Annotated in this window: 58 protein-coding genes, 1 pseudogene and 1 riboswitch (2 of these 60 cut by a window edge); of the genes and pseudogenes, 31 read left to right on the forward strand and 28 right to left on the reverse strand. The window is 29.1% G+C overall.

The genetic code is table 11. The features are described 5' to 3' along the window. The 3 genes from thiC to rpe all read right to left on the reverse strand — a co-directional run. Positions 1 to 63, reverse strand: the beginning of a protein-coding gene (thiC, locus tag L8T82_RS01450) for a phosphomethylpyrimidine synthase ThiC (protein ID WP_263725719.1). It extends 1,236 nt beyond the left edge of the window; 63 of the gene's 1,299 nt are visible here — the first part of the coding sequence; its start codon is at positions 61 to 63; its stop codon lies off the left edge, out of view. A gap of 43 nt (positions 64 to 106) precedes the next feature. Further along, positions 107 to 211, reverse strand: a riboswitch (TPP riboswitch). A 32-nt stretch (positions 212 to 243) separates the two neighbouring features. Beyond that, positions 244 to 1,008, reverse strand: coding sequence for a 3'-5' exonuclease (locus L8T82_RS01455; RefSeq protein ID WP_220566853.1), 765 nt, complete (start codon positions 1,006 to 1,008; stop codon positions 244 to 246). Next, positions 1,005 to 1,652 carry a ribulose-phosphate 3-epimerase gene (gene rpe, locus L8T82_RS01460; protein ID WP_263725720.1) on the reverse strand — a complete coding sequence of 216 codons (648 nt, stop codon included), beginning with the start codon at positions 1,650 to 1,652 and terminating at the stop codon, positions 1,005 to 1,007. The genes L8T82_RS01455 and rpe overlap by 4 nt, the downstream gene beginning before the upstream one ends. A gap of 142 nt (positions 1,653 to 1,794) precedes the next feature. Between rpe and rpmB the strand changes: the two genes are divergently transcribed. From rpmB to L8T82_RS08015, 5 genes and pseudogenes are all read left to right on the forward strand, one after another. Next, positions 1,795 to 1,989 (forward strand): 50S ribosomal protein L28, encoded by a 195-nt coding sequence (rpmB, locus tag L8T82_RS01465; protein ID WP_012661734.1) that lies wholly within the window; start codon positions 1,795 to 1,797, stop codon positions 1,987 to 1,989. 25 nt (positions 1,990 to 2,014) lie between these two features. Continuing rightward, positions 2,015 to 3,142 (forward strand): potassium channel family protein, encoded by a 1,128-nt coding sequence (locus tag L8T82_RS01470; RefSeq protein ID WP_220566855.1) that lies wholly within the window; start codon positions 2,015 to 2,017, stop codon positions 3,140 to 3,142. Between the two features lie 52 nt (positions 3,143 to 3,194). Further along, complete coding sequence (locus tag L8T82_RS01475) at positions 3,195 to 3,410, forward strand: YdcH family protein (RefSeq protein ID WP_133318720.1); 216 nt, start codon at positions 3,195 to 3,197, stop codon at positions 3,408 to 3,410. Positions 3,411 to 3,841: 431 nt separating this feature from the next. Next, positions 3,842 to 4,126, forward strand: a pseudogene (locus tag L8T82_RS08010) (methyl-accepting chemotaxis protein); the annotation flags it as partial. A gap of 99 nt (positions 4,127 to 4,225) precedes the next feature. Continuing rightward, positions 4,226 to 4,573, forward strand: coding sequence for a CZB domain-containing protein (locus L8T82_RS08015; RefSeq protein ID WP_404842196.1), 348 nt, complete (start codon positions 4,226 to 4,228; stop codon positions 4,571 to 4,573). A 12-nt stretch (positions 4,574 to 4,585) separates the two neighbouring features. Here the strand turns inward: L8T82_RS08015 and L8T82_RS01485 are convergent, their stop codons facing one another. The 4 genes from L8T82_RS01485 to groES form a co-directional block, all read right to left on the reverse strand. Continuing rightward, a complete protein-coding gene (locus L8T82_RS01485) occupies positions 4,586 to 5,155 on the reverse strand; it encodes an NUDIX domain-containing protein (protein WP_263725721.1) in 570 nt (189 codons plus the stop codon). 19 nt (positions 5,156 to 5,174) lie between these two features. Continuing rightward, entirely contained in the window at positions 5,175 to 6,764 is a 1,590-nt protein-coding gene (locus L8T82_RS01490; RefSeq protein WP_263671272.1) for a DUF262 domain-containing protein, read from the reverse strand. A gap of 65 nt (positions 6,765 to 6,829) precedes the next feature. After that, the gene (gene groL, locus L8T82_RS01495; RefSeq protein ID WP_263725722.1) at positions 6,830 to 8,467 is read right to left on the reverse strand and encodes a chaperonin GroEL; all 1,638 of its coding nucleotides are present in this window, start codon (positions 8,465 to 8,467) and stop codon (positions 6,830 to 6,832) included. Between the two features lie 13 nt (positions 8,468 to 8,480). Continuing rightward, the gene (gene groES / locus L8T82_RS01500; protein WP_039626536.1) at positions 8,481 to 8,741 is read right to left on the reverse strand and encodes a co-chaperone GroES; all 261 of its coding nucleotides are present in this window, start codon (positions 8,739 to 8,741) and stop codon (positions 8,481 to 8,483) included. Between the two features lie 162 nt (positions 8,742 to 8,903). Between groES and L8T82_RS01505 the strand changes: the two genes are divergently transcribed. Then, on the forward strand, positions 8,904 to 11,447 hold the full coding sequence (locus tag L8T82_RS01505) for a hypothetical protein (protein ID WP_263725723.1): 2,544 nt from the start codon (positions 8,904 to 8,906) through the stop codon (positions 11,445 to 11,447). 31 nt (positions 11,448 to 11,478) lie between these two features. Here the strand turns inward: L8T82_RS01505 and hpf are convergent, their stop codons facing one another. The 13 genes from hpf to yajC form a co-directional block, all read right to left on the reverse strand. After that, complete coding sequence (gene hpf / locus L8T82_RS01510; protein ID WP_220566860.1) at positions 11,479 to 11,997, reverse strand: ribosome hibernation-promoting factor, HPF/YfiA family; 519 nt, start codon at positions 11,995 to 11,997, stop codon at positions 11,479 to 11,481. 78 nt (positions 11,998 to 12,075) lie between these two features. Beyond that, complete coding sequence (locus L8T82_RS01515; protein ID WP_263725724.1) at positions 12,076 to 12,756, reverse strand: endonuclease III domain-containing protein; 681 nt, start codon at positions 12,754 to 12,756, stop codon at positions 12,076 to 12,078. Then, a complete protein-coding gene (locus tag L8T82_RS01520; protein ID WP_263725725.1) occupies positions 12,753 to 15,692 on the reverse strand; it encodes a DEAD/DEAH box helicase in 2,940 nt (979 codons plus the stop codon). The genes L8T82_RS01515 and L8T82_RS01520 overlap by 4 nt, the downstream gene beginning before the upstream one ends. Continuing rightward, positions 15,682 to 16,086: a bactofilin family protein gene (locus L8T82_RS01525; protein ID WP_263660127.1), complete on the reverse strand. Its 405-nt coding sequence runs from the start codon at positions 16,084 to 16,086 to the stop codon at positions 15,682 to 15,684. The genes L8T82_RS01520 and L8T82_RS01525 overlap by 11 nt, the downstream gene beginning before the upstream one ends. Next, positions 16,014 to 16,925 (reverse strand): M23 family metallopeptidase, encoded by a 912-nt coding sequence (locus L8T82_RS01530; RefSeq protein WP_243705623.1) that lies wholly within the window; start codon positions 16,923 to 16,925, stop codon positions 16,014 to 16,016. The genes L8T82_RS01525 and L8T82_RS01530 overlap by 73 nt, the downstream gene beginning before the upstream one ends. After that, positions 16,912 to 18,081, reverse strand: a complete 1,170-nt coding sequence (locus L8T82_RS01535; RefSeq protein WP_263725726.1) for a Mur ligase family protein — start codon at positions 18,079 to 18,081, stop codon at positions 16,912 to 16,914. The genes L8T82_RS01530 and L8T82_RS01535 overlap by 14 nt, the downstream gene beginning before the upstream one ends. 1 nt (position 18,082) lies before the next feature. Further along, the gene (locus tag L8T82_RS01540; protein WP_263725727.1) at positions 18,083 to 19,450 is read right to left on the reverse strand and encodes a hypothetical protein; all 1,368 of its coding nucleotides are present in this window, start codon (positions 19,448 to 19,450) and stop codon (positions 18,083 to 18,085) included. Next, positions 19,451 to 19,948: an LPS assembly lipoprotein LptE gene (gene lptE / locus L8T82_RS01545; protein ID WP_133318709.1), complete on the reverse strand. Its 498-nt coding sequence runs from the start codon at positions 19,946 to 19,948 to the stop codon at positions 19,451 to 19,453. After that, entirely contained in the window at positions 19,945 to 22,374 is a 2,430-nt protein-coding gene (leuS, locus tag L8T82_RS01550; protein ID WP_263725728.1) for a leucine--tRNA ligase, read from the reverse strand. The genes lptE and leuS overlap by 4 nt, the downstream gene beginning before the upstream one ends. An 8-nt stretch (positions 22,375 to 22,382) precedes the next feature. Beyond that, complete coding sequence (locus tag L8T82_RS01555) at positions 22,383 to 22,724, reverse strand: DUF6394 family protein (protein WP_133318707.1); 342 nt, start codon at positions 22,722 to 22,724, stop codon at positions 22,383 to 22,385. Positions 22,725 to 22,726: 2 nt separating this feature from the next. Continuing rightward, on the reverse strand, positions 22,727 to 23,698 hold the full coding sequence (gene secF / locus L8T82_RS01560; protein ID WP_220566868.1) for a protein translocase subunit SecF: 972 nt from the start codon (positions 23,696 to 23,698) through the stop codon (positions 22,727 to 22,729). Beyond that, positions 23,698 to 25,278, reverse strand: coding sequence for a protein translocase subunit SecD (secD, locus tag L8T82_RS01565; protein WP_263725729.1), 1,581 nt, complete (start codon positions 25,276 to 25,278; stop codon positions 23,698 to 23,700). Before secD ends, secF begins: the two co-directional genes overlap by 1 nt. Further along, the gene (yajC, locus tag L8T82_RS01570) at positions 25,271 to 25,546 is read right to left on the reverse strand and encodes a preprotein translocase subunit YajC (protein WP_039618686.1); all 276 of its coding nucleotides are present in this window, start codon (positions 25,544 to 25,546) and stop codon (positions 25,271 to 25,273) included. Before yajC ends, secD begins: the two co-directional genes overlap by 8 nt. On the opposite strand from yajC, the gene L8T82_RS01575 reads away from it, so the two are divergent. Further along, entirely contained in the window at positions 25,516 to 26,838 is a 1,323-nt protein-coding gene (locus L8T82_RS01575; protein WP_263725730.1) for an apolipoprotein N-acyltransferase, read from the forward strand. The genes yajC and L8T82_RS01575 overlap by 31 nt on opposite strands. Positions 26,839 to 26,848: 10 nt before the next feature. Here L8T82_RS01575 and metK read toward each other — a convergent pair whose 3' ends face one another. After that, on the reverse strand, positions 26,849 to 28,042 hold the full coding sequence (gene metK / locus L8T82_RS01580) for a methionine adenosyltransferase (RefSeq protein ID WP_263725731.1): 1,194 nt from the start codon (positions 28,040 to 28,042) through the stop codon (positions 26,849 to 26,851). Positions 28,043 to 28,172: 130 nt separating this feature from the next. Here metK and sstT point away from each other — a divergent pair, with 130 nt between their 5' ends. The 18 genes from sstT to L8T82_RS01670 all read left to right on the forward strand — a co-directional run bounded on the left by sstT (position 28,173) and on the right by L8T82_RS01670 (position 44,163). Further along, on the forward strand, positions 28,173 to 29,399 hold the full coding sequence (gene sstT / locus L8T82_RS01585) for a serine/threonine transporter SstT (RefSeq protein WP_263725732.1): 1,227 nt from the start codon (positions 28,173 to 28,175) through the stop codon (positions 29,397 to 29,399). 9 nt (positions 29,400 to 29,408) lie between these two features. Next, positions 29,409 to 30,287 (forward strand): aspartate carbamoyltransferase catalytic subunit, encoded by an 879-nt coding sequence (locus L8T82_RS01590; RefSeq protein ID WP_263725733.1) that lies wholly within the window; start codon positions 29,409 to 29,411, stop codon positions 30,285 to 30,287. A 4-nt stretch (positions 30,288 to 30,291) separates the two neighbouring features. Then, positions 30,292 to 32,013 (forward strand): M3 family oligoendopeptidase, encoded by a 1,722-nt coding sequence (locus L8T82_RS01595; RefSeq protein WP_263725734.1) that lies wholly within the window; start codon positions 30,292 to 30,294, stop codon positions 32,011 to 32,013. Next, on the forward strand, positions 32,006 to 32,452 hold the full coding sequence (locus L8T82_RS01600; RefSeq protein ID WP_263661833.1) for a hypothetical protein: 447 nt from the start codon (positions 32,006 to 32,008) through the stop codon (positions 32,450 to 32,452). The genes L8T82_RS01595 and L8T82_RS01600 overlap by 8 nt, the downstream gene beginning before the upstream one ends. After that, the gene (locus L8T82_RS01605) at positions 32,449 to 34,512 is read left to right on the forward strand and encodes an ATP-dependent helicase (protein WP_263725735.1); all 2,064 of its coding nucleotides are present in this window, start codon (positions 32,449 to 32,451) and stop codon (positions 34,510 to 34,512) included. Before L8T82_RS01600 ends, L8T82_RS01605 begins: the two co-directional genes overlap by 4 nt. Further along, complete coding sequence (gene truB, locus L8T82_RS01610) at positions 34,509 to 35,327, forward strand: tRNA pseudouridine(55) synthase TruB (protein ID WP_263725736.1); 819 nt, start codon at positions 34,509 to 34,511, stop codon at positions 35,325 to 35,327. The genes L8T82_RS01605 and truB overlap by 4 nt, the downstream gene beginning before the upstream one ends. Beyond that, a complete protein-coding gene (csrA, locus tag L8T82_RS01615; protein WP_012661763.1) occupies positions 35,321 to 35,548 on the forward strand; it encodes a carbon storage regulator CsrA in 228 nt (75 codons plus the stop codon). The genes truB and csrA overlap by 7 nt, the downstream gene beginning before the upstream one ends. Continuing rightward, the gene (locus L8T82_RS01620; RefSeq protein ID WP_263725737.1) at positions 35,545 to 36,300 is read left to right on the forward strand and encodes a 4-(cytidine 5'-diphospho)-2-C-methyl-D-erythritol kinase; all 756 of its coding nucleotides are present in this window, start codon (positions 35,545 to 35,547) and stop codon (positions 36,298 to 36,300) included. Before csrA ends, L8T82_RS01620 begins: the two co-directional genes overlap by 4 nt. Next, the gene (gene smpB / locus L8T82_RS01625) at positions 36,300 to 36,755 is read left to right on the forward strand and encodes an SsrA-binding protein SmpB (protein WP_039668585.1); all 456 of its coding nucleotides are present in this window, start codon (positions 36,300 to 36,302) and stop codon (positions 36,753 to 36,755) included. The genes L8T82_RS01620 and smpB overlap by 1 nt, the downstream gene beginning before the upstream one ends. Positions 36,756 to 36,767: 12 nt before the next feature. Next, positions 36,768 to 37,385 (forward strand): TlpA family protein disulfide reductase, encoded by a 618-nt coding sequence (locus L8T82_RS01630; protein WP_263725738.1) that lies wholly within the window; start codon positions 36,768 to 36,770, stop codon positions 37,383 to 37,385. Then, positions 37,369 to 37,662: an ATP-dependent Clp protease adaptor ClpS gene (locus L8T82_RS01635; protein WP_263660137.1), complete on the forward strand. Its 294-nt coding sequence runs from the start codon at positions 37,369 to 37,371 to the stop codon at positions 37,660 to 37,662. The genes L8T82_RS01630 and L8T82_RS01635 overlap by 17 nt, the downstream gene beginning before the upstream one ends. Next, entirely contained in the window at positions 37,659 to 39,788 is a 2,130-nt protein-coding gene (locus tag L8T82_RS01640; protein ID WP_263725739.1) for an AAA family ATPase, read from the forward strand. The genes L8T82_RS01635 and L8T82_RS01640 overlap by 4 nt, the downstream gene beginning before the upstream one ends. Further along, entirely contained in the window at positions 39,763 to 40,404 is a 642-nt protein-coding gene (aat, locus tag L8T82_RS01645) for a leucyl/phenylalanyl-tRNA--protein transferase (protein WP_263672720.1), read from the forward strand. Before L8T82_RS01640 ends, aat begins: the two co-directional genes overlap by 26 nt. 92 nt (positions 40,405 to 40,496) lie before the next feature. Further along, positions 40,497 to 40,928, forward strand: a complete 432-nt coding sequence (flgB, locus tag L8T82_RS01650) for a flagellar basal body rod protein FlgB (RefSeq protein ID WP_133318692.1) — start codon at positions 40,497 to 40,499, stop codon at positions 40,926 to 40,928. 11 nt (positions 40,929 to 40,939) lie between these two features. Next, on the forward strand, positions 40,940 to 41,434 hold the full coding sequence (gene flgC, locus L8T82_RS01655) for a flagellar basal body rod protein FlgC (RefSeq protein ID WP_133318691.1): 495 nt from the start codon (positions 40,940 to 40,942) through the stop codon (positions 41,432 to 41,434). A 3-nt stretch (positions 41,435 to 41,437) separates the two neighbouring features. Continuing rightward, a complete protein-coding gene (gene fliE / locus L8T82_RS01660) occupies positions 41,438 to 41,734 on the forward strand; it encodes a flagellar hook-basal body complex protein FliE (protein ID WP_133318690.1) in 297 nt (98 codons plus the stop codon). A 3-nt stretch (positions 41,735 to 41,737) separates the two neighbouring features. After that, positions 41,738 to 43,546, forward strand: a complete 1,809-nt coding sequence (locus tag L8T82_RS01665; RefSeq protein WP_263660141.1) for a peptidoglycan D,D-transpeptidase FtsI family protein — start codon at positions 41,738 to 41,740, stop codon at positions 43,544 to 43,546. 365 nt (positions 43,547 to 43,911) lie between these two features. Further along, positions 43,912 to 44,163 carry a BspA family leucine-rich repeat surface protein gene (locus L8T82_RS01670; RefSeq protein WP_263669861.1) on the forward strand — a complete coding sequence of 84 codons (252 nt, stop codon included), beginning with the start codon at positions 43,912 to 43,914 and terminating at the stop codon, positions 44,161 to 44,163. Positions 44,164 to 44,171: 8 nt separating this feature from the next. On the opposite strand, the gene hemH is transcribed toward L8T82_RS01670, so the two are convergent. The 3 genes from hemH to L8T82_RS01685 are packed head-to-tail and all read right to left on the reverse strand — an operon-like array spanning position 44,172 to position 47,010. Then, entirely contained in the window at positions 44,172 to 45,077 is a 906-nt protein-coding gene (gene hemH / locus L8T82_RS01675; protein WP_263669847.1) for a ferrochelatase, read from the reverse strand. 2 nt (positions 45,078 to 45,079) lie between these two features. After that, complete coding sequence (locus L8T82_RS01680; protein ID WP_263725740.1) at positions 45,080 to 45,937, reverse strand: Gfo/Idh/MocA family protein; 858 nt, start codon at positions 45,935 to 45,937, stop codon at positions 45,080 to 45,082. After that, positions 45,934 to 47,010 carry a DegT/DnrJ/EryC1/StrS family aminotransferase gene (locus L8T82_RS01685; protein ID WP_263725756.1) on the reverse strand — a complete coding sequence of 359 codons (1,077 nt, stop codon included), beginning with the start codon at positions 47,008 to 47,010 and terminating at the stop codon, positions 45,934 to 45,936. The genes L8T82_RS01680 and L8T82_RS01685 overlap by 4 nt, the downstream gene beginning before the upstream one ends. Positions 47,011 to 47,118: 108 nt before the next feature. Between L8T82_RS01685 and alaS the strand changes: the two genes are divergently transcribed. From alaS to L8T82_RS01710, 5 genes are all read left to right on the forward strand, one after another. Beyond that, a complete protein-coding gene (alaS, locus tag L8T82_RS01690; RefSeq protein ID WP_263725741.1) occupies positions 47,119 to 49,656 on the forward strand; it encodes an alanine--tRNA ligase in 2,538 nt (845 codons plus the stop codon). Next, positions 49,656 to 50,198 (forward strand): septum formation inhibitor Maf, encoded by a 543-nt coding sequence (maf, locus tag L8T82_RS01695; protein WP_263725742.1) that lies wholly within the window; start codon positions 49,656 to 49,658, stop codon positions 50,196 to 50,198. Before alaS ends, maf begins: the two co-directional genes overlap by 1 nt. Continuing rightward, positions 50,198 to 52,129 carry a PBP1A family penicillin-binding protein gene (locus L8T82_RS01700; RefSeq protein ID WP_263725757.1) on the forward strand — a complete coding sequence of 644 codons (1,932 nt, stop codon included), beginning with the start codon at positions 50,198 to 50,200 and terminating at the stop codon, positions 52,127 to 52,129. The genes maf and L8T82_RS01700 overlap by 1 nt, the downstream gene beginning before the upstream one ends. 84 nt (positions 52,130 to 52,213) lie before the next feature. Next, positions 52,214 to 53,107: a protein-methionine-sulfoxide reductase catalytic subunit MsrP gene (gene msrP / locus L8T82_RS01705; protein WP_263725743.1), complete on the forward strand. Its 894-nt coding sequence runs from the start codon at positions 52,214 to 52,216 to the stop codon at positions 53,105 to 53,107. Beyond that, the gene (locus L8T82_RS01710; RefSeq protein WP_263725744.1) at positions 53,107 to 53,679 is read left to right on the forward strand and encodes a sulfite oxidase heme-binding subunit YedZ; all 573 of its coding nucleotides are present in this window, start codon (positions 53,107 to 53,109) and stop codon (positions 53,677 to 53,679) included. Before msrP ends, L8T82_RS01710 begins: the two co-directional genes overlap by 1 nt. 45 nt (positions 53,680 to 53,724) lie before the next feature. Here L8T82_RS01710 and L8T82_RS01715 read toward each other — a convergent pair whose 3' ends face one another. The 4 genes from L8T82_RS01715 to L8T82_RS01730 all read right to left on the reverse strand — a co-directional run bounded on the left by L8T82_RS01715 (position 53,725) and on the right by L8T82_RS01730 (position 57,163). Next, positions 53,725 to 54,249, reverse strand: coding sequence for a DUF2165 family protein (locus L8T82_RS01715; RefSeq protein ID WP_263666126.1), 525 nt, complete (start codon positions 54,247 to 54,249; stop codon positions 53,725 to 53,727). 66 nt (positions 54,250 to 54,315) lie between these two features. Next, positions 54,316 to 56,436 (reverse strand): heavy metal translocating P-type ATPase, encoded by a 2,121-nt coding sequence (locus tag L8T82_RS01720; protein ID WP_263725745.1) that lies wholly within the window; start codon positions 56,434 to 56,436, stop codon positions 54,316 to 54,318. Further along, complete coding sequence (locus tag L8T82_RS01725) at positions 56,426 to 56,617, reverse strand: heavy metal transport/detoxification protein (RefSeq protein WP_263725746.1); 192 nt, start codon at positions 56,615 to 56,617, stop codon at positions 56,426 to 56,428. Before L8T82_RS01725 ends, L8T82_RS01720 begins: the two co-directional genes overlap by 11 nt. Continuing rightward, entirely contained in the window at positions 56,618 to 57,163 is a 546-nt protein-coding gene (locus L8T82_RS01730) for a GNAT family N-acetyltransferase (RefSeq protein WP_263725747.1), read from the reverse strand. An 80-nt stretch (positions 57,164 to 57,243) separates the two neighbouring features. On the opposite strand from L8T82_RS01730, the gene L8T82_RS01735 reads away from it, so the two are divergent. Continuing rightward, positions 57,244 to 57,671: the 5' portion of a YebC/PmpR family DNA-binding transcriptional regulator gene (locus tag L8T82_RS01735; RefSeq protein WP_263659021.1), read on the forward strand. It continues 280 nt past the right edge of the window; only the first 428 of its 708 coding nucleotides appear in the window; the start codon lies at positions 57,244 to 57,246; the stop codon falls past the right edge of the window.

Consider the following 57,671-nt stretch of genomic DNA (forward strand, 5'->3'; position numbering starts at 1 on the left):
TGCAACAATTTGCATTTGCTTTGTGAAAATTCCTTCTTTTGCATAAGACATTTGAGTTTTCATTTGAATTTATCCTTGAAATAAATTTGGATAAATGAAGGGTATGTGAGTAGTTGATAAATTATCCCAACGCTAGCATTACCTAGTTCTGGTGCGGTCTAAGCTTTTAGCTTACTCTCAGCCTGTATCACAAGCTCCCGTCATTTATGCAAAAGAAGTATAGCAATAAATACAAAACAAAGTTTATTTTTTTGTTTGATTTTTAGCTTGCTTGCTAAAATGTAACAATTCTTCAGTAGTTTTAATGTAAAAAGGAATTTTTTTAAGACAGTATTTCAAAATTTCACTTGCGGCCAAAGCATCACTTAAAGCTCTATGATGCTTACTTTCAATACACAAAAACTCTTTTAGAGCATCAAGGCCGTATTTGGGACTTTCAATGCATTTTTTAGCTAAATCAATAGTACATAATCTTCTATTTAAAAGCACTCCAAAATCATTTTCATACATAGCTTTAGATATAAAATGATAATCAAAACGCACATTGTGTGCTACAAAAATGCTATCTTTTAAAAATAACTTAAAATCATTTAACACAGCTTTCAAAGAAGGAGCATTTTCTACCATATCTAAACTAATCCCAGTTAATTCTGTAATATTTTCAGGTATGCTTTCTACTTTTACAAAACTCTCAAATCTATCAATTTCTTTATAATTTTGAATTTTTACAGCACCTATTTCTAAAATTTGACCACTTTTTATCCCGCCAGTACTTTCAATATCTACAACACAAAATATCTCATCTTTTATTTTTGTATTTTTACTTTTTAAACACAAACAATTTTGTGCATTAAGCTCTACCCCTAGTCCTAAAAGCTCAAAAATATATAAATCAAAATCATAGTGGTTTAATTCTTCTATTTTTGCAAGTTCTCTTAAAACCCAAGGAAAAGGTTTATTTTCTTTGCTTAGTTTGATGATTAAATCATCGATTTGTTGTTGGCTCAAAATTCAAGCTTTAAAGAATTAATTGCTGTTTTTTTATCTTGCGAAGAAAAAATATAACTACCCGCGACCAAAATATCAGCTCCTGCTTCATCCAAATCAGGTGCATTTAAGCCATTTACCCCACCATCAACCTCTATAAAAACTTTAAGATTTTTCCTATCTATCATTTCTCTCAACTGGCGAATTTTATTATACACCAAAGGTAAAAAACTTTGCCCGCCAAAGCCTGGATTAACACTCATTAAAAGCACCATATCTACAAATTCTAAAATATATTCTATGCTTGAAACTGGAGTATGTGGATTTAATACAATAGCAGGATGAATGCCGTTTTTTCTTATATACTCACACACCCTAATAGGATGGTTTTCAGCTTCTAAATGAAAACTAATAAATTTTGGTTTCATAGGTATAAATAAATCTACAAAACTACTAACATTATGCACCATTAAATGCACATCTAAAGGTACTGAAGTAATTTTTGAAATATTTTCAATCACACAAGGACCAAAAGTAAGATTTGGCACAAAATGTCCATCCATCACATCAATGTGCAACAAATCAGCTCCCGCTTGAGATACTTCTTTAATCTCATTTTCTAAGTTTAAAAAATTTGCAGACAATAAACTTGGCGCTACATACATTATATATCTCCAATAAAATAAAAAATAATTTTATCATACTTATTATCAAATTTTCTTTATGTATTTTTAATAATATTTGATTTTTTTAAGCTTGCTTTAGATATAATGCTAAAAATTATTTTTATTTCATAAGGAAAAATTTATGTCAAGAATTTGCCAAATTACAGGAAAAGGACCTATGGTAGGTAACAATGTTAGCCATGCTAACAACAAAACTAAAAGACGCTTTTTGCCAAATTTAAGAACAGTTCGTATTACTTTAGAAGATGGAACTACTAGAAAAGTTAGAGTTGCTGCTTCAACTTTAAGAACACTTAAAAAACAGAGTAGCAAATAATCCTTAATATAAACGAGGAATTATTATGTCTTTTTTGAAAAAGCTACAAAAATTCCTCAATTGGTCCCCCTCTCCAAAACCTTCAATCAACCTCAATGACGAGCTTTACGAGCAGCTTAGATTTTTAAGAATCCCTCTTATTGCTGTCGTAATAATGACACTAATTGGAGCTTTTGGTTATATGCTTACAAGTAATTATAATCTCAATGATGCTATTTACCAAGCTGGTATGACATTTACCACTTTAGGCTACACTGAAGTCAATCCCATACCAACAGCGGGTAGAATTTTTACCGTTATATATGTATTATTAACTTTTACAATATTTACTTTTTGCATGGGTTTAGTGATAGAAATAGTAAAAAAAGGAATCTTGTCTAAAATAATCAAGGAGAGAAGAATGCTTCATAAAGTTGCAAGATTAAAAAATCATTTTGTAATATGCTATCACAATGATTTTACCATAGAACTAGCACAGCAATTCAAAGAAAATCACATTCCTTTTGTTGTTGTTGATGAAATAGAAAATTTTAGCGAGATAGCTGAAAAATATAATTATCCTTATTATATAGAAAGTGCTCCACATACAAATATAGCCTTTTTAAAGACCAATCTTTCTAGCGCAAAAGGTGTAATTACTCTTAGCAATAACATAGCAGATAATATAGCCATCATTGCTTCAGTGAGATTGTTTGAAAAAGAATTACAAAGAATCAATCCTTATTTTATACTAGCTAGCTCAAGCAATGAAGACGAAACTGAAAAACTAAAAAAACTTGGAGCAAATTCCATAGTTTCTGCTACAAAATTGGTCGCACAAAGACTTAGTGCTATGTCAGCAAGACCTGATATGGAAAATTTATTAGAAAATTATCTTTACAAAAAAAATAGCCCTATTGATTTAGAAGAGGTTAAAATTCCTGACGAGTCATGGGTAAGATTTAAAAGACTAAAAGAAATCCATTTAAGAGATATGGCAAATGTTAGCATAGTGGGAATTTTGGAAAATAAAAAATTTACCCCTATGCCAAGAGGAGACACTTTAATAGGCACTGGTGCAAAATTGTTAATCGTTGGTACAGCAGATAGTATAAAAATAGCTAAAAAGATTATTAAAAATAAACAAAAACCTGACGAGTTAAAATACATTTAACTTATTTAAGCTATAATCAATAACAATAAAATTTCAAAAAAAGGAGGCTTACATGCTACATGAATTTAGGGATTTAATCACCGAGTTAAAAGGCAAGGATATGCATTTTGATAAGTTGTTTGAAGAGCACAACAAACTTGATCACAAAATCAAAGATGCAGAAGAAGGTAGAATTCATCTAGATAGCTTAGAAATAGCAAATCTAAAGAAAGAAAAGTTAAAATTAAAGGATGAATTAAATACTTATTTATCAAATTATAAAAAATAATTTCTACCGATTTTTTTAACTTTTAAGGATTAAATATGTTTGGGAAAAAAAGTCAATTATCACAAGACTTTGAAAATTTACAAAATAAAATCAAAGAACTAGAAGAAGAAAACAAAAGACTTCTTTCAGAAAAACAAGAATTAATTAAAAATTATGAAAAACAACTTCAAGGAAATTGCGGAAAAACTGAACTTGAAACAAATCTTTTGGAAATGCTATTAAATGGTGTTTTAAAAGGTATTGCAAATGTTCAAAGTGATATGCAGGAAAATGTTAATAAAGCGGAAATGATTTCTCAATATTCTGATTCCTCTTTAAAAGATATGCAAGAGTTAAATTCAATAACTCACTCTATCATATCTTCACTTCAAAGCATTATAGAATCAGCTAATCGCTCAAGAGATACAGCGGGAAATTTACACCGCAGCGTTGATGAGATTACTAATGTTATTAACTTAATCAAAGATGTATCCGATCAAACCAATCTTTTAGCACTAAATGCCGCAATCGAAGCTGCTAGAGCAGGAGAACACGGCAGAGGCTTTGCTGTTGTTGCTGATGAAGTAAGAAAACTTGCTGAAAAAACACAAAAAGCAACTTCTGAAGTAGAATTAAATATTAACCTATTAAAACAAAATGCTGATGAGATGTATGGACAAAGTGAACAAGTAGAAAAAGTATCATTAGAATCTAATGAGCATATAGTAAAATTCTCTAGTAATTTTGCTCAATTAATTTCTAATGCAAATTCAACTAGTTCTCACGCTAAAAGCATTACCTCTGAAATATTCATATCACTAGCAAAACTAGATCATATTGCATTTAAATTAAATGGATATAATGAAATTATTCATGCTTCAGGAAAAACTTTATCTGATCATTTAAGTTGCAGACTTGCAAAATGGATTGCTGGTATTGGCAAGGAAAGATTTTCTGGCGGAAGAGCTTTTGGTAAGTTAAATTTACCACATCAAAAAGTACATGAAAATATGAACCAAGCCGTTGCTTTAGCACATAATGAAGATACAAGTGATAAACTAGTACAAAATCAAATTTTAGATAAATGCTCTAATGCTGAAAAGGCTTCTGAAGATTTATTTGGAATCTTTAAAGAAATGCTTGATGAAAAAGATCTAAATATTGAAAATAAAGAGGAAAAATAAAAAGAGGTAAGATTAATTCTTACCCTTAAACCATAAATACGCATACTCAAGTAAAGGAGTTTTTATAGGATTTTCTTTAGAAAACTTTTCAAAATCTTTTCTTTTTATCCATACTGCTTGGATATCTTCCCCCTCAATTCCACCACCCTTGCCAATTTTATCATTTTCATTAATTTCAGCAAAAAATAAAAATTGTCTACTAACACCTGAACCAAAACCTGTATAAAATTCTCCTATTTTTTCTACAACCTTAGGAGCATAACCTAGTTCTTCAATACATTCTTCTTTAGCTATTTCCTCTAAACTCAAATCTTTATCAACAAGACCTGAACAAAGCTCTATACTAAACCCCATCTCGTTTAAATTTAAGTTGTTGCGTTTTTGATAATCCCATAAAGGAATTCTAAATTGCTTTACAAAAATAAAAGAATCTTTTTGAGTATGATATAAAAAAACAGAAACACTATCTAATGCTTCTATAAAATCCCAAGTGTATTTTTTGTTATCTTTACCTATATAAGTATATCTTTTAGGTTTAATATATTTTGAGTTAGAAAATTGCTCTTCTTGTAAATTTTTCACTTTATGATACCTTTTGCAATTAAATTCTTTTTAAAATTTCTTCAGCTAACACATTAGCTCTTTTGTCTAAAAACAAATTATAGTCTACAAAATCATCGTGTATAATAAAATGAGATTTTAATGCCTCATCGATATTACTATTTTCTTTTTCAAAATATTTTATATACTCTTGAGGATTTCTATCCCTTATAATTCTTTTATTTAAATAATCATCCACTAGCGTTATGTTAGCTAATGCATTTGCATTATCGGTATTGTTTATTCTTTTCAAATATGCTTTTGGAAAAAAATGATGATAATTTTTAGAAGAAGCTATACTGAGATAAGAATTATCTAATCTTACTTTTGAATTGTCGCTAAATTTTTTAGGTTCATTATAAGCTAATATACAAAGAACTGCTTTATCAAAAGCATTTGATGATGAAAAATCTTCTTTTAAAAGTTCAATAAAATAATCTTTTTGTTTGTTTTGCAATGGTAATTCTTTATCAAAATTTACATTTATATTGTTTTTGATATTTTCAATTATTTTTATATCAGAATTTAATTTACTTTCAACAGAAGAAGAAAACCTCCAACTGATTGCACATCTAAAAAAATATCTTTCAATTTGTTTTAATTGAGTATTAGTTGGAGGTTTAAAATCATTAATTCTATAAAAATAAGCAATTGGAACTATTAAAACATAATAAGGCAAAAGTTTTGATACTTCTATTTTAAAATAATCTCTTATTTTATCAATCGCTAATTTTAATGCCTTAATTGTATTATCCCATTCATCTATAAATTGATTTTTATTTATAGATAAAATTGCACTTGTTTTAGAATTTTTTATTAAATTTAAAGATAATAATTGCAAAATAATAGTTTTATTTTCGGCTATTGTTTCATATGCACTAATTTCTAATTCTCTTATGAGATTATTATAACTATCTTCTAAATCAAATTTTTTATTTTCATCATAGACTTTAGCATTCATTATTTCAAATAATGTTAAATCTTTTCCCGTTGTATTAATTCTTGTAAAAATTTCAGTTATTCTTTCTATAGAAGTATCATCAATCTCTATAGTTGAAAATTCATACGATTTTATCCAATCTCTTATTTTTTCTATTTTATGTATTTTATCTAAGTCTTTATTAAAATTATTTACCAAATCCACAATAGAAGCATTCATTAAATCATAAAAACTTATATAATTTCCCTTGCCTTTTTCTATACTGCAAATTTCTTCATTTGTTTCAAGTTTATCTAAATTAATATAAAGTTCTTTGTAATCTTCTTTTTCTATTTGAACGCCATTTATGGCAAGATATAACGAAGTCATTCTTTGTTGGCCATCTAAAACATATAAAACAAAATCACCTTCTTTTATATCATTTAGAAAATAATTACCAATTTTTTTTAATGATCTTAACCTTTCTTTGGTTTTCCACAAAATAAAACTTCCTATAGGAAATCCCTTGATTAAGCTATCAATTAATTTAGCAACTTGCTCTTTTTTCCATACAAAATCCCTTTGAAATTTTGGAATTTGATAAAAACCTTCATTTATATTTCTAATTATATCTTCATACTTTCTTGTAATAGGTTTTGGTTGAATAAGCATTTTAACCTCAGAGATAATACAAATAAAGCAAGGAAAATCCTTGCTTTTAAAAAATTAAGAATGGGTTACATCATACCACCCATGCCACTCATACCACCCATGCCACTCATATCAGGCATAGCAGGTTTGTCTTCTTTAATTTCGCTAATTGTAGCTTCAGTTGTTAAAAGCATGCTAGCTACTGATACCGCATTAAGCAAGGCTACTCTTTCTACTTTAACAGGATCGATAATACCGCTTTCAAGCATATTTACATATTCACCTTTTGCAGCATCAAAACCAGTATTTTCTTCTTTACTATTTTCTACTGTATTTACAACTACACCAGCATCAAATCCAGCATTTTCAGCAATTTGTCTTAAAGGTGCTCTTAATGCTCTTTCTACAATAGCTGCACCAATAGCTTCATCACCTTGCAAATTCAAGCTGATTTTTGATTTTGCTTTGATTAATGCAGCACCACCACCTATTACTATACCTTCTTCAACTGCAGCTTTTGTAGCACTTAATGCATCATCAACTCTATCTTTTTTCTCTTTCATTTCAGTTTCAGTAGCCGCACCAACTTTAATCACCGCTACACCACCGCTTAATTTAGCTAATCTTTCTTGTAATTTTTCTCTATCATAATCTGAACTTGTTTCAGCAATTTGAGCTTTGATTTGGTTAATTCTTGCATCAATATTTGCTTTTTCACCTGCGCCATTTACAATAGTTGTATTGTCTTTATCAATAATCACGCTTGAAGCTTGACCTAAATCTTGAATACTAGCACTTTCTAAAGTTCTTCCAAGCTCTTCAGAGATCACTTCACCACCTGTTAAAATAGCAATATCTTCAAGCATAGCTTTTCTTCTATCGCCAAAGCCAGGAGCTTTAACTGCTGAAATATTTAAAACACCTCTTAATTTATTTACAACTAAAGTTGCCAAAGCTTCGCCTTCAATGTCTTCAGCTATAATTAAAAGTGGTTTTCCTGTTTTTTGAATTTGTTCTAAAATTGGTAATAAATCTTTTAAGTTGGCAATTTTTTTATCAAATAACAAAATAAAAGGATTTTGCAATTCAGCTGTCATTTTTTCAGTATTTGTAATGAAATATGGGCTTAAATAACCTCTATCAAATTGCATACCTTCAACTACATTTAATTCATCATTGATTGATTTTGCTTCTTCAACAGTGATAACACCATCTTTTCCAACTTTTTCCATAGCATCAGCGATTAAATTTCCGATTTTCTCGTCTGAATTTGCAGAAATTGTCGCAACTTGAGCTATTTCTTTTTTATCTTTAACTTCACGAGAAAGTTTTTTAAGTTCAGCTACTATAGCTTCGCAAGCTTTATCCATACCTCTTTTAACTTCGATAGGATTAGCACCTGCTGTAATATTTCTCAAACCTTCTTTAAAAATAGCATGTGCTAAAACTGTTGCTGTTGTTGTTCCATCGCCTGCTTGATCAGCTGTTTTACTAGCTACTTCCCTAACTAAAGAAGCACCCATATTTTCTAAAGAATCTTTTAATTCCACTTCTTTAGCTACACTCACACCATCTTTTGTGATAGTTGGAGCACCAAAACTTTTTTGGATTAATACATTACGGCCGCGTGGTCCCATAGTGACTTTTACAGCATCATTAAGTTTTTTAACACCTTCATAAAGTTTATTTCTTGCTTCATCTGAAAAAAATATTTCTTTTGCCATTTTTTATCCTTTTTTATTTAATAATCCCTAAAACATCTTCAACATTAAGAACTAAATACTCTTCATTATCAAGTTTAATTTCAGTTCCACCGTATTTTGCAAACATTACTTTATCATTTACCTTAATATCTTCTATTTCTTTGCTTACTGCAACAACTTCACCATTTAATGGTTTTTCTTTAGCATTATCTGGTATAATAATCCCAGAAGCAGTAGTTTTCATTTCTTCTAAGCGTTTTACTAAAATACGCTTTCCTAGAGGTTGAAAATTCATTTTTTATCCTTTCTAAAATGTGCCATTTTTAGCACTCTTTGTTTTTGAGTGATAGAATTATACATTAAAGAAAGTTAATTGTCAATAAATTAAGTAAAATATATCATATAAGTTTAGTCTATATCACTAAATTTATATGATATATCATTATAAAGGTTTCTCATGAAAAAAATTCTTTACATTCTTTTAGGTGTAGCGTGTATAGCATTTCTAGCTATATATACATTATTATTTACAAGCATGGGTAATGCTTTTTTAAAGCCAAGAATCGAAACGATTATTGCTCAAAAAAGCGGTATGAATGTTAAATTTGAAAATTTTAAAATTAGTTTTTCACAACTTGACATTAAAGCAAATATTGATGATAAATTTTTTGCTAACATAGAAGGTGGTATATCACCTTTAAGACTAGGATTTGATTTAAACTATCTTTTAGGACTCAAACAAAATTATATTCAAGAACTTGGCTTAAAAAGCGATAAAGATTTTACATTTAAGGGCAATGTTGTAGGTAAAAGTAGTAATTTTTCAGTAAAAGGCAATGGATTTTTGTTTGATTCTAATCTTAGCTTAGATGCAAAAATTGTTGATTTTTCTCCTATAAATCTTGAATTTATTGGCAAAAATATAGATTTGGCTCAAATTTTAGATTTTGCTAATCTACCAAGATATGCTCAAGGAAAAATTAGTATTATAAGCGATATACAAGCTAAAAATTTAAAACCAAATGGTAATGCTTTGATTAATTTTTACACAAGTTCTATCAACAATACTCTAATTGAAAAAGATTTTAATCTAAGCTTACCAAAACAAAGCTATATAAAGGGTGAAATAAGATCTTTAATCCAAAACAATGAAGTTATTTCTAAAAGTGAAATTTTAAGCAACTTCTTCAAACTTTATACACAAAAAAGCATTTATGATATAGCAAAACAAAGCTTAACTAGTGATTTTGATATCAAAATAGATGATTTTAATCAATTTTCATCTCTAGCTAAAATGAAACTCCAAGGCAAAAGTCAAATTCAAGGTAATTTACTTTTTGCAAACAATCAATTACAAAGATTAGATGCTAACTTGCTTGGATTTGGTGGTAGCTTAAAAGCTGTTTTAGAAAATAATAATCTTAATATCAATACAACTAATATAGAAGTAGCAGAACTTTTAAAGACTATCTCTATGCCTGCTTTTATTAATTCTAAATTAGTTTTAGATTTAAAAGCACAAGGGCTTGATTTTAAAAATTTCAATCTAAATACTAGGTTAAATAATGCAAATATAAATGTTATAGAATTTAAAAAACTAAGTAATCTTGATTTTCCAAAAACAACTTTTAACTTACAAGCTAAAGCAAATGCGAAAAATTCTTTAATTGATTATGAAGCTTTACTTGATTCAAACATAGCAAAAATACCTCAACTAAAAGGCTCATATAATCTTACAAACAAAGATTTAAATGCACAAATTAGTGCTTTTGTAGATAATCTTAATAAATTAAAACCTTTAACCAAACAAGATCTCAATGGACCTTTAAATTTAGATGCCAAAGTTGATCTTAAAGCAAATCAAATTCAAAATCTTGATGCAAATATTAAAATCATGCAAGGGCTTATCAATGCAAAATCCAATGGAAAAAGTTTACAAGCAAAGATTGATAATATAAAATTAGAACAACTTTTTCCTTTGATAGGACAAAAAGTTTTAGCATTTGGTAATGTAAATGCAGATATTGACTTAAAGTCACTTGATTTTAACAATATTAATGGTGATTTTAAAGCAAATATTAATTCTTCTTTTAATGAAGTAGAATTATCCAAGCTTTTAGAGAAAAAATTTCCAAAGAATACTTCAGCAAAAATCAATCTTGATGGAAAAATTTCTAAATCAATCATTGATTTTAACGCTAAAGTTTTAAGTTCATTTGCAAATATTAATTCATTAAAAGGTAAATTTGATCTTAATCAAATGGCTCTAGCAAGCACTTATAATATATCATTACAAGATTTTTCTAAGTTAGGATTTTTAGTTGATAGAAACTTAAAAGGCAAGGCTGATTTTGAAGGAAAATTTGATTTTAAAAACGCTTTAATAGATGCAAGTATTAATAGTAAAAATATATTTAACGGCTCGTTAAATGCCACTTTAAAAAATAATATTTTTAACGCTAAAATGCAAAATACCGATCTTTCAAATTTAACTCAAAGCTTAGATTTACCTGATTATTATCAAGCAAAATCAAATTTAAGTATTGACTATAATCTTTTAAAAGAAAGTGGTGTGGTGCTAATGAATTTAGCCGATGGGCAACTTAAGAAAAATCTCATCACTGGTGCTTTAATGTTATTTTTACAAAAAGATATCACTCAAGATGTATATCGCAACGGTGAAGCCAAAATAAACATCAACAAAAATCTTATAGATTTAAATTTAAACCTAGTGGCTGATAGAAGCAATATAAATATTAGCAAAGGTAAGGTTGATATAAAAAGTACCAAATTAAATATTCCTTTTAATATCGTCATTGATAGAGCAAACTTCAAAGGTACTATAAAAGGAACAACACAAGATCCTAAAGTAAGTCTTGATACAAAAAGTGTTGTAAATTCCATTGTTAATACAATAGGTGGAAATGCTAGTGATGGTGCTAAAAATACGGGTAAAAAAGTAGATCAAGCAATAGATAAAATCTTTAACAAACTCTTCTAATACATCTAGCCTTTAAAAAAGGCTAGATTTTTTAAAATAAACCAAATTTACCATCTTTTTTCTTATATAACACTCTCATTTTTGCATCTATGTCATTAAAAACTAAAAATATATCTTTACTTGCTTTTAATTTTTCCAACGCTTCTTCAATTTCCAAAGGCTTATATAGCTCAAGTTCTGTTGGAACTATCTCATCTTCCTCAATCAAGCTCGGTAATACTAAATTTTCTTTTATCTCATCTTGATGTTTATGGGTAATATTTTTATCATGCAATCTTCTTAAAACCTTAGAAATTCTATCAGTAGCTAAATCTATAGCAGCGTATAAGTCTTTATCTTTTTGCTTTACAACCACTGTATTAATACCGGCTAGATTAATGCTAAATTCAGCCCAAAATCCTTTCTTTCCATGCCTTTCATCAGCACTTATAACACAACGCGCAGAAATCACATCTAAGCCATATTTACTTAAAGCATCAAAGCTTTTTTCCACATACTCTTTTATAGACTCAGTTAGCTCAAATTGCTTTCCAACTATACTTGTATTCATTACTTCTCCTTTTTATGAAGTTAAATACATTATAGCACTTTAATCGTAAAAAAATAACTTTTTAAATAAAAAATAAATTTAAAATTTTAAAGGATCTAGAATAAGCACACCATTCTCTGAAAGTTTTTTACCTTGAAAGTGTGTTTTACAAAAAGAAACAATTAAAGCATGAAAAATTTGATAAAGCTCATATAATTTACATTCTTTTTTTAATAAAACACACAATTCTTGTTGATTTTTAGCTATGTCTTTTTTTAAAAAATCTGCCAACTCATCATAACTTTGACACTCATAGCCTAAATAATTAGCTATTTTTGCACTATAAGCATCAACTACTAAAACTTCTTTTTTGCATATATAATTTAAAATTCCATCAGCACTTTCTTGACCAAAACCCTTAATATCCAAAAGCCATTCTCTATCAACTTCTTCTTTAAAAAGCTCAAAAGAATTAAAATATTGAAAATATTTTTGAGTAAAATTTTTAATATATTTTGCCTTAGTATTATAAAATCCACTTGGCTTTATTAAAAACGCTAAATCTTGAGTATTTAAATTTGATAAATCTTCTATCTTAGTAATATTTGCTTGTTTTAAATTTATCAAAGCTTTTAATACATTTTTCCAATTTGTATTTTGAGTTAAAACTACAGAAATTAAAATTTCAAACTCACTTAAAGTATTATTTTCTAGCCATTCAAAATCTTTATAAACAATATTTGCATTAACTAAAGCTTTAAAAATTTCATATCCACTCATGCTTTTTCACTCTTTCTTAAATGCATCAAAATAGCCTCAATTACATCATCATCGTCTTTACTTTTTGCCTTAATGACTTCCTTGCTCTCATCATCTTTTACAAAACAAATATTTTGTTCATAATTACTCACTAGTTTATAATGCTTGCTAGCTAAAATTTTTATGATGATTAAATCCAAAAACTGCTTAGTAAAAATATCAGGCCTTCCAAAACGATCATTCATCTCACTTTCTATCTCATAAACTTCATTAACACTCATACATTTACTAAGTCTTCTATAAAGTTCTAATCTCAAACGATCTTCACTAATATACTCACTATTTAAAAAAGCATTGATATTAAGCTTTAGATCTATTTTTTTCTCTTTAATTTCTTCTTTTTTACTTAATTTATTAATCTCATCTTCTAACATTTTAAGATACAAACTATAACCAATTTGTTCTATATGTCCACTTTGATCTACGCCTAATAAATTTCCACCACCACGAATTTCTAAATCATGATAAGCAAGCACGCTTCCTGAACCTAAATAAGAATTACTCTCTAAACTCGTAAGTCTTTTTAAAGAATCTTTTGTGATTTTTTCCTTATCTTCAATCAAAAAATAACAATATCCTTGCTTAGCACTACGCCCTACTCTTCCTCTAAGTTGGTGTAAATCAGCCATACCGAAGCGATCTGAATTTTCTACTATGATAGTGTTTGCATTTGCCAAATCAATACCACTTTCAACTATAGAAGTACAAAGCAATAAATCATATTCTTTATTTTCGAATTTAATCATTTCTTCTTCAGTAGTTTTTGCATCAATTTTAGAATGCAAGATTAAAATTTTTAAATTTGGAAACAAATCTAAAAGATATTTTTTACACCCATCAATACTTGCTATATGATTGTGTATATAAAAAATCTGTCCTGCTCTTCTTAATTCTCTTGAAATAGCTTCTTTAATCAAAGCGTCATTACTTTCTCTAACAAAGGTACGCACATCCAAACGATCCTCAGGTGGAGTTTGTAAAACACTATATGATTTTAAAGAACTAAGAGCTTGATTTAAGCTTCTTGGTATGGGCGTTGCCGACATAGATAGAATATGTGAATTTTTACTTAGTTCCTTGAGTTTTTCTTTTTGTTTTACACCAAATTTATGCTCCTCATCTATCACGACTAAACCCAAATTTTCACACTCAACCCCTAAAAGAGAATGCGTTCCAACCACTACACAAGGCTTATTTTCTTTTAAAAATGCTAAAACTTGTTTTTTTTCTTTAGCACTAGTAAAACGATCTAGCTTAAAAACCTCTATATCAAAAGAATCAAATCTTCGTTTTAAGGTTTTAAAATGCTGGGCTGAAAGCAAAGTAGTTGGCACAAAAAATAAAGCCGTATAACCACTTTTTACACAAGTAAATATAGCGTTCATAGCAACTTCTGTTTTACCAAAACCCACATCGCCACTTAAAAGCCTATCCATCACCTGCATACTTTTTAAATCTTGAGTGATTTCTTGACAAACTTGACTTTGATCTTTAGTGTAAAAAAATCCTGCCTTATTGATAAATTCATCTTGTAATTCTTGAGAAATTTTTAATTCTTTTGCTTTTATCAAAGCTCTAGTCGCTGCTAAAGAAACTATATTTGAAGCAATGGCAAATAATTTTTCTTTTAATCTTTCCTTGATTTTTAAAAAACTTCCTTTTCCAAGCTTATCAAGTAAAGGCACACCACCACTTACACCGATATATTTATCAATCATATATAAATTTTCAACAGGTAATAAAAGCTTATCGTTATTTAAATACCCAAGAGCGACAAATTCTTTTTTTGCTCCTGCTATTGCAATAATCTCAAGACCTAAAAATTTAGCTACACCATAATCTTCATGCACAACAAAATCCCCAACTCTAAGTTCATCTATTACTAAACTTGCTTTTCTAACTCTTTTGTTTTTTTCTTTTTTATTTAAAGATATGATAAGCTCATCTTGAGTACTTAAATTAATTCTTTCTTGGGATATTTTTAATTTAATATTTGAAAATTCTTGTAAATTTAAAGCTTTAAACAAAGCTTCATTTTTTGCCAAAATAGTAATTTTTTTATCTTTGTGAAAAGTGAAAAAATCATAATTATAAGAACTTACTAAATCTTTATAAAATTTTGGTTCAGGTAAAATATTTTGATTGATTTTACTAATATCTTCTTCAAAATCATTTACATCAAATTTTTTTATGCTTACAAAATTTAAATCTAAATAATCACAAAAATCATCAACACACCAAAAACCTAAAGAATTAACATCGTTTATAATACTTTGGCTTTGGAAATTTTGAATTTTTTCTTGTAAATTTTCATATTGTTCTTGACTAAAAGCACTCAAAAAAGGACAAATTTCTATATTAGAGAGTTCAGCAGGGATTGATTTTTGCGTATGTATATCAAAATATCTTATACTTTCTATCTCATCTGAAAAAAGTAAAATTCTAAAAGGTTGTTCTTCGTTAATCGCAAAAATATCTATAATATCCCCGCGTATTGAAATTTCACCCTTATCTTGAACTATATCTACAAACTCATATCCACTATGTAAAATTTCTTCTTTAAATTTCTCTAAAGCAAGAAGTGAATTTCTTTTAAGAATAATGTTTTTTAGATGCTTTTTACCTGGTAACTTTTGCAAAATTGTTTTTATAGGAGATATTAAAATTTTATTTTCATTTTCTTTATGATAAGCATTTAATACTTTACAAATTTCAAAAAGTTCTTTAGAAAAAGAGCGTAAATCGCTACCAAATTCTGCTCTAAAATCAGGTAAAATAAAAGTTTTTAATTTTAAAAATAAGCAAACTTGAGCTAATTCATCTGCTTCTTTATCATTCTCACAAATTATTAACTCAGTTTTATTACTTAATAAATATTCATATAATTTAGCTTGCATTTTCTGAATTTTCTATACTCACATCAATAGTTGCAAGCTCTTCTTCTTTTTCAATTATTTTACTACTTCCGTTAAATTTCCCACCATTTTCAATACTTAATTGTTTAACTATGATATTACCATTAAGTACACCGCCGGATAAAATTTCTAAAGAATCAACTTGCATTTCTCCCTCAAAAACTCCATTGATTACTATCTTACTTGCCTTAACTTGTCCTTTTAAAACACCACTTTTACCTATCACTATCACATTAGAAGAATTAATTACTCCTGTAATTTCTCCATCTAAATGAAGCATAGAATCAAAATAAAATTTTCCTTCTATTTTTGCTCCGTTTGAAATGACTGTAGTTTCGGATACTGCAGCAATAGAGCCTTTATTAAAGATTGCCATGGCACTCTCCTTTCTTTTTCAAAAATTTGTTCATAGTTTTTTCGGTTTAAATCTATAAAAATCTTAGGATCTAAAAGTTTATTAATAAATCTAACCTCATAATGCAAATGCGGCCCCGTAGAAAGACCTGTATTTCCTGTATAACCCAACAAATCACCTTTTTTTACAAATTGCCCTGCTTTGACAACATCCTGACGCGTCATATGCGCATAAACCGTTTTAAAACCAAAATTATGGATCAAAATCACTGAGTAACCATAACCATTATTGCTATATGCAGCGTATTCAACCACTCCATTTGCAGGCGCATAAATAGGAGTTTTTAAAGCTGCTCTTAAATCAATACCTGGATGAAATTCTTTTTTATTTAATATAGGATGATGACGCCATCCGAAATTACCTGTGACTCCATTATCTTCTATCACATGACCATTTGGAATTTGTGTTAAAAATAAATAAGCTTGATCATTAGTAAGTTTGACTTTTTCTAATCTTTCTGGTATATCTAAACTTTCATCTTGCTTTAAGCCTAAATTATCCTCAATATCTGCAAGTTGGGTTTGGAGTTCATCATATAAGGCTGTTTTTTCTTCTAAACTTTTTTGCATACTCTCATTTTGAGAAAACAATTTAGTATTCTTTGAAGATAATATTTCTTGTTCTTTTAAAAGCTCTGAACGCTTATCTGCTAGATAATTAATATATAAAGCACCTAAAACTATAACAACAAAAACAAAAGTAGTAAAATAAATTATTACTTTTTTTATAATCTGACTTAATAAAAAATGTCTAGAACCATTTACATCTGTAATAGTTAGCGTAAATTTATCTTTCATTATAGCCTCTTAAAAATTTTTCTACCAATACAAAAGAACCAAAAACTAAATATAACTCATCTTTTTTTATTTGTTCAAATTTTTGATAAACAATATCTAATTTTTCTAAATTTTCTAGCAAAACAGAACCCGCCAAGGATCTATCTTTACTTTCATAATCATAAATTTCAACTATTTTTATTATAGGTTTTAAAACCTTTAAAATTTTATAAGAATCTTTATCTAAAAAGCAATTATAAACTAAATGAACTTTTTTTTCCTTGAAAATTTCAACTAAAGCTAAAGCCGCCATTTCATTATGTCCTACATCAATAAAAATATTTTGACTTATTTGTTCGCACCTTCCTTTTAAATCAAGTTTTGGTAGATTTTTGATACTTTGAATCAATTCTTTTTCATTTTTAGCACAAATTTTAGAAAAAGCTTCTAAAGCTAAAAAAAGATTATCTTTTAAAAAAGTTGCAAAATTGTGCTTTTGAATATATTCTTGCACATAAGGATAAATAAAATTATTTTTTTCTAGCAAACTGATACTTAAACTAGCTTGTTTTAAATTTGCTATTTTTTGAGCCAAATTTAATACTTTTGCTTCTTGCTTATGATTAATTAAAGCTTTAGCACTCATGGCTTTTAATTTTGTTCTTGCTATTTCTTCTAAATTTTTACCTAATAAATCTTGATGATCAAATCCTATTTTAGTAAAAATACTAAAATCTATTTCAAAAACACTTGTCGCATCATACTCCCCACCTACTCCGGCTTCTAAAATCACATAATCACAATCTTTAAAAATAAAAAAAGCTAAAAAAGTAGCGTATTCAAAATAACTAAGTTTTTTCACATCTTCCAAAAAAACACTTTCTAGTTTTTCATGCGCTTTTTCTAAAAGTTCATTGCTTGCAATTTTGCCATTTAACCAAAATCTTTCATTAAATTCAAAAATATGTGGACTTGTATAATGACCTACTTTATATCCTTGCTCTAAAAGTAAAAGCGCTAAAAATCTACCCGTACTTCCTTTACCATTAGTGCCAATAATTTGGATATTTTTAGTTTTTGGAATAAATTTTTTATACTTCTCATACATGCTAAACATAAAAAATCTACTAATTTTTTGCACATACATAGTTTTTTGTGAAAGTGTTTGTTGAAATTTCATGCTAAGCTTTTTGGATTAATTCTTTTAAAATATCACCATCTGGAAATTCTTTTTTTTCTATGCAAGAAGATGATAAAATAAGTTTAACTACTTCTTCTTTATAAATGAATTTATAATCATCTATAAGCTTTAAGGCTTTTTCTATAAAAATCTGAGCACTTTCTAAATTTTTACCTGGAAGTATAACCAAATAAGAACTTTCATCTAAAATCCAAATTTCACCCATATCTTTACATAAATCTTTAAGTATCTTTTTAAACTTTCCACTAATTGCCTTAAAACTATCAATACCATAAACATTAATAACATGCTCTATATTATTAATTTTAAAAAAACATAATGCATAATTAACAGCATAAAGCTTATAGTTTTCATCAAGTTTTTTAAGTTCTTGAGCAAGACTCCACTGCTCTCTTTGCTCATCATCACTTGTAGCTTGAATTTGAGTTTTAATTTGCGCTATTTGCTCGTTTGCATATAAAAGTTTATCTTTTAGTGTATCAAAATTAATTTGAACATTACCATTTTCATCTTTAGTTAAAGCATTAATAAATTTCACATCTTCTTGGCTGTTATCATACAGCTTTGATACCATTTCATTTAAGCTTTCTAAGTGCTGATTAAAAAAAGAAAGGTTTTTTTGTATATAATATTTATCTGTTGCTTCTTTTTTTTGCAACATTAAATAATACTCATGTGCAAATTCTTTCCTGGCAATTAATTTAGGATTTTCTTTTAAATTTTGTTTAAACTGCTCAAGCTCTTTACTTGCTCCAAACAAAGACTCCAAAGAAGCTAGTAAAAGTTCAGCCTGCTTCTCATAAGATCTCTCCTTTAACATAACAATGAGTTTTTCAACTAAAGTGTGAAAATCCAAAAACGCTCGAATATTAAATTCTTCTAATTTTTTTAAAAGCTCATAATCCTCATAAGATTTTTCAAGCTCTCTCCATTTAGCCCTTAAAAGATATATGGTTTCTAAATCCATAGCTTGAGATAATCTGTGTTGAGTAATTTTTGCTAATTCTTTGATTTTTTTATCTTTGCTAATACTAAGCTGTTGCACAATCAAATCAAGCAAAGCATAAACATCTTCATATTTTCTACTTACTTGCCTATTAAGCCTAGAAACTAAAAACATCAAAAACTCATCAATAGTTCGAATGCTTTTTCCTTTTAGCTCTTGCTTATAAATATCATCTAAAAGATTAGTATATTTTTCTATCCTTGCTTTATTAAAACTCATCACCCCCGCTTTTTTAGCACATTCTTCAAATACCTCACTATAATTTTCAGGAGTTGGATGCAACTTACGCTCTTTTAATTTTATCAATGTTTCTTTTGCAATCTCATTGATATGACTTGCCATTTATTTATAACCCCTAATAGCTATAATAGAAACAAATTCATCAAAAGCTTCACTTGATGCATTTTTAATTGCTTCAAATCTAGCTTGATCGCTAATAATAGAATTTGGATTAATATCAAAATTATAACTTCCCTTGGTATTTACAACTTCTTCTTTACCATTTTTATAACGCATAAGAAATTCCAAGTAAAGCTCTGCTTTATAATTAACTACATAACCATTTCTATCATACACCATAGGATGAAATTCTAACTTTTTCATCGTAACTATAATAGAACTATCTGCATTATGCTCATCTGTGACTTTTCTGCCAAGCTTATTAAGCATAGCTTCTCTTAAAATATCTGTTATATAAACACTATTTTCGGGATCTTGTTTACTAATATTGATTTTCAAAAATACATTTTCACCCAAAACCCTACTTGCCATTTGAGATGATGGGATATATCCACAAGATATAATAAAAAAAGCAAAAAAAGATATTAAATATTTTTTCATTTAACCACCAAATTTACCAATTTCTTATCAATATAAATTTCTTTTACAATGGTTTTTCCTTCTAGCCATTTTGCAACATTTTCTTTAGCCAAAGCTAAAATCTCATCTTCTTTAGCCTCTGAATTTATTTCAATCTGCGCTCTTTTTTTACCATTAACACTAATAGCTATATTAAAACTATCTTTTACAAAAACTTCTTCTTTTATTTTTAATACTTTAAAATTTTCACATTTAAACAAATGCTCGCTAAGCTCAAAACAAACATGAGGGATAATAGGCTCTAAAATATTTAAAATAATATAAAAAGCTTCTTTTAAAACTTCTTTATGATTTATAGCATTTAAGGCATTTAAAGCTTCCATACATGCAGCTATTAAGGTATTAAAGGCAAAACTTTCTTCATAAACTTCAAAAGATTTTTTCAAAGCTTCATATACTTTTAATCTAGCATATTTTTCTTCTTTATTTAAACTTTGATGATCAATTTCTTGTAATTTTCCACATTCTAAACTCATAGCCTTTTCATAAAGTCTATTGATAAATTTAAACGCACCCTCTAGCGCACTATCGTTCCATTCAAGTTCTTTAGCAGGTGGTGCAGCAAACAATATAAACAATCTTGCACTATCTGCTCCATATTTTTCTATAATATAATCAGGATCTACTACATTACCCTTAGATTTACTCATCTTAGCACCATCTTTAGTGACCATTCCTTGGGTTAAAAGTCTATTAAAAGGCTCATCATCTTTTAAATAACCCAAATCTCTAAGTGCTTTTTGGAAAAATCTAGCATAGAGTAAATGCAATATTGCATGTTCAATCCCGCCAATATATTCATCAACATTCATCCAATAATTAACACTTTTTTCATCTACCGCTTTTTCTTGCCATGTTTTATCATCACTTGCAAAACGCGCAAAATACCAAGAACTTTCAAAGAAAGTATCTAAAGTATCGCTTTCTTTTTGTGCTTTTTTACCACATTTTGGACAAATGCACTCTTTCCATATTTCATGCTTATCAAGTGGATTTCCCTCTCCATTTATAATCACATCTTCAGGCAAGGTAATAGGTAAATTTTCTATTTTTTGAGGAACTATGCCACAAGAATTACACTTAATCATTGGTATAGGAGCACCCCAATATCTTTGTCTAGAAACACCCCAATCACGAATTTTAAAATTGGTAACCTTTTTACCAATACCCAAAGATTCAATTTTTAAACTAATTTTTTCTCTAGCATCATTACATTCTAATTGATCAAATTCGCCACTATTGGTTAAAACACCTTCTTTTAAAGTGTAGCATTGCGCATCATTTTCATCTTTATAAATTACTTTTTTTATAGCTAAATTATAAGTTTTTGCAAACTCATAATCTCTTTCATCATGAGCAGGCACACTCATAACAGCCCCACTACCATAATCACTTAAAACAAAATTAGCTACCCATAAAGGAATTTTTTCTTTACTTAGTGGATGGATTACATGAAGATTTAAAAAATATCCCTCTTTTGGCGCAGCTTGTCTTTGGCGGGGTGTTTGATTTTGTATATTTTGAATTTTTATGATAGTATCTTGATCTAGTAATTTTTTATCAATTAATTCGTTTACTATTTCATGATCAGGCGCTAAAGCAATATAAGACACTCCATAAATAGTCTCAGCTCTTGTTGTAAAAACATTGATCTTTTTTGAACTGATTTTATCATTTTCTTCTATATCAAAATCAAAACTAAGCCCTATGCTTTTACCTATCCAATTTTCTTGCATAGTCAAAACCTGACTTGGCCATTTTCCTTCTAATTTTTTAAGATCTTGCAATAATTCATCTGCATAAGCGGTAATTTTTACATAATATCCTGGCATTTTTTTTCTAATGACTTCATGTCCACAACGCCAACATTTGCCATCTTCAACTTGCTCATTTGCTAAGACCGTTTTATCATTCTCACACCAATTAACTTCAGCTTCTTTAGTGTAAATAAGTCCTTTTTCATACATTTTGATGAAAAATTCTTGCTCAAATTTAGTATATAAAGGATCAGAAGTAGCAAACATTCTTTTTTTAGAAAAGGAAAAGCCCAAAGAAGCAAGTTCATTTTGCATATAATCAATATTTTCATAAGTCCATTTCTTAGGATGAATACCGTGTTTTATCGCAGCATTTTCAGCAGGCATACCAAAACTATCAAAACCTATAGGATGTAAGACATTAAAACCTTTTTTTCTATAATATCTGGCCATAGCATCACCTATGCTATAGTTTCTCACATGTCCCATATGAATTCTACCACTTGGATATGGAAACATAGATAAAATGTATTTTTTTGGTAAAGAAAAATCGTCTTTTGGCTCAAAATATTCTTTTTCTTGCCAAATTTTTTGCCATTTTTTTTCTATTTTACCTGCCTCATATGCCATTTTAACTCCTAATTTTCTTCTTGACTTTTTACTGAATCAACTATAACTAAAATCATTGAAAAGATATTAGCTATCAAAGCACCAATTGCTAAAGTATAAACCATAACATTAGCTTCTGGATTAATTTGTATTAAAGCAAAAGCTGGAATTAAATGCAAATCAGCCACTAAAGAACTAGCAAATAATTCAGCTGCTAAGAAATTTCTAACTCCGATTTTCAATAAAGTAGAAATTAAATTCACACAAGCTGCAATAAATAATGCAACTTCATTTTGATCATATAAAAATCCTGCGGTTGTAGTTAAGCTCATTAGAGCAAAAAAGATATAAATAACCTTACCCCAATTCATTTTTACACCGTTCCTTTTTCATACATCGCTCTTAATTTCTCTTTTTCTTGTTTTTTCTTTACTTTTTCTAATTCTTTTTGACGATACTGCGTAACACTAAATTTAAACCATAAAAGTGCTGGACTTGCTACAAATATAGAACTTGCAGTACCTGCCACAATACCCACTATCATAGTTAGAGCAAAACCTTCTATCATAGATCCACCAAAGAAATAAAGCACTACAACAGTAATTAAAGTTAAACCCGTTGTTAAAGTAGTTCTTGATAAAGTTGCAGAAACTGATTCATTAATAATTAAATCAAGTTTTGAATTTTTACTTGTTTTAACACCTTCTCTAATCCTATCAAAAATAATAATCGTATCATTTAAAGAATATCCAAGCACAGTTAAAACAGCCGCCAAAATATCTAAATTTACATCTATTTCAAATAATGCAATAGCACCTAAAGTAATGACTATATCATGAATTTCACACACAATAGAAGCCATAGCAAAACGCCATTCAAATCTCACTGCCAAATAAATCAAAATAGCAATCAAAGAAATTCCAACCGCCATAAGACCTTTATTACGCAGTTCATCTCCTACTTTTGGACCTACTACATCCACGCGGCGCACTTCAAATTTACCTGTATCTTTTAACAAATTTGCAATACTTACTCCAATATCACTTCCCAAGCTATCACTACTTCCTGAAAAACGAATAATAACTTCATTAGCACTACCAAATTCGGTAACACTAGCTCCTTTTAAATTTTCATTTATAGATAAAGCTTTACGAATTTCAGCCAAGGGTGCTTTTTGCTCATATTGAAGTTGTACCAAAGTTCCACCGGTAAAATCAATACCAAAATTCAAACCCTTAGTAAAAAGGATAAAAATAGAACCAAAAAATAAAATAAAAGACAAAGAGATGGCTGCAAATCTCATTCTCATAAAATCATAAATATGCTTTTGACTAAAAAATTGCATTAAGGTCTCCTATATCCAAACCATAATCTTGTATTATTGCTTTTTTCCATACGGTTCATAAACATTTCAAACATACCATGAGTTCCAACAATAGAAGTAATCATTGAAACTAAAATTCCAATGCTTAAAGTCACCGCAAAACCTTTTACCGCACCTGTTCCATAAGCATAAAGCACCACTGAAGTAATAAGCGAAGTAATATTAGAATCTAAAATCGCGCTCATTGCATGCTTATAACCATTTTCAACACTTTGCCTTATACTAGCACCCTCTCGCAATAACTCCCTAATTCTTTCATTGATAATAACATTAGAATCTACTGCCATACCTACAGTAAGCACAAGTCCTGCCATACCAGGTAAAGTCAAAGTTGCACCAAACATAGCCATTACAGCAATAATCACTAAAATATTTGCCACTAAAGCAATATTAGCAAAAATTCCTGCTATACCATAATACATCACCATAAATGCAATAACTAATATAGAAGCACCTACTAGGGCTATCATACTCATTTTAATACTATCAGCACCCAAAGATGGTCCAACACTTCTTTTTTCAAGCATTTTAACCGGTGCTAAAAGTGCCCCACTTCTTAAAGCAATGGCCACATCATGAGCTTCTTCAACGGTAAAATTACCACTAATTTGACCACTACCTCCACCTATTCTTTCATTAATTCTTGGAGCTGAATATACTTTATTATCTAAAACTATAGCTAAGCGTTTGCCTACATTATTTCCTGTATAGTCTCCAAATTTTTTAGCACCTTCTGAATTTAAGGTAAAATTAATAACAGGAAGATTATTACTTTGCGCAAAACCCACTTTTGCGTCTGTTAACATAGAACCATCAAGAATAGGTATAGATTTTACTAGATATTTAATTTGAGGATTTTTTGCATCTTCAAAAATTAAATCTCCATATTCAGCAGCCTGAGCTGGAGCAAGATTATTTACCTGATCCATTCTAACATCATCTACTTCCATTAATTGCAAATGTGCAGCTTTTGCAATAAGTTCTCTAGCTCTAGCCTCATCTGCAGCAGTTTTAATACCTGGAAGTTCGACTAAAATTTTATCCTCACCTGATCTTGCTACATTTGGCTCTGCAAGACCAAATTGATCAAGTCTATTTCTAATTGTTTCTACAGCTTGCAAAATAGCTTGTTCATGAGTTAATTTAATTTCTTCTTGGGTTAAAGAAAGTGTGTAGTGTAAATTTTCATGTGTAATAGCCAAGCCTTTAATGTCTTTTAACAACAAATCAACCTTAGCTACATCATTTTCATCCAATAAACTAAATTCAATACTAGTATCATTTACTTTGATTTTATCAACAATAATATCTTCTTTATTGATAGAATAACTAAGAGAAGAGGCTATGGATTTAACCTTTGACTTAACTGCCTCTTCCACTTCTACACCTAATAACATATGCAAACCACCTTGCAAATCAAGTCCTAGGTTAATCTTAGCACCACTTTGGGTTTGCATAAAAGAAGGTATAGAAAAAACAAGCCCTATAAGAAAAACTACAAAGAAAATAATACTTCTATAAGTAATTTTTCCACTACGCATCAATTTTCTTTGCTATAAAATCTCTAGAAATTTTTACAACTACATTTTCATCATTAAGCTTAACTTTGATAAAATCCTCTTCTGGTTTTACCACCTCGCAAATTATCCCACCATTTGTGATGATTTTATCTCCTTTTTCTAAAGATGAAACCATCAATTTATGGTCTTTTGCTTGTTTTTGTTGTGGTCTAATAACCAAAAAATAAAAAATCGCAAAAAGCACAATGAGAGGCAACAATGAAGTCCAAATATTTCCGTTTTCTGCCATTTCTTCCCCTTTTTTTAAAGTTCATAAATTCTAATTCTACCACTTTTAAAATAATAAAAGCCTTTTTTTCTGCACTTTTATTGTCAAATTTTATTTATTTTTCTTTTTTTGAAAATTTACTTTTCGAATTTATCTCACCATTTTTAAGCATATATGGTTTAATTTTATTACTAAGAAACAAAAGTAAAGCAGGATATTTTTACACCGGTTTTTTTATAGGAATTTTATGGTTTTGGTGGATAGGTTTATCATCAATTTATTTTAATTTAGCTTATTTAATTCCTTTAGAAATTATCTTAATTGGATTAATTTATGGGTTTTTGTTTTTTATATGTTTTTTTCTTAAATATGATTTTTTAAGGCTTTGTGGAATTTTTTTACTTTGTTTTATTCATCCTTTTGGCTTTGATTGGCTAAATTGGGGTGTTTTAAGTGTATATGGAATCTTTGATGCAAGTTACCAAGGTATTATAGCTATGTTTTTGATTGCTTATTTTTATTATGAAAAATATATTTCAAGATATTATAAAATAGCAATTATTCTAATCCTTATTCTAATCGGAGCTCAATATAATCAAAAACAATCACAAACACTAAATTTAGACTATAAATTAATCCAAACTAATATCTCTCAAGATCAAAAATTCATACAAGAAAATTTACAAACTCATTCTAAAGATATATTTTATCAAATCAACAAGGCTATAAAAGAAGGTAAAGAAGCAATTATTTTTCCTGAAACTGCTTTTGCTTTTGCATTAAATAAAGCACCAAGTTATTTACAAGTCTTAAAAGATTTATCAAAACAAATCATCATCATCACAGGTGCTATAAGCACTACACCTAATCATCTATACAATAGTACTTATGTATTTGACAATGGCAACATACAAGTTTTTAACAAACATTATCTTGTACCTTTTGGAGAAGAAATTCCTATATTTAAAAACTTTTTTAAAAAATATCTTTTAAATATTGATGAATTTTCAAAAGGAAAAGAATTAAATCAATACACTCTAAATAATCAGCTCATCACTAATGCTATCTGCTTTGAAGCTACAAAAGAAAAACTTTACAAACACTCAAAAATCATCATCGCTATTTCAAATAACGCTTGGTTTAATTTTTCAAGTGAGTATAAATTACAAAATTTTCTAATGCGTTTTTATGCAAATAATTATAATGTAAGCATATATCATGCAGTTAATGGAAAAGAAAATGCGGTAATTAAGCCAAAAGAAGTATTGATTTTAAAGATAAAAGAAAAACTTTTAAAGCAAAATGAAGCTTAAAAGCTTCATTTTATAATGCCTTAAATTCATCAAGTGCGTCTAATTTTTCCCAAGGATAATCAGCTTGACCCACTTGACCACGAGCAGCTACATCAGCATACATGAAAGTATCTTTACTTGGCTTATCGAGATTGAATTTATTTTTAATCCAATTTGGAGTTAATGGGAAAGTTTTCATCACAAAATCACTTAAAATATCATCATCTAATCTTGTATTTGTTCCCATGCAATCCACACTTACAGAAGTTGGTTTAGCTACACCTATAGCATAAGAAAGTTGCACTATACATTTTTTAGCAAGCCCTGCTGCTACGATATTTTTAGCAAGCCATCTTGCAGCATAAAGTCCACTTCTATCAACCTTAGTATAGTCTTTAGAAGATTGTGCACCACCTCCTATTGGAGCATAGCCACCAAAGCTATCTACTATGAGTTTTCTTCCTGTTAAACCACTATCATGTAATGAGCTGTGATTTACATATTTTCCCGTTGGGTTGATTAAAATTCTTGTTTTTTCTAGGCAAAAAAGCTCTTTTGGTAAATTTGAATCCAAAATCAAATCCATCACCAAAGCTCTTAAATCTTCTATTTTCATACTTTCAACGCAAGGAGCTGAAACTACAATAGTATGGATACTTTGAGGTTTGCAATTTTCAAAATTTTCTTTATTTGCATAATCAATTGTAACTTGAGTTTTAATATCTACTCCAAGTTTATCAGGATTGTTTTTTGCAAACTCATATACTTTATCACAAAGCATTCTAGCATAAGAAATAGCTGCTGGCATATATTCTTTTGCTTCATTGCTTGCAAAACCAAACATTATACCTTGATCACCTGCTCCAATCTCTCCATCTTCTTGATCAACACCTTGATTGATATCAGGACTTTGCTCATTTAAAAATACCATTACATCTAAATCATCAGGGTGTAAACATTGTTTTTTGCTAAAATGCGGATTTCCATTGTAACCAATATCTGCTAGAGCTTTTTTTACAATATTTTCATAATCTTGTTTTTCTAGTTTATATTTTGATTTAATCTCACCACCAATTACTACTTTATTTCCTGCTACAAAAACCTCACTAGCAACCCTTGAGTCTTTATCATGAGTTAAAAAAGCATCCACTATAGAATCAGCTATAATATCAGCACATTTATCAGGATGTCCTGCACTAACAACTTCAGAAGTAAATAAATACATATTTTATATTCCTTATCATAAAAAATTCTAGCTTTATTTTAACACAAGCTAGCTTAAAAATAAAAAAGCTTATTTAAGCTTTACTTTGTTAGAATAAATTAAAAATTTATCACTACAAAAAAGGTAAGAAATGAGTTTATTCTCTTGTGCAATCAAACGCTATAAAGATGGAAATCTTATTTTACAAATTTGCATAGGTATTGTTTTAGGAATTTTAGTAGGTATTTTTTCTAAAGATTTAGCTATTTTTGCAAATATTTTTGGTGCTTTATTTACAGGTGCATTGAAAGCTATAGCGCCAATTTTAGTTTTTATTTTAATTTTAACAACCATTTGCACAAAAGAATTTAATCATGGAAGTGAGAAAATAAAACACATTATTTTCTTGTATATTTTTGGAACCTTTTTAGCTTCTTTAAGCGCAGTTAGTATAAGTTTTGTTTTTCCTGTAGAATTAGTATTAACCGATGTTGAAAAAGCTTCCACTACAAGCCCTGCGCATATAGGCGAAGTATTTAAAACCTTACTATTTCAAGTAGTAGACAATCCGATCCATGCCTTATCTTCAGGAAATTATTTAAGCATATTAGCTTGGGCTATTGGTGGAGGTTTTGCTCTAAGACATTGCTCTAATGATGCAAAACAACTTTTTACTGATATAAACGAGGGTGTATTAAAAATTGTTAAATTTATAGTCAAGCTTGCTCCTTTTGGAATTTTTGGACTTGTGGCTAATTCAGTTGCTCAAACAGGAGCAGCAGGACTTTTTAGTTATGTTAAATTATTAATAATTTTAGTTTTGACTATGTTTTTTGTAGCTTTTGTGATTAATGCTTTAATTGTCTTTGCTTATACAAAGAAAAATCCTTATCCTTTGATTTTTATTTGCTTAAAACATAGCGCTGTTTTTGCATTTTTCACAAGAAGTTCTGCAGCAAATATTCCTGTAAATATGGCACTTTGCTCCAAATTAAATATCAACAATAATCTATATAGCATTTCTATTCCACTAGGTGCTACGATTAATATGGCAGGGGCAGCTGTAACCATAGCCATATTAAGTCTTGCGGCAGCTCACACAGTAGGTATTGAAATAAATTTTTTACAAGCTATGCTTTTGAGTGTTTTAGCTGCATTTGCAGCTTGTGGAGCTAGCGGGGTTGCTGGAGGTTCGCTCTTACTTATACCACTTGCTTGCTCTTTGTTTAATATTGATTATGACATAGCTATGCAAGTAGTTGCGGTTGGTTTTATCATAGGGGTTATCCAAGATAGTGTTGAAACTGCATTAAATAGTTCAACAGATGTTTTATTTAGTGCTATTTGTTCAGATAATGAGCTTAATTTAAAAATTTAAGGAGGACTTATGAGGCATTTAATTACTACAAAAGATTTTAACAATGATGAAATCTTGGCTTTATTTAAAGAAGCAAAAGAATTTTTAGATGAAAAACCGCGTACATTTTTAGAAGGAAAAAGTGTTACAACAATTTTCTTTGAAAATTCAACACGCACTCAATCAAGCTTTGAAACAGCCGCAAGAAGACTAGGTGCTAAAGTTTTAAAATTAGATGTTTCAAGAAGTAGTTCAAGCAAAGGCGAAACACTTTTTGATACTGCTGCAAATTTAGATGCAATGGCACCAAGTGCTATTGTAGTTAGACACAAAAACTCAGGTGTGCCTCATACTTTAGCAAATTATACTCATTGTCCTATAGTTAATGGAGGTGATGGTAAACACGCTCATCCTACCCAAGCTTTACTTGATCTTTTTACTATAATGGAGCATTTTGATTATAATGTCAAAGGTAAAAAAATAGCCATAGTAGGAGATATTAAAAACTCACGCGTTGCTGCTTCAAATTTAGAATTATTACCTCGTTTTGGTATTGATATCACCCTAGTAGCCCCGCCTCATTTTATGCCAAATTATCCTATTAAAAAAACAAATAAACTAAAAGAAGTTATTGATGATGTAGATATTATCATGAGTCTTAGAACACAAACTGAAAGACACAATATTCCAACCTATGCATCGCTTAAAGATTATGCAAATGATTTTTGTATTAGCAAAGATTTAATAAAAGATAAAAATCTCATTATCTTACATCCTGGTCCTGTACATAGAAATATCGATATTAGCAATGAAGTAATGGCTGATAAAAGATGTAAGGTTTTAACTCAAGTTAAAAATGGTGTTGCCATTAGAATGGCTGTATTAAAAAAACTCATTTTAGAAAGCTAAAACCATGCAAAATTGGAACTTAAGTACATTATTTAAAGATGAGCAAGAATTAAATCTTTTTTTGCAAAAAACCCAAGATGAAGCTTGTGAATTTAAAAAACAACATGAAAATAATCTTCATAGTTTAAGCAATGAGCAATTCTTGCAAGCTTTAAAAAACTATGAAGAATTAATCTTAAAACTTTCTCACATACTAACCTATGTGTATTTAAATTTTGCTCAAGATACTACCAAAGGTGCTTTTTATGCAAAATATGAAAATTTAAGTAAAAAAATAGAAGAAAATCTTTTATTTTTTGAACTTGAATTTTGTGAGTTAAAAGAAGAAAAAAGTAAAACTTTCATCACATTTTGCAAAGATTATGAGTTTTATTTAAATAATCTTATCAAACACAAAAAACACAATCTTTCTAAAAAAGAAGAAAGAGTTATCCTAACTCTATCAAGCACAGGTTCAAATGCATTTGCAAGATTATTTGATGAAACCTTTAGTGCTTTAAAATTTAATTTTGAAGGACAAAAATTAAGCGAGGAAGAAATTCTAAGCAAGCTTTATGATAAAGATAGAAGCATTAGAAAAAAAGCTTCAAAATGCTTTAGTAAAACCTTAAAAAAACAAAACAAGCTTTTAGTATATATTTTTAATATGATTAAAAGTGAACTTGCTAGCATTTGTGAGTTAAGAGTCTATGAAAATCCTGAAACTCCAAGGCACATAAGAAATCAAATTTCTAAAAAAAGTGTTGATGCGCTTATTAGTGCTAGCGAGAATAGCTTTGATATTGTTTCTAAATTTTATAATGCAAAGAAAAAAATTCTAGGGTATAAAAAGCTAAAAGATTATGATCGTTATGCACCTATTGGAAAAGAAATGCAAGTTGATTTTGATCAAGGAAAGGATATAGTTTTAAAAGCCTTTGAAAAATTTTCTAAAGATTTTTACATGATAGCAAAAGAAGCTTTTGAGAATAATTGGATTGATATCTATCCTAAAAAATTTAAACAAAGTGGTGCTTTTTCTCACTCAAGCACGCCGCTAAGCCATCCTTTCATACTTTTAAATTATACCAACCAAAGACGCGATCTTTTCACCCTAGCACATGAGCTAGGTCACACTATACATCAAAAACTTTCTTATAAAGTAAGTTTTTTAAATCAAGATACACCTCTAACTACAGCAGAAACTGCTTCAGTATTTGCAGAAATGTTGATTTTTGATTATATTAAAGAAAATTTAGACAAAGAAGAGCTTTTATCTTTATATGCAGCAAAGATTGAAGATATTTTTGCTACTCTTTATAGACAAATTAATTTTACTACTTTTGAACGCAGATTTCATGCTAAAAAAGAAGAGCTAAGCGCTCAAGAACTAAGTGAAATTTGGCTTGAAGAATCAAGAAAAATGTTTCAAGATAGCGTAATTTTAACCAAAAATTATGGCCTTTGGTATTCTTATATACCACATTTTATACACTCTCCATTTTACTGCTATGCTTATGCTTATGCACAACTTTTAGTTTTAGCACTCTATGGTCTATATAAAAGTGGCAAATGCTCTAATTTTACTTCAATTTATATTGAGTTTTTAAGTAGTGGGGGAAGCAAAAGCCCAAAAGAACTTGTAGCTATGTTTGGCTTTGATATAGAAAGTGATGAATTTTGGAATATAGGCTTAGAGCAAGTTAGGATACTAGTAGATGAATTTTTAAGGCTAAGTAATGATTGATAAAATTTTAAATAATAAAAATTTTATAACTTTAATGCAAAAAAGTATTTATGAATGTTTGCAAATTTTAATCCAAGAAGATATTGAGTTTAATATCATTGTAAATACTAAATTTGTTACACTCGAACCTCCTTTACCATCAGAATTAGATGTAGTGAGTAAAAATCCTTATTGTCTTTTTGCACTTGGTGGTTATACTTTTAAATCCATAGTTTTAACAAATGAGCATATAGAATTTCATGCAGGTTTTGGGCCTGATGATTTTGCAACCTTTGTAAAAGTGGATTTAGGTGCAATTACTCAAATTCAAGTTGAAGATAATATCATTTTTGTCAATTTTTCAAACTATTTTAAAAAGCAAAATGATCAAAAGTTAAAAGAAAAATCCATGAATGCTTTTTTAAACAATCCCAACAATAAAGATTTATTTAAAAAATGAGTTTTTTTGAAGGTTTAAATGATAGCCAAAAAGAAGCTATCATGCATATTGATGGAGCTATGCTGATACTAGCAGGCGCAGGTAGCGGAAAGACTAAAACCATTACCACTAGGCTTGCTTATTTAATCGATCATGTAGGTATTCCTGCGCAAAATACCCTCACGCTAACCTTTACAAATAAAGCTGCTAATGTAATGAAAACAAGAGCCTTAGCACTTTTACAAGATCAAAATTTACATAATCCCCTTTTATGTACTTTTCATAAATTTGGTTTGTTATTTTTAAGACTTTATAGCGAAAGAATTAATAGAGCAAATAATTTTGTCATTATCGATACAGATGATAAAAAGAAAATACTCAAAGATTTAGCTAGCGAAAATTTGCAAAGCTCTTTAGCAAGCATAGGTGCTTATATTTCAAATTTTAAAAATCAAAGCAAAAGCGCCCAAGAAATACGCAAAGAATTAGAATTTTTAAAAGATGAAAAAAACAAAAATTACGAAGAAATCATTCATTTATATGAGCAATATGAGCATTTTTTAATCCAAAATAATTTCATGGATTTTGATGATTTACTCATGCTAACTAATAAAATTTTAGAAGATGAACAATTTGCACAAGAGCAAAGTCAAAAATATACCTATATAACAGTAGATGAGTATCAAGATACCAATGCCTTACAATATCAAATTCTAAAAAAACTTTGCGTGTCTCATGAAAACATTTGCGTGGTGGGTGATGATGATCAGAGTATTTATGGTTGGCGCGGGGCTAAAATAGAAAATATCTTAAATTTCAAAGAACAATTTAACAATGTAAAATTAGTCAAATTAGAGCAAAATTATCGCTCAACTAGCGCTATTTTGCAAGCTGCGAATGAGCTTATAGAACATAATAGAAAAAGACTAGGAAAAACTTTAATTTGCACCAAAGATGAGGGCGAAGAAATCACAATTTTACAAAACGATGATGAGAAAATTGAAAGCTTTAAGGTTGCAAGAGAAGTTTCAAAACTTTTAAACTCAGGGATTAATCCTAGTGAAATAGCCATACTTTATAGAGTAAATGCCCTATCTCGCGCTCTTGAAGAAGCTTTTAGTAAAGAAAAAATTCCTTTTAAATTGCTAAGTGGAATTCGTTTTTATGAAAGAGCTGAGATTAAAGATATTATTTCTTATTTAAGATTACTTTCAAATTTAAATGATGATTATTCTTTTAAACGCATTATCAACCGCCCTAAAAGAAATTTTGGTAATGCAAGTTTAGAAAAGCTAGAAAATTATGCCAAAGAAAATCATTTGTCTTTATTTGAAAGTCTATGTGCTTTGCAAGGAAATGGATTTTTTAGCAAAAAAACAGACAAAGAATTAGAAAAATTCATACTAAGCATACACAAAATTAAAGAAAAAGATGATTTGCTTGCAATGATTTTAGCCTTAGAAGAAGAATTTAAAATCAAAGAATTTTACAAAGATAATCCAGAGGGTGAAGATAAACTTTTAAACATAGATGAACTTTATGCTAATTTAAAAGATAAAATCACTCATGGAAATTATAATGGCTTAGATGATATTTTAAATGAAATTTCTTTACTTAATGAGCAAGATGGACTTGATAAAGAAAGTATTTGTATTATGAGTATTCATGCAAGTAAAGGACTTGAGTTTGATTATGTTTTTATCATAGGCTTAGAAGAAGGATTTTTCCCACTCACTAGCGAATCCAGCAATATAGAAGAAGAAAGAAGACTTGCTTATGTAGCAATCACTAGAGCCAAGAAAAAACTTTATTTAAGTTATGCTAATTCTAGATTTTATAAAGGAAGTCGCACAAGATTAGAAAAAAGTAGATTTTTTGGCGAGAGCAATGTAATCAAAAAAGAATTAACACTAGATCATCAAAAAAATTGCTACAAAAAAGGCGATTTAATCAAACATAAAATTTTTGGCATAGGCAGAGTCACTGGGGTAAGTAAAATAGGTGCTGAAGAAAAACTCACGATTAATTTTGGAGGCATAGAAAGAATGATAATGTCAAGTTTTGTGGAAAAAGTAATATGAATAAACTTTTTGTAGCTTACAAACCAAGTGGTATGAGTTCTAATACTTTTTTAGGCAAACTCAAGAAAAAATATAAAAATAAAAAAGCAGGTTTTTCAGGAACACTTGATCCTTTTGCAAAAGGTGTTTTACTCATAGCCTTTGATCAATACACAAAACTTTTTCGTTTTTTTGATAAAAATCCAAAAGTTTATAAAGCAACACTTTGGCTAGGCGCGCATTCACTAAGCCTTGATAATCAAAATATCAAAGAAATCAATCTTATAAATGCTTTTGAAGAAAAAGTTTTAGAACAAATTAAAAATGAACTTTTAGGTAAAATCACCTACACCCCACCCGCATTTTGTGCAAAAAAAATAGATGGGGTGCGCTCTTATGAGCTTGCAAAAAGAGGTTTTGAAGTCAATTTAAAGCCTTGTGTTATGGAAATTTTTTATACTAAAATTCTACATTACAACCATCCCTTTTTAACCATAGAAATAGCAGTTAGTGAGGGTTCTTATATACGCTCTTATTGTGAATTATTTGCTAGAAAACTTGGTATTAAAGCCACACTAAGCTCATTAGAGCGTTTAAGCGAGGGAGGGTTTTTTTATGAGAATGAAAAGGAGTTAAATCCTTTAGCTTATTTAAATCTTAGAAAAAATACGATAAAATATCCCCAAAAATTACACAATGGACAAAAAATATTTTTGGACGATTTGGAAATTCAAGAAGAAGGTAGCTATATTTTAGAAGAAAAAGATTTTTTTTCTATCATTTCTATCCAAGATAATCAAGTGCAATATTATTTAAATAAGGTATTAAAATGTTAATTTTATCAAGAAAAGAAAATGAAAGTATAAAAATCGGAGATGATATAGAAATCAAAGTAGTTCAAACAGGCAAAGGCTATGCTAAAATAGGCATCGAAGCTCCAAAGTCTTTAATGATACTACGCAAAGAGCTTATCGAGCAAGTAAAAAGTGAAAATTTACATGCAATTAGCGATGAAACGATAAAACTTGACGATCTAAGTAAAAAGCTTAAAAAATGAAAGCTTACGCAAAAGCTAATATTTTTTTAAAAATCATAGGAATTGACTCAAGATCTTATCATTTATTACAATCACGCTTTGTTTTATTAAAAGATATTTTTGATGAGCTAAGCTTTAGTGATGAAAAAACTAAAGAAGGATTTGAAATCACTGGAAATTTTACTCAAGATACTATCATACACAAAGCTTATAAAGAATTAGAAAATTTAGGTTTTTCTAATGAATTAAATGAATTTTTTAAAGACAAAAGTTTAAAGCTTATCAAAAACATTCCCATAGGTGGAGGCCTTGGTGGAAGTAGCACTGATGCGGTTGCATTTTTATTAATGATCAACGAAACTTTAAATTTAAAACTCAATCAACAACAACTTGAACGAATCTGCCAAAACCTTGGCTCTGATTTAATCTTTTTTTTAAGCGGATATGATAGTGCAAATGTTAACGGGTGTGGCGAGATTGTAGAATATTTTGAAGATGATTTTAGCCAACTTGATTTTACTTTTCCTGCTATTGAATGCTCAAGCGCAAAAGTATATAAAGCATTTGATGAAAGTTCATATGATTTAACAGCGAATTTAAATTTGTCTAAAACACTTAAAACACTTAAAACAAGTGAAATTTTAGAGTATAAAAATACTGATTTAAACGACTTATTTGCTCCTTGTGTAAAAATTTATCCTAAAATGCAAACTTTTCTTAATAAGGCTTATTTTTTAAGTGGAAGTGGAAGTGGAGTTTTTAAGGCTAAATGATGAAAAAAACTATAGTAAAAAACAAAAAAGCTTTTTTTGATTATGAAATTTTGGAAAAATTTGAAGCAGGTATTGTTTTAAAAGGTTCTGAAGTAGTGGCATTAAGAGCTAGTAGAGCAAATTTGAAAGATTCTTTTGTGCGTATTATCAAAGGTGAAATTTTCTTACTTAATGCTCATATTTCTCATCTTAGCACCACTCATTCTTTTTATAAGCATGATGAAAAAGGTGCGCGAAAACTTTTAATGCATAAAAAGCAAATCGATAGGCTTTTTGGTAAAATTAGCACCCAAGGCTTTACTATAGTGCCATTAGAACTTTATTTTAATGAAAAAAATAAAGCAAAAGTCTTAATAGCCTTAGCCAAAGGAAAAAACTTACACGATAAAAGAGAAAGCTTAAAGAAAAAACAAGCAGATCTTGAAGCAAGAGCTGCTATGAAAAATCATTATTAAAAAAGGATTTTGATGAAAAAAATTACTTATTTATTTTTTACATTTGCTTTTGCATTTTTAATAAGTGCTTGCTCAAGTGAAGAAAAAATCGAAAATGAATTTGCATTTGCTGAGTATAAAATGGGTGATGAAATTCTTTTAAAAAGTGTCAATGGTGGTGAGAAAACCCTAGTAAGAACACAAAATGGTTTTACAGTAAAAGGTGAAGAGAGTAAAATTTTAATGTTTGATTTTTTTGGAACCTTTTGCACACCTTGTCAAGAAGAAGCCACTCATCTAACAAGTTTGTGGCAAAAAAATGCTGACAATTTTATCATCATAGGACTAAGTCATTTTGAAAATGTTAGCGATCAAGCTGTAAAAGATTTTGCCATTAAATATGGGGCGTATTATTTCTTAAGCAATTCTAAAGAAAATGATAGAATTGTTGCACAAGCATTAAAAGATATCAACTATCAAAGCATGGAACAACTTCCTTTTAAAGTAGTTTTAAAAGATGGAAATTATCAAGATCTAACAGATTTTTGGAATAAAGACTCAAAAAGTTATGTGAAATATTATCTTGGAAAAGTTTCTACTGAGATTATGCAAGAAGATATTACTAGGATATTAAATGAGTCTAAAAAATGAAATTTTAGAACAACAAAAACTAGCAGAACCTAAAATGTTTAAGGTTTTGCTTTTAAATGATGATATTACCACCATGGATTTTGTAATTGAAATTTTAATGAATATTTTTCATCATGATTTTGAAAAAGCAAGTGCAATTATGCTTGAAATCCATCATCAAGGAAGCGGAGTTTGTGGCATATACACAGAAGAAATTGCACTTAGCAAAAAACAGCAAGTTGACATGGCAGCGAAAAATAAGGATTTTCCACTCCAAACAAGGATAGAAGAACAATGAAATATAAAGAATTGATTGACTCATTTATACCAAATGCAAGACATTTAAGCTTTATCAATCATCATGAATTTATCACTTGTGAGCATTTACTTTTTGCTTTAGTTAAGCTTAGCAATGATTTTAAAAATCTACTTGAAGAAATCGGAGATGGTGATTTACAAGGCTTTGAAAATGAATTAAAAAATTATCTAGCTAAAAATAATGAAATTTTAAAAAAAGAAATAGAACCTATTTTTTCTGTAATCTTGGAAAATATATTACACAAGCTAAATGCAAAAAATCAAACAAGTGTGATTGATTTTATCATTGCACTTTGCAAAGAAGAAAAAGCTTATTCTTATAATATCTTAAAAAAACACCTAATAGAAGAAGAAAAAATAAAAGAATTGTTACAAAATGCTGAATTTGAAAATTTAAAAACCCATACCATAGAGCTAGTTGAGCTTGCAAAAAAAGGCAAAATAGATCCTGTTATAGGTAGGAAATTTGAACTTGAAAGAATGATGCAAATTCTAAGCCGTCGTAAGAAAAATAATCCCATTTTAGTTGGTGAACCAGGTGTTGGTAAAAGTGCCATTATAGATGGGTTAGCGCTAGCTATAGCTGAAGAAAAAATGCCAAAACATTTAAAAAACTCAAAAATTTATAGCCTTGATATGACAAGCTTGCTTTCGGGGACAAAATATAGGGGTGATTTTGAAAAAAGATTAAAAGATATCATTAAAGAATTAGAAAATATCTCTAATGCTATTTTATTTATAGATGAAATTCACACCATAGTAGGAACCGGCGCAAGCAATGAAAGTCATGCAGATATGTCAAATTTATTAAAACCTGCATTAAGTAATGGCAATATCAAATGCATAGGTGCAACTACTTTCATAGAATACAAAAATACCTTTGATAAAAACAAAGCTCTAAGTAGAAGATTTGCAAAAATTGATATAGATGAGCCAAGCGAAGAAGAGTGTTTTTTGATCTTGCAAGGCTTAAAAAGCAAATATGAAAATTTTCACAAAATCAAAATCAGTGATGAAATTTTACAAACAAGCATAAAACTAGCAAAACAATTTTTACATGATAAATTTTTACCCGATAGTGCAATTGATTTAATTGATGAACTTGGCGCAAGCTTTGCTTTAGAAGATAAAAAAAGTAAAAAAATAGTAAAAATAAAAGATTTAGAAAATACTTTAGCAAGAATGACACATTCTCATAAAATTTATGAAAGTGATCAAGGTAAAATCTTAAAAAATTTAGAGCAAAACTTAAAGCAAAATATTTTTGGACAAGATGAAGCCATTAAAGCTTTGTGTTCTATTTTAAAACAAAGCTATGCGGGGTTAAAAGGCAAAAATACCCCAAAAGGCGTGTTTTTATTTACCGGTTCAAGTGGAGTTGGTAAAACCGAACTTGCAAAAAATTTAGCACAAATTTTAAACCTTAATCTTGAAAGATTTGACATGAGTGAATACTCGCAAAAACATGATGTGAGCAAACTCATAGGAACTTCAGCAGGTTATGTGGGCTATGAAGATGGCGGCTTGCTTAGTAACAGCATTAGAAAAAATCCATTTAGCGTAGTCTTATTTGATGAGATAGAAAAAGCTCATCCTGATTTAACTAATACCTTTTTACAAATTTTTGATAATGCAAGTTTAACAGATAATAGTGGATTAAAAGCTGATTTTAAAAATACTATTATCATTATGACTTCAAATTTAGGTCTCAAAGAAAGTAATGAGCTTGGTTTTTTAAGCAGTGATAAAGAAAAAAGTAATAAAGCCATAAAAGATTTCTTCGCACCTGAATTTATCAACCGTATAGATAAAATCATTCATTTTAATGACTTAAGTCAAGAAATTTTAGAACAAATCGTTCAAAAAGAACTAGATTTAATGGCAAAAAATTTAAACAACATCACCATGGAAGCTGATAAAAAAGTAAAAGAATTTCTTGCTAAAAAAACTAATAATAAAGAATTTGGAGTAAGATTATTAAAACGCATTATTGCCGAAGAATTAGGCGAGAGATTAAGTGATGAAATTTTATTTGGAAAATTAAAAAATGGTGGTAAATTAAAACTCAAACTTTCCAAAAATGAAAAAATTGAATTTGTATTCTAAACTTTTAAAAAGCCCTGATGATGCGCCTGTTTTTATTAGTGAAAAACTAGAAGTAAATTTTATACCTCATGCTTATAGCTTAGGACTTTTTCCATGGACTAGCAATCCTGTTACTTGGTGGTGTCCTTCTCCTAGAATGGTACTTTTACCTGATGAAGTGCGCATACAAAAAAGCATAAAAAAAGCTTTAAGAACTTATGAAATAAGACTTAATTTTGATTTTAACTCGCTTATAAGTCATTGCGCAAAAAGAAAAAAAACTTGGATAAGTCAAGAATTTATACAAGTTTATACAAAGCTTTTTGAGCAAAATTTAGCTCATAGTGTTGAAGTTTATGAAAATGATATTTTAATTGGTGGTTTATACGGACTTATAATAGGTAAAATATTTTTTGGTGAAAGTATGATAAGTCTTAAAAAAGATGCCTCAAAAGTAGCCCTAATAAGACTTTGTGAGCTTTTAAAACCATATGATTTTTTAATAGATTGTCAAGTGCCTAATGAGCATTTAAAATTTATGGGTGCTAAAGAAATGACAAAAAAAGATTTTTTGAAAACACTAGAAAAAAAAGTTTCACTTGAAAGTGGCTTTAAAAATTTCAAAAATTTACTATAAAAAGATATACTTATACATAAATAAAATTGCATAAATATTTTGGAATGATTTTTGCTTTTAGTCTATAAAAGCTTTATTTTAAAGGAAAAATTATGATAAGCCCTTTTAAGTCAAAAGAACTTATTGTTGATGCTTTAGCAGGAAGAAACCTAAGAAGTCAAATGATTAATTCTAACCTTGCAAATGTTGATACTCCTTTTTATAAAGCAAGAGATATAGAATTTGAAACTGCTTTAGTTAATAGAGCAAATGAAATTTTCAAAAAAAAAGATACTAAAGAGCTTGAATTAGCAAGCACAAATACAAATCATCAAAAACCTTGGAAATTTCCAGACCCTAATAAATCAACTATTTATTTAAGAGATGGGCATTTGGCAAGAAATGATGCAAATACAGTAGATCTTGATGTAGAAACTACTGAAATGAGCAAAAATACTATGATGATTTCTGCTTTAGATGGTGTTTTAAGAAGACAAAGTAATATTTTTTCAACCATCATAGAAACAAGCTCTAAATTAGGCTAGGAGAAAAAATAATGGCTTATTTAAGTGATTTTGATATTAGTGGATATGGACTTAGTGCTCAACGCTTTAGAATGAATGTAATTAGCTCAAATATAGCTAATGCTAATACTACTAGAACAGCAGAAGGTGGTCCATATAGAAGAAGAGAAGTGATTTTTAAAGCAACTGATTTTAACGAATTGCTAAACAAGCAAATAGCTAAAGATAATAATTTTTTAGAATATGAAAATCCTTTAAACGATCCTGCTTCACAAAAAGATGCAAAACCTGCTATAATGAGCGTAGTAGTTGATAAAGTTGTAAGAGATGATAAAGATTTTCGTATGAAATTTGACCCATCTCATCCAGATGCGAATGAACAAGGTTATGTTGCTTATCCAAATATAAATCCTGTTATTGAAATGGCCGATTTAATAGAAGCAACAAGAGCTTATCAAGCTAATGTAAGTGCCTTTACTAGCACCAAAACTATAGCACAAAGTGCGATAGATTTACTAAGAGGTTAATAAATGAACACTATTAATGGTATAAATCAATTTAACAATGTTAATAACAAAAACAATAATAACAACACAAGCAACATAGGAGATGAGTTTTCGAGTTTATTAAAAAATTCCATCAACGATCTTAATAAAACTCAAGAAACCGCCGAAGCTGCTATGGTAGACATTGCAACAGGCGAAGTCAAAGACTTACATCAAGCTGCAATTGCGATTAGCAAAGCTGAATCAAGTATGAAATTTATGCTTGAAGTTAGAAATAAGGCTATAAACGCATATAAAGAAATTTCAAGAACCCAAATTTAATATATGCTTTCAAACACCATTAGAAATAGGGTTTCAAAAGTAGCTTTTGCTTTTTGTATGGCTCTGTTTTTTATGGCCTTATTTTTACTTTCTACTTTTTTTCTAACCTCAAAACGCCATATACCAAATACTCAAAAAGAACAATATTTTTCCGCTCTTAGAGGCAATATCATCACAAGCGATAATTTTACCGTAACTTCTAGTAGGCAAATTTATAGAGCTGAAATTGATCTAAGGAGCTTAAATCCCGATAAAAAGGATTTGTTTTTAACTCTTTTTCAAATTTATAGTGGCGCAAGTGATGAACAAATGCAAGATATAAAAAAAAGAATGCTTGCAAAGAAAAAAAGAAGTTATAATTTTATTTTACTCCAAGATATTAACTCAAAAGATGCAAGTTATTTAAAAGAACTAGCTAAAAAACTTTATACTCAAGGTTTTTTTAAATCCTTCACAAATAATAATGGCAGAGTGGAGACAAGAGGGCTTGATATTATAGAACACAAAGAAGATCGTGTATATATGCCAAAAGATTCACTTACTCCAATCATAGGCTACACAAGAACTTATATGGATGAGCAAAGTGAAATTTTTAAAAATGTCGGCATAAAAGGTTTGGAAAAATACTATAATGAATGTTTAAATCCTTTGCAAAATGCTAAAATTCAAGGTTTAAGAGATATAGGTGGTAATATCATCTTGAATTTGCATTCTTATGAACAACGCAAAATAGATGGTTGTAATTTATACTTAAATATTTCCTTAAAACTTCAAAAAGGTTTAGAAAAAGCTATCGATAAAAGAAATGAAGATCTAAAAGCCAATGAAATTATAGTTGCCATCATGGAAAGTAAAAGCGGAAAAATTCTAGCACTTGCTAGCTCAAGAAGATATGATCCGCAAAATCGCGGAAAAGATCTATCTGTACTCAATGCAAGTGCCATAGAATATGGCTATGAAGCAGGATCTGTTATAAAACCTTTTATATTTACCACTGCATTAATGCTTGATAAAATCAAAGTTGATGAAATCATTGATACTCAAGGTGGACAATACAAACTTGGTCGTTTTACTATACGCGACGATCACAAAAAAAACAAAATGAGCATGGAAGAAGTTATTACTTACTCTTCAAATGTCGGTATGATTAAAATTGCCCAAAGATTAAGTAATCTTGAAATCATCTCAGGACTTAGAATTTTTCGTTTTGGAGAAAAAAGCGGTATTGATCTTCCTTATGAGCAAAAAGGAGAAATACCAAATCCAAAAAGATTAAGAGAAGTTGAAAAATCTGTATTAAGTTATGGTTATGGCTTGAAAACAACTTTTATACAACTTTTAGCTGCTTATAATGTATTTAACAATGATGGAATTTACATCACCCCACAAATTGCAAATAAAATTTATCAAGATGGGCGTTTAATAAAACTTGATGATGAAGTTAAAAAAGAAAAAATTCTTTCAAGCAAAGCTGCCAAAGAAATGCAGCAAATTTTAATTAATGTTATAGAAAAAGGAACCGGTAAAAAAGCACGAACTCAAGGTATCATTATAGGTGGAAAAACGGGTACAGCTAGGATTGCTGAAAGAAAAGGCTATACTTCAAATCGCTATAATGCCTCGTTTTTTGGCTTTGCAAATGATGAGAAAAATACCTATACCATTGGAGTTTTAGTAAGACATCCTACCAAAGCTTATAGTTATTATGCCGCACAAAGTGCTTTACCTATGTTTAAAGATACAGTAAATCTTTTGATTAAAGAAAGTTATTTAAAACCCATAGAAAGCAAAAACAATGACATTAAAAAATAAAATTACAATAATAATCTTTTTTTATATTGATTTTTTGTTTCGCTTATTTAAAGTATTGGGTTCTATTATTTATAACTTTACTTGTGTTTTTAGTTATATTGTATTTACTCAAACTGCAATCAAAAAAGATAATCCACAAACCAAAAACAAAAGAAACTCTTAAATATTTGATACTATCAGATATTCCGCTTAAAAATATAGATACAAGTTTAATTCAAGATATGAGCTATTTATTTAGTAATATTAGTGAAGAAAAATTTATAGGTATAAAAACTTGAGATACAAACAATGTTGACAATATTGAAGGAGTGTTTTAGGATATAAGATCCAACAAGCTCTAAATAACTACAACAAAAAAGCTTAAAATTCATTGCTGGGATGTTTCAAATGTATTATGGATGGAATATGCATTTTTTTGTGAATCTATTTTCAAAATTCCTTTTTCAAAAACTCCAAAATTTAATCAAGATTTAAACAATTGGAATATTGATAGTGTTATAAACACACAAAGTATGTTTAGTGGATGTATAAATTTCAATCAAAAACTATCAAACTGGAATTTAGAAAATATCCCGAGAAAAAAATATATGTTTTTTAATACCGCTATAAAACATTAATATAAAAACTATATTTTTACTTGATTTAAAATAAACTCTATAAACTCATCACTATCATTAGGACATTTAATAAGCTCATAATCGCTTTTTGCTAAGTGCCTATATTCAACTCCAAGCTCAAAAATCGTTTCAGAGCAATCTATACAAAAAGATATAGGATAAATCAAAGCTTTTTGATCTAAACTTTCTAAAATATCACTTGTGTTAGGCTCAAGCCATTTAACTGGACCTAGTTTTGATTGATATGATAAAATGATTTGGTCAAATTTATTTTTAAGTTTTCCTTTTAAAATATCCACATGCTCTTGCACATGTTTTTCATACAAATCACCTTTTTTAATCACTGAAAGTGGTAAAGAATGCGCAGAAAAAATCAAAGTTTTATAATCGTATTCTCTTTTTTTTTCTAAAATATGCTTTATAATCATTTCATTATAAAGTTCATCTTTATAAAAAACATCAATGATTTTTACATTAGCTTGGTTTTGGATATTTCTTAGCTCATTTTCCACTACTTCTAAAGAACTAGTTACAGTGGTTTTAGAATGATGAGGATACAGAGGAAATAAAATAATTTCATCATTTTTTTGAAAATCATATTTTGAAAAAACCTCATTTGCAAAAGGTGGTACATAAAGACTAATAAAATCGAATTTATATTCTCTAGTTTTAGAATTTAATTTATCACATAAACTTTGTGTGATTTGAGTAAGTGGGGATTTCCCACCCATTTTTTCATAGTTTTGTTTCATAGCTTTTAATCTTGATTTTCTTATTATAAAGGCTACAAATTTTCTTAAAAAAACATTTTTTATCCCTAAAATATAAGGATCATTAAACATATTTTTTAAAAAAACTTCACATTCATCAAGTTTATTAACCCCGCCCATATTTAAAAAAAATACATATTTCACTATCAAACACCTTCTAAAATTTCTTGCACTCTCAAAGCATCTTCAATGCTAGCTAAATTTTCACAAACCCCATTTTGTAAAAACTCGAAAAAAGCCTCATGCTCAGCATATAAAGGAGAATTTTTATATAAATTTGGAATTTTTTGCATATTAATAAAAAGTTCAAAATTTTTAAGATCAAGTTCATAAGTACGTTTTTTACCTAAAAGTGTGATCTTTCTTATAATACATTGTCCATTCCAACTATCATGGATATTTGCTAAAATATTTTCCAATTTTAAACCTATCATTACCTCATCTTCAAATTTATCATGATGAAAGCTTTTATAAACATTTGCTTTTAAAATTTGTTCTTGACTTAAAAATCTAACTAAGTCAATATCATGCACACTAAGATCACTTAAAACACCCACATCATTTATTCTTTGTGGATAAGGAGAAATTCTTTGTATGTTAATACTTATAATATCATCTTCTAAAAGTTTTTCTTTTAAAGTTAAAATAGCCGGATTAAATCTCTCACAAAAGCCCACCCCTACTCTGACTTTATTTTCTCTAGCTTTTTGCTCTAAAATTAAAATTTCATCTACATTTAATGCCAAAGGTTTTTCTATCAAAATATTTTTTATTTTAGGAAAAACCTTTAAAGCTATATCTAAATGCGTATGAGTAGGCGTAGCAATGATAACACCATCAAGATTTTGTGCTAAAAAATCATCAAAATTTTTATGAAAAAAGTGTTTAAATTTATCTTTACAGAAAGGATCATAAAGATGAATTTCTTTTACTTTTAAATTACGCTCGAGTTCTCTTAAATGGTTTTTACCCATTTTACCAAGGCCTATAAGCCCTATTTTCATTTAAAAGCCTCAATCACTCTAATTTGGTGTTCTTCTTTTAAAAACGCACTCATAGGTAAGGATAAAATTTCATCACTTAATAGCTCTGTATTTGGCAAATCACCTTTTTTATAAGCAAGATAATCGAAAGCTTCTTGCAAATGAAGCCCCAAAGGATAATGCACCGCAGTAGGTATACCTTGCTCTTGTAATTTTTGCATGAATTTTTCTCTATTCTTTACACGCACGCTATATTGAGCCCAAGCACTCACAAAATCATCTTTTCTTGGCGGCAAAATACAATTTTTTAAATTTTCATCATAAACTTTTGCTATTACTTCTCTTTTTTTAATCTCTTCATCTAAGTATTTTAATTTCACATTTAAAACAGCTGCTTGGATGGTATCAAGCCTTCCATTAATACCGATGTATTTATGCTTATATCTTTGCACTTGTCCATGATTTAAATAAATTTTTATTTTTTGCGCTAATTCATCATCTTGGGTAAAAATCGCCCCACCATCTCCATAAGCACCTAAAGGCTTAGACGGAAAAAAGCTTGTGCAAGATATATCAGCTATAACACATGATTTTACACCCTTTTGACTAGCTCCAAAACTTTGCGCACTATCTTCTATTAAAGCAATGTTTTGACTTTTACAAAGTTCTTTTAAAGCAAACATATCAGGCATAAGCCCAAAAATACTCACAGCAATTATAGCTTTAGTTTTAGGCGTGATAACACTTTGAACTTTTTCTAAACTAAGATTATAATCCTTAAAATCAATATCTACAAAAACAGGCTTAGCACCGATTAGAGCAACCATTTCAGCCGTAGCTATAAAGGTAAAACTTGGCACTATTACCTCATCATCCCTACCCACACCCAAAGCCATTAAGGCTAAAAATAACGCACTTGTGCCACTTGAACAGCCTATTGCATGTTTGACACCTACATATTTAGCCAAATTATTTTCAAATTCTTCTAATTTTGCACCACCTATAAAAGAGGTGCTTTGTAAAACTTCACCAATAGCCTCATCGATTTCATTTTTATAAGCATTATATTGAGCATTTAAGTCTATAAAAGGAATTTTCATTATATTAACCTTATAAATTTAAAATCATGATTATAAGATAGTTTTACTTAATTTAAAGTATTTTTGGTATTATTTTAAGTAAAAAACTAGCTAGGAAAATCTATGGATATAAGAAAAGAATATTTAGAATTTTTTAAATCAAAAGGACATGAAATCACTCCTTCAAGCCCTTTGGTGCCTGATGATGCAACTTTACTTTTTACTAATGCAGGTATGGTACCTTTTAAAAGCATATTTACCGGAGAAGTACCACGCCCTAATCCTCCGCGTAAAACAAGCTGTCAAACTTGTATAAGAGCTGGTGGAAAACATAATGACTTAGACAATGTAGGCTATACGGCAAGACATCATACTTTCTTTGAAATGCTTGGGAATTTTAGTTTTGGAGATTATTTTAAAGAACAAGCTATTGCTTATGCTTGGGAATTTGTAACTGAGGTTTTAAAATTACCTAAAGAAAGATTATATGTAACCGTTCATGAAAGTGATGATGAAGCATATGAGCTTTGGCAAAAACATATAGAAAAAGAAAGAATTTATAAATTTGGCGATAAAGATAATTTCTGGCAAATGGGCGATACTGGACCATGTGGACCTTGTAGTGAAATTTTTTATGATCAAGGCGCTGAGCATTTTAATTCTAGTGAAGATTATATGGGTGGAGATGGAGATAGGTTCTTAGAAATTTGGAACCTAGTTTTTATGCAGTATGAAAGAAGTGCAGATGGAACGCTTACTCCATTACCAAAACCAAGTATTGATACAGGCATGGGGCTTGAAAGAGTTAGTGCTATAAAAGAAGGAAAATTTAGTAATTTTGATAGTTCTTTGTTTATGCCTATTATTGAGAGTATTGCAAAACTTTGCGGTAAAACTTATACTTATGAAAGCGGAGCTAGTTATAGAGTAATTGCTGATCATATAAGATCAAGTGTATTTTTACTTGCTCAAGGAGTTGGGTTTGATAAAGAAGGCAGGGGCTATGTTTTAAGAAGAATTATGCGTCGTGCCTTAAGACATGGATATTTGTTAGGTTTTAAAAGAGCTTTTATGTATGAGCTTGTAGATGTAGTTTGTGAGTTAATGGGTGGGCATTATACTTACTTAAATGAAAAAAAAGAATTTATTAAAGAACAAATCAAACTAGAAGAAGAAAGATTTTTAAGCACTATTGAAAATGGTATAGAAATTTTTAACGAAGAACTTAAAAAAACTAAAGATATTTTTAGTGGTGAAGTAGCTTTTAAACTTTATGATACTTATGGTTTTCCGCTTGATTTAACCCAAGATATGCTAAGAGAAAAAAATCTTAGTATAGATGAGGCTAAATTTAATGAGCTTATGCAAGAACAAAAAGATAGAGCTAAGGCTTCTTGGAAAGGAAGTGGGGATAAAGCAGTTAGCGGGGACTTTAAAGTTTTATTAGAAAAATTTGGCAAAAATACTTTTAGTGGTTATGAAAATTATGAAGAAAAAACTAAAATCATGGCTATTTTGGATGAAAATTTTAAAATCATAACCGAAACTAAGGCAGGAGATATAGCGTGGTTAATGCTTGAAAAAACTCCATTTTACGCAACAAGTGGAGGGCAAAGTGCTGATATAGGTTTTATCAATGAAAATGAGGTTTTAGATACACAAAAATTCTTTGATATTAATCTTAGTCAAGTGAAATTAAAACAAGATCTTAAAACAAACGATGAAGTGCTAGCTTGCATAGATACTAAAAAAAGAGAACAAATCGCAAGACATCATAGTGCGACACATTTATTACACCATGCTTTAAGAGAAATTCTTGGCTCACACATTAGCCAAGCAGGCTCTTTAGTAGAACACAATAAATTAAGATTTGACTTTACTCATCCAAAAGCCCTAAATAAAGAAGAATTAAAGCAAATAGAAGCTTTGGTAAATACTTACATCATGCAAGCAAATGAAGCTAAAATTGAAATTTTAGCTTTAGATGAAGCTAAAAAAAGTGGTGCAATAGCTTTATTTAGTGAAAAATATCAAGAAAAAGTAAGAGTTTTAACCCTAGGAGCTAGCAAAGAGCTTTGCGGTGGTACTCATGTGAAAAATAGCTCTGAAATAGGAAGTTTTTACATCATCAAAGAAAGTGGTGTTAGTGCTGGGGTTAGAAGGATAGAAGCGGTGGTAAGCAAAGCTGCGCTTGATTATGTTAGTGAAAATTTAAAAGAGCTTAATCAAGCCAAAGAAGAGTTAAAAACTCAAGATATTTTAGGCTATGTAGCAAAATTAAAAAATGAAATAGCCAGTTTAAAAAATGAATTAAAAAATTCAAACAAAACAGAATTAAACTCTAAAGAATTAAATGGCATTCAATATTGTGTACAAAAAATAGATAGTGGTGATATAAAAACTATGATAGATGAGTTTAAAAATAAATTTAACAAAGCTGCGATTTTACTTTTACAAGAAAAAGAAGGTAAGATTATCATAGCAGCAGGTGTTAAAGACGCTTCATTAAAAGCTGGCGTTTTGGTAAAAGAAATTGCACAAATGCTTGGTGGAAACGGTGGCGGTAGAGATGATTTTGCAACAGCTGGCGGTAAAGATACAAGTAAAATAGAACAAGCACTTGATCATGCTAGAAAAATTATAGAAGAAAGTCTTGCTTAATGCTTTATTTAGCTTCAAGTTCGCCTTCACGCGTTGCTTTATTAAAAGAAGCAAATATCGCTTTTGAGCAAATTATTATCGATTATGATGAGAGTTTAATAAAAAAAGATAATCCAAGCTCTTATGTGCAAAAAATTGTTTTAGAAAAAGAAAGACAGTTTTTTGCAAAATATCCTGATTTTAAAAATGTTTTATTTGCTGATAGTATAGTTTGTACTCAAAATATCATTCTTACTAAAGCTAAAAGCGACAATGAGGCTTTTAATATGCTCAATTTGCAAAGTGGCAAAAGCATTAGCGTTTTAAGCGCGATGATTTTAGTTTTAGAAGATAAAAAGATTTTTAATCTTAGCAAGTGTGATTTGATTTTGGATAAATTTGATTTAAAAGATATGCAAGAATACATTGATTCAAAACTTTATCAAGGTAAAGCCGGTGCTGTGATGTGCGAGGGATTTCATAAAAAATACATTAAAAAAATCATAGGCCATCAAAGTACAGCACTAGGGCTTAATATAGAACTTTTGAAAGCATTTTTATGATAAAAATTTTAAAAATATTTCTTTCTTTTTGTATAATGTGTGCGGTTGGAGTTTTTATATTTATTGCATATTTATTTTCTGATTCTGATTTAAATCAATATACCTTTAAAGATTACAAACCGCCTCTTACAACACAAATTTTTGATAAAAATGGAAAATTAGTTGCAAATGTTTTCGAGCAACACCGCTTTTATGCTCCTTATGAAGAACTTCCACCAAGACTTATAGAAGCTTTGGTAGCCATTGAAGATACTAGCTTTTTTGAACATGGCGGGGTTAATATAGATGCAATTTTTAGAGCAGCTATTAAAATCATAAGAAGCGGTGGAAAAACTATGGAAGGAGCTTCCACTCTTACTCAACAATTCATAAAAAATACAGAATTAACTCCTGAGCGTACTTTGAGCAGAAAGCTAAAAGAAGCTTTGCTTGCATATAAGATAGAAAATACTTTAACTAAAGAGCAAATTTTAGAAAGATATTTAAATTTCATCTTCTTTGGACATGGATATTATGGAGTAAAAACTGCTGCACTTGGATATTTTAGAAAAAATTTAGATGAGCTTAGTTTGAAAGAGATTGCTATTTTGGTAGGTATGCCAAAGGCTCCAAGTACTTATGATCCTACTAGACATTTAGATCTTTCTTTAGCTAGAGCAAATAGCGTAGTACAAAGGATGTATAATCTTGGTTGGATTTCTAAAGAAGAGTATGAAAATGCCTTAAAAGAAATTCCAAAAGTATATGATGATACCTTAACACAAAATGCAGCTCCTTATGTAACCCAAGAAGTTTTAAAACAACTAAGTGGGATTAAAGACTTAAAAAGTGGTGGCTATAAAATAGAGCTTGCCATTGATCTTGATGTGCAAAATATTGCAAGAGAAGCCTTAAAATTTGGCTATGATGAAATAGTTAAAAGAGATAAAGATGCAAATTTAAGCACACTCAATGGAGCTATGATAGTAGCAAATCATCAAAATGGAGACATTTTAGCCTTAGTTGGCGGGGTAAATTACACAAAAAGTAATTTCAACCGCGCCACTCAAAGCTTAAGACAACCGGGGAGTTCTTTTAAGCCTTTCTTATATCAAATTGCCATTGACATGGGCTATTCTCCTATGAGTAAGGTTGCTGATATTTCAAGAATTTTTGAAAGTACTAAAAAAGATGAGAAAGATTGGAAACCTAAAAATTATGGTGGAAAATTTCTAGGACTCATAAGTTTAAAAGAAGCGCTAACTGGCTCAAGAAACCTAGCTACCATAAATTTAGCTCTTGCCCTAGGACTTGATGTAATCCACGATAAGCTTCAATTTATGGGCTTTGAAAACATACCAGTTGATTTATCTATAGTTTTGGGTAGCTTTGGAATTTCCATTTATGATTATGCTAAACTTTACACGGTATTTGGAAACTATGGTGTGCAAAAAGACTTATTACTCATTAAAAGAGTAATCGATAAAAATGGTAAAATAGTAGTAGAATTTGATTCCGAAGAAAGAAAAATCAGCGAACCTGAACAAGCCTTTTTAGTCAATGATATGATGCAAAATGTTGTAAAAAAAGGCACTGGGCGTAATGCTAGAGTAGAAGGGATTGAAATAGCTGGAAAAACAGGCACTTCAAATAAAAGCATTGATGCGTGGTTTTGTGGCTTAACTCCTGAAATAGAAGCTATCATTTGGTATGGAAATGATGATAATAAGCCTATGAAACAAATAGAAGGTGGGGCAAGAACTGCTGCGCCGGTTTTTAAAGAATTTTTAACAAAATACTTAGAACTTTATCCTGATAGCGCTAGAAAATTTATCATCCCAAAAGGGGTTTATCAAGGAATTTATGAAAAACAAAGAGAGTACTACACTAATACTTCTCCATTTCCAAAAAACAACCCTGCTCTATCTGAAAATAATGAGGTAATTTTTTAAAAATATTTTTTATAAAATAATAAAAATTATCCTTCTATTTTCCTTTATATGTTTTAATATCACAAAATATATAAAGGATGCTTCATGAATATCACAAACGAACAATTATATAACAAAAGACGCCATTTTTTAAAACTAGGTGCTGGAGCTTTAGTTAGTTCAGCTTTAGTTCAATCTGAATTAATGGCATTAAATTTCTTTCCTGATCCTAACAATGAAAAATTAAATTTAAGTGAAGAAAAAATTGCAACTAATTATGTTAATTTTTATGAATTTTCTACTGATAAAAAAAGAGCTGTTGAGCTTGCAAAAAATTTCAACACAAATGGTTGGAAAATAGAAGTTAGCGGGGAAGTTGAAGAACCTTTGACTTTAACTATGCAAGATTTATTGGCTTTTCCATTAGAAGAGAGAATTTATAGATTTCGCTGCGTTGAAACTTGGTCCATGGTGGTGCCTTGGATTGGTTTTGAATTGCGTGCTTTAATAGAAAAATGTAAAGTTAAAAGTGAAGCTAAATTTATAAAATTTACCACTCTTTTTGATAAAAATCAATTTGCCGATCAAGCCTCATTTTTTCCAACTCTTGATTATCCTTATGTAGAAGGCTTAAGATTAGATGAGGCTATGCACCCACTAACACTTATGGCTGTGGGCATGTATAAAAAGCCTTTATTAGGACAAAATGGAGCACCGATTCGCCTTGTAGTTCCATGGAAGTATGGCTTTAAAAGTATAAAATCTATTGTAAAAATAGAATTTACCAAAGAACAACCTAAAACCACATGGGAGTTAGCAAACCCTAGAGAATATGGATTTTATGCTAATGTTAATCCAAATGTCTCTCACCCAAGATGGTCTCAAGCAAACGAGCGTCCTTTGGGAGATTTTTTCACTAAGCCTACACAGATGTTTAATGGCTATGAAAAAGAAGTAGCACATTTGTATAAAGATATGGATTTAAAGGTTAATTTTTAATGAGCAAAAAAGTTTATAATATCAGTGGATTTTTAGCTTTTGTTTTAAGTATTGTTTTTAGTGTTTATCAAATCATGCAAGAAATTGATATTGTAAAATCTGTATATTTTTATAGTGGTGTATTTGGCTTAATCTTTTTTGGATTAAGCCTATTTTTTTCACTTTTAAAGTATAAACACACAAAAGATTACCCTAAATTTTTAGGTTTTTATGCATTTTTTTGGGCTTTGATTCACTTTTTTAATTACTTTGCTTTTAGTAAAAATTTAGATTTAATGCTTTTTTTCAAAGATACTTTTAGTAAAAATTTAGAATTTAGTGGTTTTATAAGCTTTTTCATACTCACACTTATGTTTATAAGCTCATTTAAGCTTTTTAAAAAATTAAGCAAGATAAGAAAATTTGGCTATTTTTGCTTTTTACTAGTATCTTGGCATTATTTTTTATCTGCAAAAATACCGCAAATTCCACATTTTTTAGCACTGAGTCTAGCTTTAATTTTTTTGTTTTTTAAATTATGGAATAATTACAAAAAAAGAAGAAATAAATATTTACAAGCTCAATTATTATAAAAACATTTTATATTTTCCACAAACCCTCAACAGAGAGTTTGTGATTTAATCATCGTTTTTAATACTAATATAAACTAATGCTAAAAGCATATAGGTTACTAATCTAGTAGCATCAGGCAAACCATTCCAAGTTTTACTCATCCACATGCCAAACCACTCTGCAGCCACCACTTGAAAACCAAAAAACCATAACAAACAACAACAAGTTAAAGCAATGATTCCAAATTTTTTAGCTTCATGGAAAGTTTTTGCATCTAAATTTCTTGCTTTAAACATATCTAAAGCACCTTTTAAAGCAGTCAGCATAATAAAAGCTTCAAAACAAATAATAAAGATATAGGCAATATGATGGATCGTAGAATTTGTAATAGCCCTATAAACAATAGCATTACCTAAATAATCAGGCTTAGTATCCATACTCATAACATGTTTTACAAACTGAAAATTTGAATTATAATCAGTTATATTACCAAAAACAACAATAGCAGCCAAAGAGGCAACGGTAAGCAAGATAATCATTTTAGAATATCTTATTACACTCATCATAGAAAAACTACAATTGCAATTCATTAAATACTCCTTTTTGTTAAAATTATATTAATATAATACAACAAATATTAAATAAAACTGAAATATCTAACGCAATCTTAAAGAATTGACTACAACCGTTACCGAACTAAAACACATTGCTAAAGCTGCCAAATGCGGACTAAGACTTATAAATGGCACAAGACCTGCCGCAATGGGAATACATAAAGCATTGTAGACAAAAGCCCAAAAAAGATTAAGTTTGATGATATTTTTAGTTCTTTGAGAAAGCTCAAAACAATAAGCTATTAAAGATAAATCATCTTTTATCAAAATCAAATCTCCGCTTTTTTTAGCAAGCTCACTTGCTTTAGAAAAACTTATGCTTGCGCTAGCTAAATTTAAAGCAGGAGCATCATTGATACCATCTCCTATAAAAAGAACTTTTTCTTTTTTGATTTTTTCTTTTATGAAATCAAGTTTTTGCTCAGGTTTTAAATCAGAATAATATTCATCAATATTAAGCTCATTTGCTATTTTAGTAACACTTTTTTTATTATCACCACTTAAAATAATACTTTTTATACCTTTTTGTTTTAAATTTGCTATCAAATTTTTAGCTTCGTTTTTAAGTTCATTTTTTAAACAAACCCCGCCAAGACAAATATTATTTTTTGCAAAATACAAACATATAGGTGCTTGATCTTCAAATTCTTGCAAAAATTGCTTGCTTTTTTGTATATCAACACTATTTTCAAGCATTAATTTTTCATTGCCTATTAAATATTTATCATTATTTTCCTCATAAAGCAAACCACTACCCACTAAAACACTTAATTTTCCTTGTAAATTTAAATTTACATTCAATTCTTTAGTAAAAGCCTTTGCGATTGGATGTGAGCTTAAATTTTCAATTTGCGTGAGTTTTTGAAAATTTTCTTGAGTTAGATCATGCTTATAAACACTTAAATCATCTTGACTTAAAGTGCCTGTTTTATCAAAAATAGCAAGTTTTATACTAGCTAAATTCTCTAATACCGCTGGATTTTTTACTAAGATAAAATTTCTTGCACCATTTGCTAAAGCACTAACTATGGCTATAGGGGTTGCTAAGCCCAAAGCGCAAGGACAAGAGATTAAAAGGGTGGCACAAGCATGTAAAAATGCTGCGTTGACTCCTTCTTTAAAATACCAAAAAACAAACACAAAAAGTGATAAAACAATAATACAAGCTACGAAATAAGCTGAAATTTTATTAGCTAAATTTGCTAAAGGTGTTTTGATATTGCCTGCTTTAAAAACAAGATCTTTAATTTGTTCTAATGAGCTTTCAATCGCCTTTTTACTAGCTTTAATCTTTAAGCTTCCATTAATCAACACACTTCCTGCTAGAATTTCATCATTTTGCTTTTTCAAAAGTGGTAAAAATTCTCCTGTTAAAAAACTCACATCAACCTCAGCCTCGCCTGCTATAATCACCCCATCAACAACAACGCTTTCACCCTCTTTTACTAAAATCACATCATTTTCTTTTACAAAAGCACTAGGTATGCTTTTTATACTTGCATCTTCTAAGATTATATTAGCTTTTTTAATATCTATATTTTTTAGTTTGTTTTGATATTCTAAGGATTTAAATTTAGCCTTTTCTTCTAAGTATTTACCTAATAAAACAAAGCTTACAATCATCGCTCCGCCACTAAAATACAAATAACCATCTTTACTAAATACCTCAAAATACACAAAAAAAGAATATATAAAAGAAGTAAAAGCACCTAAGGATATCAAGGTATTCATATCTAAATTTTTATGTTTTAATCCTTTAAGAGCGTGGATAAAAAAACCTTTTCCACAATAAAAAATCGCTACCATAGATAAAAACATTTGAATTAAAGCAGAAACATTTCCTTGAACAAACATTTCAAAATACATCACAATAGAGCTTAAAATTATACTCATAATAAGCTTTGTTTTCATATTTTTAAGCTCTTTGAGTTTAAATTCGTATAAATTTTGTTCTTCGTGCAATATCTCAAAACCCAAAGCTTTGATTTTTTCTTTGATCTTTGCTTCTAAAGATAAATCTTTAAGCAAAAACACTCCACTAGAATTGACATAAGAAACACTTACATCTTCTACCCCATCAATTTTTGCACAAACTTTTTCTATAGCATTAGAGCAATTAACACAAGTCATATTGCCTATTTTTAACTTTAACTCATGCTTCATCTGTCTCAAAACCTAAATCTTGCAATTGTTTTTTAAACTCTTCAACTTGCTCTGCTTTTAAATCAATCTCTATACTTTTATTTTCAACACTTATTTGCATAGCACCAAATTCATCTTCCAATGAAACTTTAATTAAATTTACACAACTTTGACAATTAATATTTTTAGTTTTTATAATCATTTATTCTCCTTTTTCTCTGTATTCATATTTATGAGTGTGAAAAATTTTATTTTTTATCAATTTAAAACCCATTTTTTCATAAAGCATTTTTGCATTTATATTTTCATCTTCTACGATTAATGAAAGCTTTTTACCATTTTTTAAAGCTTCATTGAAAGCACATTCAATCAATTTCTTAGCAATACCTTTTCCTCTTGCTTTTTCATCCACACAAATACTATCTAAGTAAAACTCATTTTCACATTCTTTTAAAACTTTTTCATTGATTCCTAAAAATTCTAAATGCTCATTTAAAGGCTTATCTAGCTCATCCGCCAAAGCCCCATCATAAAAACAAATCGCACCTAAAATTTCCCTATCTTCTTCATAAACATATATATTTTCATAGCTTAAACGATTATTTTCTTGAGTGAAGAAATTTTCTAAAACCTCTATGGCTTTTTGATGATCATTATAACCACTAAGTTTGTATATAAAATGATCCATTGCTAAAGCAAGCAATTGTATGCATTTTTTAACATCATCTTTTCTAGCTTTTCTGATCACTCTTTTACTCCTTTAAAATCAAATTTAGACTTCTTAGTTTATACTTTTAACTTTAAAACAATATAAGAAAGAGAGAATTTATGGGAAGAGCGTTTGAATATCGCAGAGCCTCTAAAGAAGCAAGATGGGATAAAATGAGCAAACTTTTTCCAAAACTTGCAAAGGCTATACAAGTAGCAGCAAAAGAAGGCGGAGCTGATCCTGATATGAACCCAAAGCTTCGTAGTGCCATAGCTACTGCAAAAGCTAATAATATGCCAAAAGACAATATCGATGCAGCTATTAAAAGAGCAAGTGGAAAAGATAGTGCTGATATTAAAAATATCCACTATGAGGGAAAAGCAGCACATGGGGCTTTAATCATTGTTGAGTGTATGAGTGATAATCCTACACGCACAGTGGCTAATGTAAAAGCAATTTTTAGCAAAAATGGTGGAGAAATTTTACAAAATGGCTCTTTGACTTTTATGTTTTCACATAAAGCTGTTTTTCATCTTGAAAAATATGA

Source organism: Campylobacter sp. IFREMER_LSEM_CL292 (assembly GCF_025771615.1).
Classification (GTDB): Bacteria; Campylobacterota; Campylobacteria; order Campylobacterales; family Campylobacteraceae; genus Campylobacter_D; species Campylobacter_D lari_D.

Bases quoted from the DNA above. Each gene is read 5' to 3' on its own strand.
- metK (WP_263725731.1), bottom strand. From the start codon at position 28,042: ATGTATTTATTTACTTCTGAAGTTGTTAGTGCAGGACATCCTGATAAA.
- L8T82_RS01710 (WP_263725744.1), top strand. From the start codon at position 53,107: ATGAGCAAAAAAGTTTATAATATCAGTGGATTTTTAGCTTTTGTTTTA.
- L8T82_RS01680 (WP_263725740.1), bottom strand. From the start codon at position 45,937: ATGAAAATAGGGCTTATAGGCCTTGGTAAAATGGGTAAAAACCATTTA.
- L8T82_RS01520 (WP_263725725.1), bottom strand. From the start codon at position 15,692: ATGCAAGCTAAATTATATGAATATTTATTAAGTAATAAAACTGAGTTA.
- flgC (WP_133318691.1), top strand. From the start codon at position 40,940: ATGGCTTATTTAAGTGATTTTGATATTAGTGGATATGGACTTAGTGCT.
- sstT (WP_263725732.1), top strand. From the start codon at position 28,173: ATGAGTTTATTCTCTTGTGCAATCAAACGCTATAAAGATGGAAATCTT.
- L8T82_RS01665 (WP_263660141.1), top strand. From the start codon at position 41,738: ATGCTTTCAAACACCATTAGAAATAGGGTTTCAAAAGTAGCTTTTGCT.
- rpe (WP_263725720.1), bottom strand. From the start codon at position 1,652: ATGTATGTAGCGCCAAGTTTATTGTCTGCAAATTTTTTAAACTTAGAA.
- L8T82_RS01555 (WP_133318707.1), bottom strand. From the start codon at position 22,724: ATGAATTGGGGTAAGGTTATTTATATCTTTTTTGCTCTAATGAGCTTA.
- secF (WP_220566868.1), bottom strand. From the start codon at position 23,698: ATGCAATTTTTTAGTCAAAAGCATATTTATGATTTTATGAGAATGAGA.
- L8T82_RS01490 (WP_263671272.1), bottom strand. From the start codon at position 6,764: ATGCTTATTCAACCAAAACCTATTACAAGAAAGTATGAAGATATAATT.
- L8T82_RS01535 (WP_263725726.1), bottom strand. From the start codon at position 18,081: ATGAAATTTCAACAAACACTTTCACAAAAAACTATGTATGTGCAAAAA.
- L8T82_RS01575 (WP_263725730.1), top strand. From the start codon at position 25,516: ATGAAGTCCAAATATTTCCGTTTTCTGCCATTTCTTCCCCTTTTTTTA.
- truB (WP_263725736.1), top strand. From the start codon at position 34,509: ATGAATAAACTTTTTGTAGCTTACAAACCAAGTGGTATGAGTTCTAAT.
- aat (WP_263672720.1), top strand. From the start codon at position 39,763: ATGAAAAAATTGAATTTGTATTCTAAACTTTTAAAAAGCCCTGATGAT.
- L8T82_RS01525 (WP_263660127.1), bottom strand. From the start codon at position 16,086: ATGGCAATCTTTAATAAAGGCTCTATTGCTGCAGTATCCGAAACTACA.
- L8T82_RS01590 (WP_263725733.1), top strand. From the start codon at position 29,409: ATGAGGCATTTAATTACTACAAAAGATTTTAACAATGATGAAATCTTG.
- groL (WP_263725722.1), bottom strand. From the start codon at position 8,467: ATGGCAAAAGAAATATTTTTTTCAGATGAAGCAAGAAATAAACTTTAT.
- yajC (WP_039618686.1), bottom strand. From the start codon at position 25,546: ATGGCAGAAAACGGAAATATTTGGACTTCATTGTTGCCTCTCATTGTG.
- L8T82_RS01720 (WP_263725745.1), bottom strand. From the start codon at position 56,436: ATGAAGCATGAGTTAAAGTTAAAAATAGGCAATATGACTTGTGTTAAT.
- L8T82_RS01600 (WP_263661833.1), top strand. From the start codon at position 32,006: ATGATTGATAAAATTTTAAATAATAAAAATTTTATAACTTTAATGCAA.
- L8T82_RS01540 (WP_263725727.1), bottom strand. From the start codon at position 19,450: ATGGCAAGTCATATCAATGAGATTGCAAAAGAAACATTGATAAAATTA.
- L8T82_RS01635 (WP_263660137.1), top strand. From the start codon at position 37,369: ATGAGTCTAAAAAATGAAATTTTAGAACAACAAAAACTAGCAGAACCT.
- L8T82_RS01475 (WP_133318720.1), top strand. From the start codon at position 3,195: ATGCTACATGAATTTAGGGATTTAATCACCGAGTTAAAAGGCAAGGAT.
- rpmB (WP_012661734.1), top strand. From the start codon at position 1,795: ATGTCAAGAATTTGCCAAATTACAGGAAAAGGACCTATGGTAGGTAAC.
- leuS (WP_263725728.1), bottom strand. From the start codon at position 22,374: ATGGCATATGAGGCAGGTAAAATAGAAAAAAAATGGCAAAAAATTTGG.
- alaS (WP_263725741.1), top strand. From the start codon at position 47,119: ATGGATATAAGAAAAGAATATTTAGAATTTTTTAAATCAAAAGGACAT.
- maf (WP_263725742.1), top strand. From the start codon at position 49,656: ATGCTTTATTTAGCTTCAAGTTCGCCTTCACGCGTTGCTTTATTAAAA.
- groES (WP_039626536.1), bottom strand. From the start codon at position 8,741: ATGAATTTTCAACCTCTAGGAAAGCGTATTTTAGTAAAACGCTTAGAA.
- L8T82_RS01715 (WP_263666126.1), bottom strand. From the start codon at position 54,249: ATGAATTGCAATTGTAGTTTTTCTATGATGAGTGTAATAAGATATTCT.
- L8T82_RS01515 (WP_263725724.1), bottom strand. From the start codon at position 12,756: ATGAGTGGATATGAAATTTTTAAAGCTTTAGTTAATGCAAATATTGTT.
- secD (WP_263725729.1), bottom strand. From the start codon at position 25,278: ATGCGTAGTGGAAAAATTACTTATAGAAGTATTATTTTCTTTGTAGTT.
- L8T82_RS01470 (WP_220566855.1), top strand. From the start codon at position 2,015: ATGTCTTTTTTGAAAAAGCTACAAAAATTCCTCAATTGGTCCCCCTCT.
- lptE (WP_133318709.1), bottom strand. From the start codon at position 19,948: ATGAAAAAATATTTAATATCTTTTTTTGCTTTTTTTATTATATCTTGT.
- L8T82_RS01505 (WP_263725723.1), top strand. From the start codon at position 8,904: ATGAAAAAAATTCTTTACATTCTTTTAGGTGTAGCGTGTATAGCATTT.
- L8T82_RS01605 (WP_263725735.1), top strand. From the start codon at position 32,449: ATGAGTTTTTTTGAAGGTTTAAATGATAGCCAAAAAGAAGCTATCATG.
- L8T82_RS01620 (WP_263725737.1), top strand. From the start codon at position 35,545: ATGAAAGCTTACGCAAAAGCTAATATTTTTTTAAAAATCATAGGAATT.
- fliE (WP_133318690.1), top strand. From the start codon at position 41,438: ATGAACACTATTAATGGTATAAATCAATTTAACAATGTTAATAACAAA.
- L8T82_RS01640 (WP_263725739.1), top strand. From the start codon at position 37,659: ATGAAATATAAAGAATTGATTGACTCATTTATACCAAATGCAAGACAT.
- L8T82_RS01630 (WP_263725738.1), top strand. From the start codon at position 36,768: ATGAAAAAAATTACTTATTTATTTTTTACATTTGCTTTTGCATTTTTA.
- flgB (WP_133318692.1), top strand. From the start codon at position 40,497: ATGATAAGCCCTTTTAAGTCAAAAGAACTTATTGTTGATGCTTTAGCA.
- L8T82_RS01725 (WP_263725746.1), bottom strand. From the start codon at position 56,617: ATGATTATAAAAACTAAAAATATTAATTGTCAAAGTTGTGTAAATTTA.
- L8T82_RS01595 (WP_263725734.1), top strand. From the start codon at position 30,292: ATGCAAAATTGGAACTTAAGTACATTATTTAAAGATGAGCAAGAATTA.
- hpf (WP_220566860.1), bottom strand. From the start codon at position 11,997: ATGAATACAAGTATAGTTGGAAAGCAATTTGAGCTAACTGAGTCTATA.
- smpB (WP_039668585.1), top strand. From the start codon at position 36,300: ATGAAAAAAACTATAGTAAAAAACAAAAAAGCTTTTTTTGATTATGAA.
- csrA (WP_012661763.1), top strand. From the start codon at position 35,321: ATGTTAATTTTATCAAGAAAAGAAAATGAAAGTATAAAAATCGGAGAT.
- msrP (WP_263725743.1), top strand. From the start codon at position 52,214: ATGAATATCACAAACGAACAATTATATAACAAAAGACGCCATTTTTTA.